The sequence below is a fragment of the Pseudonocardia wallangbongensis genome, assembly GCF_054486945.1.
In genome coordinates, this window is the sequence record NZ_JBRERS010000013.1 from 167759 (window position 1) to 223553 (window position 55795).

Genomic DNA, 55795 nt, shown 5'->3' on the forward strand with positions numbered 1-55795 from the left:
GATCACCAGGATGCCGAGCAGTGCCGCGTAGGCCCGGCCGCGGCCGCCGAACAGGCTGGTGCCGCCGATCACGGCGGCGGCGATCGCGTTGAGCAGGATGTCGCTGCCGCCCGAGGTCTGGTTGACCGCGGCGAGGCGGGACGCGGCCAGAACGCCGCCGACCGCGGCGAGCGTCGACGCGCCGACGAAGGCCAGGATCCGCACCCGGGTGACGTCGATGCCGGCCCGCCGCGACGCCTCGGCGTTTCCGCCGACCGCGTACATCCGCCTGCCCCACACCGTGCGACGGAGGGCGAGGTCGAGCACCACCACCAGCCCGCCGAAGATCACCAGTGTGAGCGGGACCCCGCGGTCGGCGTTCAGCAGGATGACCGCGGCCGCGAGGAGCACCGCGAGCCCGCCGGAGCGGACCAGCACCCACGCCGTGCTCGGCACGGCGAGCTCTACCGCCACCCGCATCCGCCGCGTGACCAGCGACGACGCGAGGTGCGCCCCGGCCAGCAGCACGACCAGCGCCCAGCCGAGCCACGGCGGCATCCACGTGTCGGACAGCAACGCGATGCCGCGGTCGAACGGCAGGTTGATCGTGCCTTCGGAGCCGAGCAGGTACAGCATCAGCCCGAGCCAGCCGATCAGCCCGGCCAGCGTGACCACGAACGACGGCATCGACAGCTTCGTGCGCATCAGGCCGTGCAGCAGGCCGATCACCGCGCCCGTGACCAGCCCGCCGAGCAGCGCGAGCACGGCGTTCCAGCCCTGCTGCGTGTACAGCACCGTCATGACGACGGCGGAGAGGCCGCTGACCGACCCGACCGAGAGGTCGATCTCGCCGAGGAGCAGCACGAGCACGATCCCGAGCGAGATAGTGCCGGTCGCGGCCATCTGCAGCGCGAGGTTGGTGAGGTTCTCCGCGGAGAGGAAGTGCTGGTTGAGCGAGGAGAACACGATCGCGATGAGGACCAGCCCGACCGCGACCGGGATCGACCCGAGGTCGCCGCGGCGCAGGCGGTCGCGGGCCGCGTCGAGCGCGCCGCGGCCGGGGGCGCGGGGAGCGGACACGTCCACGGCCACCCCGGTCACGACGCGATCCCGTACGAGTCGGCGCCGGTGATCGCGGCGACGACCTCCTCCTGCGTGGTCGTCGCCGTCTCGAACGTGCCGGCGCCCCGCCCGAGGCGCAGCACGGCGATCCGGTCGCTCACCTCGCGGACGTCGACGAGGTTGTGCGAGATCAGGAGCACGGCGAGCCCGCGCTCGCGCAGCCGCTTGATCAGACCCAGCACCTGCGCGGTCTGCTCGACGCCGAGCGCCGCCGTCGGCTCGTCGAGGATGACCATCTTCGGGTCGCCGAGCAGGGCACGCGCGATCGCCACCGACTGGCGCTGCCCGCCGGACAGCGACGCGACCGGCGTGCGCACGTCCGTGATCTTCACGTCGAGCGAGCGGAGCAGGTCGCGCGCGGCGCGCTCCATCCGGATCTCGCCGAGCACGCTGTAGCTGCGGACCTCCGAGCCGAGGTGCAGGTTCGCGACCACGTCGAGGTTCTCGCAGAGCGCGAGGTCCTGGAACACGGTGGTGATGCCCAGCGCCTGCGCGTCCTGCGGGCGGGTGATCCGCACCCGCTCGCCGTCGAACGCGATGGTGCCGCTGTCGGCGGTGATCGCCCCCGAGACCACCTTCACCAGCGTGGACTTGCCGGCGCCGTTGTCGCCGACCAGCGCGACCACCTCGCCCGCGTGGACGTCGAGGTCGGCGCCGGCGAGCGCCTGCACGGCGCCGTAGCGCTTGGTGGCGCCCCGGACGGAGAGCACCGGGGTCACGAGAGCCCCGCCTCCGTGCACGCCGTGGCGAGGTCCGGGGTGCAGATGTCGGACATGGTGTAGAAGCCGTCCGCGACGATCGTGTCGTCGATGTTGTCCTTGGTGACGGCGATCGGGTCGAGGAGCGTGCTCGGGATGTCGGCCGTGCCGTTGTTCACGGTGGCGTTCGTGGGCGGCGTCTCGCCCTTCGCCAGCGCCACGGCGGCCTGGGCCGCGTTCTCGGCCTGCTCCTTGATGTTCAGGTAGATCGTCATGGTCTGCTCGCCGGTCAGGATCCGCTGCACGGCGGCGAGCTCGGCGTCCTGGCCGGTCAGCGCGGGGAGCGTGGCGTAGCCGGCGCGCTTGAGCGCGGCGATCGCCCCGGTGGCCATGCCGTCGTTGGCGGAGTAGACGCCGACGATCGAGTCCCGGCCGAGCGTGGTGATCGCCTGCTCCATCTGCTCCTGGGCCTTGTCGGGGCTCCAGTCGGGGGTGTCGAACTCGCGGCCGATCGTGACCTTGCCGTCGAGCGCGTTGTGCGCGCCCTTCTTGTAGTCGGCCGAGCTCGGGTCGGTGGGCGAGCCGTTGATCATCACGATCTGGCCGGTGGCCGCCGTGCCCCGCTTCGTCAGCTCGTCGAGCAGTGCCTGGCCCTGCACCTCGCCGACCTTGACGTTGTCGAAGGACACGAAGTACTCGTAGCCGATGCCGGAGATCCGCCGGTCGTAGGCGATCACCGGGATGCGCTTCTGCTTGGCCTGGTTCACCAGCGGCGCGACGGCGTCGGCGTCGACCGCGTCGAGGACGAGCACGTCGGCGCCCTGGGTGAGCGCCGACTCCACCTGGCTCTGCTGCTTGGCGGCGTCCTGGTCGGCGTTGAAGTAGAGGAACCCGCAGTCGGGGCACAGCTCCTCGAGCTTCGCCTCGAAGACCGGCTTGTCGAACTGCTCGTAGCGGGTGGTCTTCGACTCGGGGAGGAACAGCGCGACCGTCGCTGCCTCCGCGGCCTGGTCGCCGCCTGCGGCGGCGTCCCCGCCGCCGGATCCGCAGCCCGCCGCGAGGAGCAGCGCTGCACCTACCGCCATGATGAGTCGTCCTCGACGCATAGTAAGAAAGGTAGTTTACTAATGCAGTCCGTGTCCAGACGGCATCGAGGTGGCCGATGAAGGCGCAGGTGGGCAACCCCCAGCTGCTGCGCACCATGAACGAGCGCCTGCTGCTGGAGCACCTGCGCGAGCACGGTCCCGCCTCCAGGGGCGACCTCGCGGCGGCGAGCGGGCTCTCGAAGCCGACGGTCTCGGCGGCCCTGGCCGGGTTGGAGTCGGCCGGGCTGGTGCACCTCGTCGAGTCGCGGGGCGGCAAGCCGGGGCCGAGCACGGCGATCTACGACATGAACGCGCGGGCCGGGCTCGTCGCGGGCGTCGACATCGGCCGGAAGTGGATCCGGCTGGCCGTCGCCGACCTGCGCGGCGCGTTCGTCGGGCGGCGCGACGTGCGCAACACGGCGCGCTCCGGCGCGGAGCTGGTGCGCCGGGTGCGCACGCTCGCCGGCGAGGTGGCGGGTGATGCGGGCGTCGAGTGGTCGAGCGTGGGCTACGCGGTGATCGGCAGCCCCGGCGTGCTCAACCCGGCCACCGGCCGGCTCGACCTCGCCCCCAACCTCCCCGGCTGGGGCAAGGCGGGGCTGGTGGAGCAGCTGCGCACGGCGTTGCAGGTGGAGTCGGTGATCGAGAACGACATCAACCTCGCGGCCGTCGGCGAGCTGACGGCCGGCGCGGGGCGGGGCGTGCGGAACTTCGTGCTCGTCTCCGTCGGCACCGGCGTCGGCATGGGCATCGTGATCAACGGCTCGTTGTACGTCGGCGGCAGGGGCGCGGCGGGGGAGGTGTCGTTCCTCCCGAGCGGCGACCTGGAGGTGCCGAGGCTCGACGCCCGCCAGCGCGGCATGACCGAGGCGGCGACGTCGGCCTCCGGCCTCGTGCAGGCCGCTCGCGACGCCGGGCTGCCGTTCGCGTCGGCGATGGAGGTCTTCGCGGCCGCCGCGGACGGCGACGAGCGCGCGCACGTGATCGTGGAGGCCGAGGGGCGCCGGATCGGCGCGCTGATCACCGCCGTGACCGCGATCCTCGACCCCGACCTCGTCGTGCTCGGCGGCGGCGTCGGGCGCAACATCGACGTGCTCGGCGACGCGATCTCGCGCCGGATCGCCGAGCTCGGGCCGCTGCGGCCGAGGATCGTGGCGAGCGCGCTCGGCGACGGGGGTGTGCTGCTCGGGGCGGTGGCGCGGGCCCTCGACGTGGCACGCGACCAGCTGTTCGAGCGCCGCTCCCAGGGTGCCTGAACCTCTATTGCCCTGCCATGACGACCGTCATAGGTTGTGCATGCTTCGCCGTCGGCGAGAAGATCGTGAGGAGAACCCGTGGACGTGTCTCCGCCGCCCGAGTCCGGAGGCCTGCGCCGCGAGCTCGGCACCCGCCAGCTGACCATGATCGGCATCGGGGGCGCCATCGGCACGGGGCTCTTCCTGGGCTCCACGTTCGCCGTCTCCCAGGCCGGTCCGGGCGTCGTCGTCGCGTACACGCTGTGCGGGCTCGTCGCCCTCGTCATCGCCTGGGCGCTGGCCGAGATGGTCGTGGTCCACCCGACAGCCGGCGCGTTCGGGTCCATCGCCCACGCCTACCTCGGCGCCGGTACCGGGTTCGTCCTGCGCTGGACCTACTGGGCCATGCAGGCGATCGCGATCGGCGGCGAGATGATCGCCGCGGGCATCTACGTCCAGTTCTGGTGGCCCGACGTGCCGCTGTGGACGCCGGTGCTGGTGTTCTCGCTGGTCGTGCTGGCCGTCAACTCGTTCGCAGTGAAGGCGTTCGGCGAGACCGAGTACTGGCTCGCGATGATCAAGGTGTCGGCGATCTGCATCTTCATCCTGCTCGGCCTGGTGCTCATCGTCGTCGGGCTCCCCGGCCGGCCGGCCACGGGTGTGTCGAACCTGTACGCCGAGGGCGGGTTCCTTCCCAACGGCCTTCCCGGGCTCGCCTTGGCGATGGTGTTCGTGCTGTTCAGCTACATCGGCACCGAGGTCGTGTCCGTCACCGCCGCCGAGTCGTCGAACCCGACCCGGGACGTTCCGCGCGCGGCCCGGGCGATGGTGCTGCGGCTCGCGCTGTTCTACATCCTCGCCGTGCTGGTGATGGTGACCGTCGTGCCCTGGACGGTCACCGCCCAGGGCGGCGACCTCACCGCCAGCCCGTTCGTCGCCGTCTTCACGAGCGCCGGGATCCCGGCCGCCGCAGCGATCATGAACTTCGTCGTGCTGACGGCCGCCATGTCGAGCGCGAACACCAACCTCTACCTGACCACGCGCATGCTGCACTCGCTCGCGCAGCACCGGCTCGCGCCCGCCTGGGCCGGGCGGCTGTCGCCCTCCGGGGTGCCCAGGGCGGCGCTGCTGCTCTCGGCGGTCGGGATGCTCGCGGCGATCGTGCTGTCCTGGAACCAGGAATCGGGCGCCTACCTCGCCCTGTTCGGTATCTCGATCTTCGCGGCGCTGGTGGTGTGGATCCTGATCCTCGTCACGCACACGGCCTTCCGGGCCCGCCGCAGGAAGCTGGGGCTGCCCCCGTCCCCGGTCCGGCTGTGGGGAGCCCCCGTGACCCCCGCCCTGGTCATCGTGTTCCTGGCCGCGGTGCTGCTCTCGACCACGCAGATCGAAGGGCTGGACACGGCGTGGCAGGCGGGCGTCCCGTTCTTCGCCGTGCTCGTCCTCGTCTACCTGGGCATCCGGCGGAGCAGGGGTGGTGCCCTGGACGGGACCGACAACGTGCTCGAGACCGAGCTCGCGGCCCGCGCAGGCGAGCCGCAGGTCGGCGAGCGATGAGCGCCGCCGGGCACGTCGTGCACTTCCGGGACGTCGAGCCGGAGCGGACCGGCGGCACCGCGACCCACCGGGTGCACGCGGACGCCGACGGCTCCGGTCTCGAGCTGGTCGTCGTCGTGGTCGAGCCCGGGCACGCGGCCGAGCGCCGGACCGACGCCGGCCGCGACCACCTGCTGTACGTCCTGTCCGGCGAAGGCACCCTCGCCGTCGGCGGCGGCAGCGACGAGCTCGTCCCGGACACCGGCGCGCTGGTCGGCGGCCCCGCCGCCTACACGCTCCGGGCCGGGGCTGCGCCGCTCGAGGTCGCCGTGGTCGTCGGCGGGACCGACCGGGGGCAGGAGTGCGGCGAGGCGGTCCGGACCGTCTGCGTGGCCGACCAGGACCGCGAGGCGGCCGTCAGCAACCGCCAGTTCCGGATCCTGTTCGACCCGGCCCGCGGCTGCTCGGGGATGACCCAGTTCGTGGGGTACGTGCCGCAGGTGCGCACCCCGCGCCACCACCACCCCTACGACGAGATGCTGTGCATCGTGCGCGGGTCCGGCACCGTCGAGATCGAGGGGAAGGAAGCCGCGGTGGGGCCGGGCGACTGCTACTACCTCCCCCGCGGCTGCGTGCACCTCGTGCAGAACACGGGGGAGGAGCTCCTCGTCGAGCTCGGCGTCTTCACCCCGGCCGGGAGCCCGACCCAGAACACCCCGGTGGAGTGAGCGGGACTCAGTTCCCCACCCCGAGCGCGGACATGTGCGCCGCGGGGTAGCGGTCGCCGCGCGCCGCGCCGGCCGGCACGGCCTTCTCGATCTCGGCGAGGTCGTCCGGGGAGAGAACCAGCTCGGAGGCCGGCAGCGCCTCGGCCAGCCGCTCGCGGGTGCGGGCTCCGACCAGGGGCACGATGTCGCCGTCGGCCGAGCCCTGCGCGGCCACCCACGCGATCGCCAGCTGGGCGACGGTGCAACCCTTCGCCTCGGCGACCCTGCGCAGCGCGTCCACGAGCGCGAGGTTGTGCTCCACGTTCCCGCTCTCGAACCGCGGGCTGAGACCGCGCATGTCGCCGGGGCCCGAGACGTGGCCTGCGCTCCAGTGCCCGGAGATGAGGCCGCGGCCGAGGATGCCGTACGCGGTCAGGCCGATGCCCAGCTCGCGCAGCGTCGGCAGGACCTCCCCCTCCACCGCGCGGGACAGGAGCGAGTACTCGATCTGCAGGTCCGCGATCGGGTGCACGGCGTGCGCCCGGCGGATCGTCGCGGCATCGACCTCCGAGAGGCCGACGTGCCGCACATACCCCGCGTCGATCATCTCCTTGATCGCGCCGACGGTCTCCTCGATCGGTACCGCCGGGTCCAACCGGGCGGGGCGGTAGATGTCGACGTGGTCGGTGCCCAGCCGGGTCAGGGAGTAGGCCAGGAAGTTCTTCACCGCCTCGGGGCGCCCGTCCTGCCCGCTGTGCTCGTGGCCCGGTCCCCGCTGCTGGCCGAACTTGACGCTCAGCACGTAGCTGTCCCGGTCGCGGCCGCGCAGCGCCTCGGCGAGCAGTAGCTCGTTGTGGCCCATGGCGTAGAAGTCGCCGGTGTCGATCAGCGTGATGCCGGCCTCCAGCGCGGAGTGCACAGTGGCGATGCTCTCCGCGCGGTCGGACGCGCCGTAGGCCCCGCTGGACATGCCCATCGCGCCCAGCCCGAGCGTGGAGACGGCCGGTCCGGTGCTTCCCAGAGTTCGTGTCTGCATGGGACCACCCTGCGCCGGGAGCGGGCCGCGCGGGAGCGGAGCGTCGATCGTGGGAGCGCCGCTCCCTGGATCGGCCCGCCGCGGCGGGGGAGCATGGTGTCGTGCAGCGTGACCAGCTCGCCGACTTCCTGCGCCGCCGCCGCGAGGCGATCCGCCCGGGTGAGGTCGGCATCGCCGACGGCCCCCGCCGCCGCACCCGCGGCCTGCGCCGGGAGGAGGTGGCGATGCTCGCCGGCATGTCGGTCGACTACGTCGTACGCCTCGAACAGGGCCGCAGCAGCCAGCCCTCCACGCAGCTGCTCGGCGCGCTGGCCCGGGCCCTGCGCCTCTCCGAGGACGAGCGCGACCACCTGTTCCACCTGGCGGGCCACCAGCCGCCGCCGGCCGACGGGGTGGCCCGGTTGGCCCGCGCCGGGCTGCTGCGCATGCTCGACCTGCTCGGCGACACCCCGGCCATGGTGCTGTCCGACCTGGGGGAGGTCCTCGCCCAGAACCGGGCATGCGTCCTGCTGGCCGGCGACCACACCCGCTTCACCGGGGACCGCCGCTACGTCGCGTACCGCTACTTCACCGAGGCCGCCGCGCGTGCCGTCCACCCGGCCGAGGAGGGGGAGCACCACGCCCGCCGGATGGTGGCCGACCTGCGCGCCACCGCCGGCCGGCGGTCCGGCGACGCGGAGGTCGCCGGGCTCGTCGACCGGTTGCGGACCGCGAGCGCCGACTTCCGCAGGCTCTGGGCCGAGCACGAGGTGGCGGTCCGCCGCGCCGACCGCAAGACCTTCGTGCACCTTCGGGTGGGGCCCGTCCTGATGGACTGCGAGACCCTGGTCACCCCCGACCAGCGGCAGCAGCTGATGGTGCTCACACCGGCGGACGCCGACGCCCGTGAGCGGCTGGAGCTGCTGCGGGTGCTCGGCGTCGAGGAGTTCCCGGCGGGGGCCGCGGACGTGCCCGTGCAGTGAGGAGTGACGCGGGTCGTCAGCGCAGCGCCACCTCGTCCCCGACGCGCAGCACGCCGGGCGTCTCGACCTCGGCGTAGCACCCGGCGCACGGCAGGACGCCGAAGCCGGGGACGTCGACCCGGTTGGACCGCATCAGGGTCCGCACGGCCTGCGCGGCGCGGGGGAGGGGCCCGTGCTCGAGCGTCGGCACCGAGCAGCGCGGCGTCGGCAACGAGACGCGCAGCGTGGTCCGCGCGCCGCCCGCGCCGCTGACGTGCAGCTCACGGCCGATCCAGTCGTTCTCGACGAAAGGTGCCGTGCCGGGCGGTGTCTCGAGCACCACGTTGGGCCGGTAGCGCACGTTCTCCACGCCGACCTCGTCCAGGGTCGCGCTGGTGATCAGGTGCACGGGTGCGTAGTCGACGAACGTGGTCCCCGGTGTGCCCTGGCCGATCTCCAGGGTCGCCGCCTCCACCACGGCCTCGACCCCGTGCTCCAGCACATCCTCGGGGGCCGGGCGCTCCACGGTGGCCCCGTCGGGCCGTTCCGAGCAGATCCGGACCGGCCGGCCCAGCGCCTCCGAGAGCACGCGGTCGATGTCCGGGTCCGCGGCGTCGAGGGTGGACCCGGCGGGCGTGGTGATCCGGACGTCGTCCTCGTCGATCCGCGCCGAGTACTTCAGCAGGTCCCGCCACAGGCGCGGGTGCTTGGCCGTCGCGACGAGGTCCGTGGTCCGGTCGACGACCGCGAGGACCCGGTCGAAGGCGAGGCCGCCCGCTTCGAGCCGCGCCTCGGTCACCTGCTCTCCGAGCATGGACTTCACCGGGTATCGCCGTATCGTCGTGATCCGCATCGCGCCTAACCTCTAATGAAATTCAAGCCGGTTAGCACTGAACCAGGTCGGCCGCGCGCCTGTCAACCGGCAGCAGCACGCCGACCGCCGCGATGGCCAGGGCGAGCCCGGCTGCCATGAGGAAGACCAGGTCGTAGCCCGCGGCGAGGGCGGTGGCCGACCCCGCGTAGGTCTCCATCCCCGCCCTGGCTCCGGCGGCCGTCGCGAGCACGGCCAGGCCGATCGACCCGCCCACCTGGCTCGCGGTGTTGGCCAGGCCGCCGACGATCCCGGCGTCGCCCTTGGGGGCGTCGGCGGTGGCCGCGGCCATCAGCGTGGGGAAGGTCAGCCCGATCCCGACGGCGACGAGCAGCGTGGGCCCGAGCACGCCGGTGACGTACCCGGTGCCGGCGTGGGCCTGGGCGAGCCAGCCGAAACCGGCCACGAAGCAGGCGCAGCCGGTCAGCACCAGCGCGCGCATCCCGGTCCGCGGCAGCAGCGCGGCGGCCAGCCGGGCGACCACCAGGAACGCCACCGCGGCAGGTGTCTGCCCGAGCCCGGCGTGCAGCGCGTCGTAGCCGAGGACGTTCTGCAGGAACAGCGAGGTGAAGAACCACATCGCGATGGCGATTCCCCCGAACAGCAGCAGCATGACGACTCCGACGGCCACGCTCCGGATCCCGAACAACCGCAGGGGCATCATCGGCCGGGCGGCGAACCGCGCCTCCACCACGGCGAAGGCGACGAGCAGGAGCAGGCCCGCCCCCACCGGCGCGACCACCGGCGCGGACGCCCAGCCGTGGTCCGCGCTCTGCATCACCCCGTAGACCAGCGCGGCCAGGCCTGCCGTCCCCGTGACCGCGCCCGTGAGGTCGAGCGGTTCCCGCCTGCCGGTTCGCGTGCCGGCCAGCGCCGCCATCGCCATCACGATCAGCACCGCACCGATCGGCACGTTGATCAGGAAGACCCACCGCCACGAGAGGCCGGTCGTGATGGCGCCGCCGGCGACCGCGCCGGCCATCCCACCCACCCCGCCGGAGGCGGACCACGCACCGAACGCCCGGGCCCGCGCGTGCTCGCCTGCGAAGCTGGTGTTGATCACGGCCAGCGTCGTCGGGGCCAGCATGGCGGCCCCGACGCCCTGCACGACGCGGGCGGCCACCAGGACCTCCGGAGCGGAGCTCAGGCCGCCGACGAGGCTCGCCGCGGAGAACAGGAACAGGCCGGCGACGAGCAGCCGGCGTGGGCCGAGCAGGTCGACGGCGCGTCCGGCCAGCAGCATGAAGCCGGCGAAGGTGAGCAGGTAGCCGTTGACCACCCAGGCCAGGCCCGTGGGCGTGAAACCGAGGTCCGCGCGGATCGAGGGCAGGGCGACGTTCACGATGGAGGCGTCCAGGATGACCATGAACTGGCAGGCGCAGACCAGCGAGAGGACCAGCCATGCGGCCCCCCGGGATTGCTGCGCCGCGGTGCTCGTGCTGGTCATGACCGTCCCGCCTCGGCCAGTGTCCGGCGGGAGCCCGTGGGGGTTCCCAGCAGCCGGCTCGTGATCTCGGCGAGCCGTCGTCCTTGGTACCTGGCCGCTTCGAGGGCCGCGGTGTCCGTGCCGTCCCCGCTCGGTCCGGTGACGAGCGCGGTGCCGTAGGGGTTGCCGCCGGCGGCGTACACGGTCGGGTCGGTGAAACCGGTCGGGACGATCAACGCGCCCCAGTGGTAGAAGACGTTGGCGAGCGAAAGGATCGTGGCCTCGCTGCCGCCGTGCCGGTTGAACGCCGAGGTGAAGGCCGTCACCGGCTTGTCGGCCAGCCTGCCCTCCTGCCACAGCCCGGCCGCCTCGTCGATGAACCGCTTGAGCTGGGCGGCGGGCGCGCCGAACCGGGTCGGCGTCCCGAACGCGAACGCGTCGGCCCACGCCAGGTCCTCGACCGAAGCCTGGGTGAGCGACGCGGTGGCGTCGGCGTGCTGCCGCCACAGCGGGTTCTGGTCGATCGCGCTGTCGGGCGCGAGCTCGGCGACCGGCCGTAGCCGTGCCTCGGCCCCGGTGGTGGCGGCGCCCTCGGCGACGGCCCGTGCGAGCGCGTGCACGGAGCCCGTTGCGCTGTAGTAGATGACGGCGACCTTCACGGTCATGTCCGGCTCCCTCGATGTGGGGTAGGGTTCGTTATGCGCATAATAGTTATGCGCATAACGAACCGTGTCAAGGAGGTCCCCGTGGACTTCGAGGAGGCCGACGCCATCAACCAGGCCATCCGCCTGCTGAGCCTGCGCCACCGGGCGAGGGCCTCCGCGCTGCTCGCCCCGCTCGGCCTGCACCCCGGGCAGGAGGCGCTCCTGCTCGAGCTGGCCCGGACCGGCCCGATGATCCAGGCCCAGCTCAGCGACGCGCTCGCGGTCGAGCCGCCCAGCGTCACCCTCATGACCCGCAAGCTCGAGGCCTCCGGGTACGTCCGCCGCACACCCGCGCCGTCGGACAAGCGTGCGAGCATCGTCGAGCTCACCGGGAGCGGTCAGGCGCTCGCCGAACGGGTCAAGCAGCTGTGGTGCGCCCTGGCGGAGGAGACCGTGGCCGGCCTGCCCGCCCGGACCGTGGCCGAGCTCCCCGGCGTCCTCGCAACCTTGACCGCCAACGTGGACTCCAGAGCTGCATCGCCCCCGCGAAGACGAAGTAGAACAGCAGGCCGATGAGGGTCGGCCCGCGACGCAGGATCGAGTCATACTCGTGGGCAAGAACATCGACTGTCACCTTCGGCCATGGATGCGCCGGCATGCCGGCGGGTAGTGGGGGGTGTGGTGTCCGATCGGGTTCAACCGATTGCGCTGGGGCGGTGTGTGGCGGCGAGGTTGCCGGCCATCCTCGGCGAGGTCCGCGACCTGCTCGCCGACCGGCACCCCGACTACGCGCAGTTCGTGTTCGACGAGATGGACGAGATCGTCGCGGCCGCGAGGGGGTTCGTCGAGCGGCTCGTGGAGATGGCCGCGCGGGACGGGTCGGCGGTCGAGTACGACTCGGTGTTCCGGCTGGAGCGGGCGCTGTTCGAGGAGATCGGCCGGATGCACTGGCGGCAGGACCAGAGCATCACCGGCCTGCTCGCCGCGTACCGGGCGGGCGCCAGCGTGGCCTGGCGGCACGTCGCCGACGAGGCGCTGCGCGCCGAGGTGCCCCCCGAGATGTTCGCCGCCCTCGCATCGGCGGTGTTCGCCGCGGTCGACCAGCTGTCCACGGCCACCCTGCACGGCTACCTGGAGGAGCAGTCGCACGCGGCGTTCGCGCGGGAACGGCTGCGCGACGAGCTGACCGAGCTCCTCCTGTCGGACCGGTCCGACACCGCCGCCATCCGCGCCGCCGCCGAACGCGCCCGCTGGGAGATGCCGCGCACCGCCGCGGTCGTCCTGATCGACCCCGACAACGAGGTCGGTCGCCGGTTGCTGCCCCGGCTGGGCGAGGCCTGCCTGCGGCTGCGGCGCCCGCAGCGCCTCGTGGCGGTGATCCCGGACCTCGACGGGCCCGGCCGGCGCCACCGGCTGCGCGAGGCGGTCCGCGGCGCAGACGCCGTGATCGGCCCCTGCGTCCCGCTCGACCGCATTCCCGCCAGCGTCCGCCTCGCCGAGCTCGCCGTTCGGCTAGGGCGCACCGGAGTCCTGAACGACGACCCGCTGTTCGTCGACGAACACCTCGACGCGATCCTCGTGCACCACGACGAGCGACTGCTCGTCGAGCTGCGTGCCCGCTTCCTCGCGCCACTCGCCGAGCTGCCCGCCTCCACGCGGGACCGGCTGGCCGAGACCCTCGCCTCGTGGCTCACCCACCTCGGCAACCGCCGAGAGGTCGCCGCCGAGCTGCACATCCATCCCCAGACCGTCCGCTACCGGCTGGGCCGGCTACGCGAGCTGTTCGGCCCGGCACTGGACGACCCCCACACCCGCAGCGCGCTCCTGCTCGCCATCGCTTGGGGACCGCCTGCCCCGGACGACGAGGAGATCCCTGGATGAGGCTGCGTCTCGCGGGTGGATAGTCCGGTGCAAGAGTCCAGCATCCTGTTCGTCGCCGTGCCCGCGGCCGTTGTGGGCGCCGCGAGCTTCGGCCTGGCCAGCGTCCTGCAGCACCGCGCGACGAAGCTGGTCGCCACCAGCCGCACGCTCGACCCGCGGCTGCTGGTCCGGCTCGCCCGCCGCCCGGTGTGGGTGCTCAGCATCGGGACCGTCGTCGCCGGCCTGGCGTTGCAGGTGGTCGCGCTGGCCTTCGGGCCGATCGTGCTGGTCCAGCCGCTCCTGGTGACCGGGGTCCTCTTCGGGGCCGTCTTCTCGGCGCTGCTGGCGCACCGGCGCGTCGACCGGATGATCGTGCTGGGCGCCCTCGCGTGCGTCGCGGGGCTCGCCGCGTTCCTGCTGCTCGCCCGGCCCAGCGGCGGCACCGGCACGATCGAGGACGGCGCCGAGGTGCTGCCGCTCGCGCTCGCCCTGGGCGTCCTCGTGCTGGTGGCCCTGATCGTCGCGGGACGTTTCGGCGGCCCGCCGCGGGTGCTGGCACTCGCGATCGCCACCGGTGTCCTGTACGGGGTCACGGCCGGCCTGATCAAGGTCGTCACCGCCCAGATCCGCACCGGCGGTATCACCGAGCCGTTCCACCACCCGGTGCTCTACGTCGTCTGCCTCGTGGGGCCGGCGGGGTTCCTGCTCAGCCAGAACACGTTCCAGCAGGGCGCCCTCGTCGCACCCGCGCTCGCCGTGATCACGGTCGTGGACCCGGTGGTCGGCATCGCGGTCGGGGTCGGCTGGCTGGGCGAGCAGGTCGTCACCACGCCCCTCGTGCTCGCCGGTGAGGCCTTCGCCGGCGCGGTCGCCATCGCGGGGATCGCCGTCCTCGCCCACCGCGGCACGGTGCTGCGGCACGAGATCGAGCAGCGGTCGTACTCGCCGCCGCCCACCTGGGGCTGACGGCTACCCGGCCCCGCCGGGGGCGGGGTTGAAGTACAGGACGATCGCGCTCACAACCCCGAGGACCAGCGCGCCCTCGACACCGGCGACGGAGCCGAGCACCGCCAGGCCGATCAGCAGCACCCCGGACGCGATGAGCAACGAGAGCCAGAGCCGGTGCATCCGCCGCGCCTGGCTCTTCGACCGCACTTCGACCGCGCAGAGCCGGTCATCCTCCTGCAGGTGGCGCTCGATCTCTTCCAGAGACTTGCGCTCTCGCTCGCTGAGCACGGCGACCCCCATGGGCTCGGGACGCGCCGGTTTACCCGACGTGTGCGTCACGGCAAACATTACGCTCGGCCCGGCACGGTTGACGCCACCCGGCGGATTCGCGAGCGTCCCGATCGGGCAGCCTGGAGGCCGAGCGCAACCCGGGCGAGGGGCGAGAGCATCGGGCAGCACGTCAGTGGCCGAGCGACCGACCGGCCCGCCGGTCGAGCGGGAGCGGCCGTCCGGCTCGGTGGGCCGCCACCCGCGAGACCTGGTGATGCTGCTCGTCGCCGTGGGCGTCGTCGTCCTGTGCTCGCTGGCCGAGCGGACCAGGGCGGTCAACCCCGTCGAGCTCGCGATCTTCCAGCAGTTCCAGCAGATCCCGGCGGCCTCGACGCCGGTGTGGCAGGTGCTCGCCCTCGCCGGGAGCTGGGGCGGTATCGCGGTCGTCTCCGCAGCGGTGCTCTACACCAAGCGGATCCGGCTCGGCCTGCAGTGCGCGGGGGCCGGCGCGGTCGGCCTCGCGGCGGCCGCGCTGATGGACGGGCTCCTCGGCGGGCGACCCGTTCCCGCGGACCTGGTCGAGGCGGTGGGTGTCCGGCTGGCGCTCACACACCAACTTCTGCCGTCACACACCAACTGCAGTTGGTGCGTGAGCACCAGCGTTGGTGTGTGACCGCCCAGGTGGCTCATCCGAACCGGCCGGCCATCCGGTGGAAGACCCCGGGCGCCACGCCCTGCACCCGGGCGGCGAGCGAGAGCCAGCCCGGCACGAAGACCTCGGCCCGGTCGCGTTCGAGCGCTCGCAGCACCCGCCGGGCCACCGTCTCGGGCGTGACCATCCGGGGGAACCGGCGGTCGTAGCGCCGCCCCCGGCGCTCGAAGAAGGGCGTGTCCACGGCGCCCGGGAACACGGTCGTCACCCCGATCCCGTCGCCCGCGACGTCGTGCCGGAGCGCCGCGGCGAACGCGCGCAGGCCGGCCTTGCCGGCCGAGTAGGCGGCCTCGCCGCCCACGCCGACGGTCGCGATCGACGAGACGAACGCGAGGTGCCCGCCGCCGCGGCCGCGCATGGCCGGCACCGCGGCGCGGGCCAGGTGCATCGGCACGACCAGGTCGAGCGTGACGAGCGCGGCCAGCTCGTCGGGCGGCATCTCGCCGAGGTCCCCGGCCCAGCCCCGGCCGGCGGCGTTGACCACCAGGTCCGCCTCGGCCGCGGCGGCGGTCGCCGTGGCGAGGCCCGCGTCCGTGGTGAGGTCGGCGACCACGGGTTGGGCGCCGCTGCGCCGGGCGACCGCGTCGAGCCGGGCCGCGTCCCGGCCCAGGACCCGGACCCGGGTTCCCGCCCCGGCCAAGGCCGTCGCGATCGCCGCTCCGATCCCCGACGATCCGCCGGTGACCAGGGCGTCACGCCCGGGCAGTCGCATCGGTCAGCTCCACGTCGACGGCGGTTCGCGGCGGGGGACGCAGGTCGGCGAAGGCGGCGCGGACCTGCTCGGCCACCCGCTCGGGGTCGGGAGCCAGGCCCGCGTCGCCGGTGATGCCGACGCCGATCGTGTCGCCCCACGGGAGGAAGCCGACGGCGAGCCCGACGCCGTCGGTGAGCGGCACCACCGGGTACGCGGCCGCCACCGGCAGCCCCGCCACGCGGGGCGCCCGGCGGAACCCGGGCAGGACGCTGCTGATCAGGGAGCAGTAGCGGCGCCCGTAGACGAGCGGGACAAGCGTCGTGAGCAGCGGTGCGGGCAGCGCACCCAGCGCCGCGACGACGGCGGCGGACGCGTCGGGCTGGCCGGCTCGCTGCAGCCGGTCGAGCGCGGCGGCCACCTGCGAGATCCGGCGGGCCGGTGGCATGGGCCCGACGGGGAGGTCCAGCAGGATCGCTCCCGTGCGGTTGCCCGGCAGACCGGGCCGGCGCACGGCCGCCGCGGTGCGCGGCACCAGCGTCCGCACGTGCCCGCGGGCCGGATCGATCCGGTGCAGGGCCTCGGCGAGCACCGCGAGCAGCAACGCCGTCGTGCCCACCTCGCGCTCCCGGGCCGCGGCGCGCACCTGCGCGGCGGGGAGCGCCGCGAACGCGACGCGCCGGTCCGCGGTGCTCGCCCCGCCCCGGGCGACCCGCGGGACCTGGCCGGTCCGGGCCAGGCTGAGCAGGCCGCGAGCCAGCCGCCGGGCGTCGACGGACCGGCCGGCCGGCGGCGGGGCGGACCCGGGGAGCGCGCGGTCGGTGAGCAGCCCCATCAGCGTTGCGGTGACGGCCAGCCCGTCGCCGAGCGCGTGGTGCAGCGTCGCCAGGATCGCGGTGCGGTCCCCGTCGGACAGGACGGTGAGCTGCCAGGGTGGCCGGTCGTCCGGGACGGGTGCCGCGAAGAACTCCTGCAGGGCCGCGGTCCAGTCGCGCGGCGCGACGGTGCGGGAGGTGACGTGCCGGGCGGGCTCGATGTCGTCCACCGGCCACCAGCGCGGCCATCGGCCGCGACGGTGCTCCAGCCGCCTGCGCAGCATCGGCAGGGCAGGTGCGCGCCGCGCGACGAGAGCGGTCAGCCCGGCGGCGATCCGGTCGGCGGGCGGCGCGGGCCCGTCGACCACCAGGGCCACACCGAGCTGCTGCGGGACGCTCGACGGGGTGGCGACGAACAGGGCGTCGGCGGCTCCCAGCCTGCGGGGCAGGCCGGTGTGCCGCGGCAGCTCCGGCAGGGCGTCCAGCTCGGCGTCCAGGTCCAGCCCGGCGATGTGGTCGCGGGCTCGCCGCTCCGCGGCCGCGAGCCGGGCGGGCGCGAGGAGCGAGGCGACGGCATCGGTCAGCTCCGCGGGTCCCGGGCAGAGGATCCCGAGCCCCGCCCCGGCCATCAGCGCGGCGTTGGCCCTGCCGTGCCCGGCGATCGGCTCGAACAGCAGCACCGGACGGCCGCACGCCACCGCTTCGAGCGCGGTGGCGCCGCCCGCGTTCGTGGCCACGACGTCGGCGGCCGCGGTGAGCTCCGGCATCGCGTCCGTCCACCCCATCGGCACCAGCCGCAGGCCGGCTTGCGGGTGCGTCGCGAGCCGGGATCGCAGGGCCTCGTTCCGGCCGCACGCCACCACCACGTGCACGCGCGGGCCGGCCGCCAGCGCCGCGTCCACGGCGCGCTCGACCGAGCCGAAACCGAACGAGCCGCACGAGATCAGGACCACGAGGTGGTCCTCGGGGAAACCGCAGCGGCGCCGGGCGGCCGCCCGGTCCTCGGCCGGCCGGAACGCGGGGACGACCGGCGGGGCACCGACGGCGCCGCGGGCCTCCGGCCGGGCGACGTGCAGCGCCCGCAGGCTCGCCTCGCTCGAGACGTAGTGCAGGTCGATCTCGGGGTACACCCAGAACGGGTGGGGCGCGAAGTCCGAGACGATCGCCGCGGTCGGCACGTCCGGCCCGCGACGGCGGCGGCGCAGGTGGTCCAGCCCGCCGGTGCCCAAGGGGTAGGTGGAGACGACCAGGTCGGGGCGGAACCCGGTGACGACGGGCGCGAGCCGCCGCCCGCTCCACGCCCCGACCACCCGGCACGAGGAGGCGGCGAACCACCGGTGCCGCCAGAGCGCGCCGTAGAAGAAGTCGTACAGCCACGGCGTGCGTTCGACGTTGGTGCGGTAGATCCAGCGGAAGGTGGGACCCACCGGGCGTCCCATGAGGGCGAGGGTGTCCACGCGCCGGATCTCGCAGCCCGGCCAGCACCGGCGGGCGTGGTCCTCGACCGCCCGCGCCGTCGCGTTGTGGCCCTCGCCGATGTCGGCGCTGACCACGAGCAGCCTGCGGGGCAGGCTCATGTCGGTTCTCCTCGCTGAGCGGGACTGGATGCCCCATTCATTACCCTCGACAGCAGCCCCGAGTCCCTTCCCCGGATGACAATCCGGACCGGTCAAGTTTGTTCCGAACTCGCAAGCCGCCGGCCGCCACACGACGCACGCTGAGCGGGTGTCGTTGATTTCTGCCCGCGCCGACACCCTGGCCGAACGCAGGCGGGCCGAGAACTTCCCGGTCGCTCTGCGGGCGTTGCCCCGGGCGCTGCGCGCCGATCTGGTCGCGGTCTACGACGTCGCTCGCGTGATCGACGACCTCGGTGACGAGGCGAGCGGCGACCGCACCGCGCTGCTGCATGTTTTCCGGGCCGACCTGGCCCACGTGTGGACGACCGGCGAGCCGAAGGCGGAGGTCCTGCGTGGGCTCGTGCCGGCGGTGCGCCGCCGCGGGCTCGACCCGGAGCCGTTCGACCGGCTCGTGCGGGCGAACCTGTTCGACCAGCGGGTGACCCGCTACCCGGCGTTCACCGACCTGCTGGCCTACTGCGAGCTGTCGGCCGAGCCGGTGGGGCGGATCGTGCTGGCCGTCTTCGGCGCGGGAGGCCCCGAGCTCGAGCGGCTCTCCGACCGGGTCTGCACCGCACTGCAGCTGATCGAGCACTGGCAGGACGTCGCCGAGGACCGGCGGGCGGGCCGCGTGTACGTCCCGGAGGAGGACCTGGCCGCGCACGGTGTGGCCGAGGCGGAGCTGGACGCCCCCGCCGCGTCGCCCGCCGTCCGCGCGCTGATGGCCTTCGAGATCGACCGGGCCGCGGAGCTGCTCGACTCCGGGGCACCCCTGGTCGGGCGGCTGACCGGATGGGCGCGCCTCGCCGTCGCGGGCTACGTCGCGGGTGGCCGGGCCGCCCTCGACGGCCTGCGGCGCACCGGCGGGGACGTGCTGGCGGTCCGGGCCCGCAGCTGCCGCCGCGACGTCGTCCGGCACGCGGCCCGCCTCCTCGTGTCGAAGGGTGCCCGATGACGGCCGACGTGCAGGACGCCTACCGGATCTGCGAGACGATCACCCGCACCGAGGCGCGCAACTTCTCCTACGGGATCCGGCTGTTGCGCCCGGACCGGCGGGCCGCGCTGTCGGCGCTGTACGCGCTCGCCCGCCGCGTCGACGACATCGGCGACGGCGACCTGCCCCGGGACGCCAAGGTCGCCGCCCTCGCCGGCGTGCGCCGCTCCCTGACCGATCCGGGGGCCTCGGCGGATCCGGTGCTGGTGGCCGTCGCCGACGCCGCGCGCAGGCTGCCGATCCCGATGGGCGCGTTCGACGAGCTGGTCGACGGCGTCGAGATGGATGTGGACGGGCGGCGCTACGAGACGTTCGACGATCTGGTCGGCTACTGCCGGTGCGTGGCGGGGTCGGTGGGGCGGCTGTGCCTCGGGGTGTTCGAGCACCGTCCGGACCCGCGGGCCCCGGGGTACGCCGACGCGCTGGGCATCGCCCTGCAGCAGACGAACATCCTGCGCGACATCCGCGAGGACCTCGGCAACAAGCGGGTCTACCTCCCGCGGGAGGACCTGGAGCGGTTCGGCGTCGAGCTCGCCCTCGACGGTCGCGGCGATCTCGTCGACCCGGACGGCGGGCTCGCCGGGCTCGTCCGGTTCGCGGCCGGGCGGGCCCGCGGCTGGTACGCGGACGGCCTGCGGTTGCTGCCGCTGCTCGGCGGGCGCAGCGCAGCCTGCTGCGCCGCGATGTCCGGCATCTACCGCAGCCTGAACGACCGCATCGAGGCCCATCCCGACGTCGTCCGCGACCGCAGGCTGTCGCTGTCCGGCCGGGAGAAGGCCGCCGTGGCGGTGCGGGCGCTGGCGGGGTCGGCGCTGCACCGCCGCCCCGCGGGCGGCGGTCGGCGGTGACGGCCGGACGGGTGGCCGTCGTGGGCGGCGGGCTGGCGGGCATCACGGCGGCGCTGGACTGCGCGGAAGCGGGCCGCCCGGTCACGCTGGTCGAGGCCCGGTCGCGCCTGGGCGGGCTGACCCACTCGTTCCGCCGTGGCCGGCTCGAGGTGGACAGCGGCCAGCACGTCTTCCTGCGCTGCTGCACCGCCTACCGGGCGTTGCTGGAGCGGCTCGGGACGGCCGGCCGGGCCGTGCTGCAGCCGCGGCTGTCCGTTCCCGTGCGCGTCGCCGGTGAGCCGCGCGGCGCGGTGCTGCGGCGCGGCGACCTCCCCGCCCCGCTGCACCTGGCCGGCACGCTGGCCCGGTACCGGCCGCTGACGTGGAGCGAGCGGGTGCGCGCCGCGCGCGCCGCGATGGCCCTCCGCCGGGTCGACCCGGCCGATCCGCGCACCGACGAGCGGAGCTTCGGGGCCTGGCTGCACGAGCACGGGCAGGGGGAACGCGCCGTGGCCGCACTGTGGGACCTGATCGGGGTCGCCACGCTCAACGCGCACGCGGACGAGGCCGGCCTCGCCGGGGCCGTCACCGTGTTCCGGCGCGGCCTGCTCGGCGACCGGGCCGCCGGTGACATCGGCTGGTCGACGGTGCCGCTGGGGGCGCTGCACGGCGAACCCGCGCTGGCCCGCCTCGCGGCCGCGGGTGTGGACGTCCGCACCGGCACGCCGGTGCGCGCCGTGGAGCGCGACGGCGGCGCGTGGCACGTGCGGACCGACGGGGCGGACGTCGCCTGCGACGCCGTGGTGCTCGCCGTGCCGCCGGTCGCGGCGGAGCGGCTGCTGCCCCGCGGCGCGCTCGCCGCGGCCCCGGGCTGGGCCGAGCGGCTGGGGGCGAGCCCGATCGTCAACGTGCACGTCGTGTTCGACCGGAGGGTGCTCGGCGAGCCGTTCGTCGCCGGGATCGGCACGCCGCTGCAGTGGGTCTTCGACCGGACCGTCCAGTCGGGGCTCGCGGCGGGCCAGTACCTCGCGGCCTCGATCTCCGCCGCGGACGGGCTGGTGGACACGCCGACACCCGTGCTGCGCGAACGCCTGCTACCCGAGCTCGCCGCGCTGCTCCCGGCCACGCGCGCGGCGCGCGTCGTCGACTTCTTCGTCACGCGCGAGCGGCACGCGACGTTCCGGCAGCGTCCCGGCACCGGGCGGCTGCGCCCCCGCACCGCGACCCGGGTGCCCGGTCTGTTCCTCGCCGGCGCGTGGACCGCCACGGGCTGGCCCGCGACGATGGAGGGCGCGGTGCGCAGTGGCGCCGCCGCGGCCGCCGCCGTGCTCGGGAGCCCGGTTCCGTCCGGCGAACGCGAGGTGGCCGCATGAGCACACATCTGAGCGCGGATCCGCTGGCGATCCTGGCGCGCGCCCGGGACGAGGTCACGCCCGCGCTGCGGGAGGCGGTCGCCCGGCTCGACGACACCACCCGGGTGATCAGCAGCTACCACCTGGGCTGGACCGACGCGACCGGCGCCGCGACGCCCGGTGGCCCGGGCGGCAAGGCGGTCCGCCCGGCGCTGGCGTTGCTGTCGGCACTGGCCGCGGGGCACGACGCGCGGGCCGGGCTGCCCGGCGCGGTCGCCGTCGAGCTGGTGCACAACTTCTCCCTGGTCCACGACGACCTCATGGACGGCGACACCGAACGCAGGCACCGGGCGACGGCCTGGACCGTCTGGGGCTCCGCGAACGCCATCCTCACCGGGGACGCGCTGCTCGCGCTGGCCGCCGAGGTGCTGTTGGAGTCGCGGTCACCGCACGCCGGCACGGCCACCTGCCTGCTCGCCACCACGACCCGCGACCTCATCCGCGGGCAGGCCCTCGACCTCGCCTTCGAGCGGCGCCCCGCGGTGTCGCTCGTCGAGTGCCGGGAGATGGCCGCGGGCAAGACGGGCGCGCTGCTCGCGACCAGCGCCGCGATCGGGGCGCTGCTCACGGCCGGGCCGGGCGGCCTGGTCGACGGGCTCGCGCGCTTCGGCGCCGAGCTGGGGCTGGCGTTCCAGCTGGTCGACGACCTGCTGGGGATCTGGGGCGACCCGGCGACGACCGGCAAGCCGGTGTGGTCGGACCTGCGTTCCCGGAAGAAGACCCTGCCCGTCACCTACGCGGCGAGCCGCCGCGGCGAGGCGGGCCGGGCCGTGGCGCGCTGGCTCACCGGCACCGGGACGCTCGACGACGAGGGCCTGCGCCGGGTCGCCGGCCTCGTCGAGGACGCGGGCGGGCGCGCATGGGCCGCCGAGGAGGCCTCCCGGCGGCTCGTCGCCGCCGAGCGGGCGCTCGACCGGGTCGAGATCCCCGTCGGCCCGCGCGCCGACCTGCTCGAGCTGGCCCGGTTCATCGTCACGAGGACGGCCTGATGACCGGCACCCTTCCCGCCCCCGTCCGGAACGCCGCCGACGCGCTCGACGCGGCGCTCACGCACCTGCGCGCCACCCAGCACGAGGAGGGCTGGTGGAAGGGCGAGCTCGCCACCAACGTCACGATGGACGCCGAGGACCTGCTGCTGCGTGAGTTCCTCGGGGTCCGCGGCGACCGGGAGACGGCGGAGGCGGCCCGGTGGATCCGGTCCCAGCAGCGGCCCGACGGCACCTGGGCGATCTACCACGACGGGCCAGGGGACCTCTCGACGACGGCCGAGGCGTGGGTCGCGCTCCGCCTGGCCGGCGACCCGCCCGGGGCGCCCCACATGGCCGCCGCCGCCGGGTTCGTCCGCTCGGCCGGCGGTGTGGAGCGGTCCCGGGTGTTCACCCGGATCTGGCTCGCGCTCTTCGGCCTGTGGTCCTGGGACGAGCTGCCCGACCTGCCGCCGGAGCTGATCTTCCTGCCGCCGTGGTTCCCGCTCAACGTCCACGACTGGGCCTGCTGGGCCCGCCAGACGCTCGTGCCGCTGACCGTGGTCGCGACCCTGCGGCCGGCCCGGGCCCTGCCGTTCGGGATCGCCGAGCTGCGGACCGGGGCCCGACCGCCCGGCCCGCGCCCGATCCGGACCTGGCCCGGGCTGTTCCAGCGCCTCGACCGGGTGCTGCACGCCTACGCGCGCCGCCCGCTCCGCCCGCTGCGCCGCGCCGCGATGCGCCAGGCCGCCGAGTGGATCCTCGCCCGGCAGGAGGCCGACGGGTCGTGGGGAGGCATCCAGCCGCCCTGGGTGTACTCGCTGCTCGCCCTGCACCTGCTCGGCTACCCGATGGACCACCCGGCGGTGCGCGCGGGCCTGCGCGGGCTGGACGGCTTCGTCGTCCGCGAGCACACCGCCGACGGGTGGGTGCGCAGGCTGGAGGCCTGCCAGTCCCCGGTGTGGGACACCGCGCTGGCACTCGTCGCGCTGCTCGACGCCGGCGTCCCCGCGGCCGACGCCGCCGTGCGACGGGGCGCGCAGTGGCTGCTCGGGGAGGAGATCCGGGTGCCCGGCGACTGGGCCGTGCGCCGGCCCGCGCTCGCCCCCGGCGGCTGGGCGTTCGAGTTCGCCAACGACGGCTACCCGGACATCGACGACACCGCCGAGATCGTGCTCGCGCTGCGCCGCGTGCCCGAGCCGGACGGGACCGCTGCCGTCGGGCGCGGGGTGGCGTGGATGCTCGGCATGCAGAGCCGCGACGGCGGCTGGGGCGCGTTCGACGCCGACAACACCCGCAGGCTGTGCGAGAAGGTGCCGTTCTCCGACTTCGGCGCGGTGATCGACCCGCCGTCCGCCGACGTCACCGCGCACGTCGTCGAGGCGCTCGCCGCCGACGGCCGGGCGGAGGACCCGGAGTGCCGCCGCGGCGTGGACTGGCTCCTCGCCGCGCAGGAGGCGGACGGGTCCTGGTTCGGGCGGTGGGGCACCAACCACGTCTACGGGACGGGCGCGGTGGTGCCGGCGCTGGTCGCCGCGGGCGGCGACCCCGCGGCGACACCGATCCGGCGGGCGGTCGCCTGGCTGCAGCGGCACCAGAACCCGGACGGCGGGTGGGGCGAGGACCAGCGTTCCTACCGCGAGCCGGCGTGGATCGGCCGCGGCACCTCGACCGCATCGCAGACCGCGTGGGCGTTGCTCGCGCTGCTGGCGGCGGGGGAGCGGGGCCTCGCCGTCGAGCGCGGCGTCCGGTGGCTCGCCACCACCCAACGCCCGGACGGCACCTGGGACGAGCCGCACTACACGGGGACGGGGTTCCCCGGCGACTTCGCCATCAACTACGGCCTCTACCGCCTGGTGTTCCCCGTCACCGCCCTCGGCCGCTACCTGCGGGGCGCGCGATGAGGCCGGTGGTGTGCACCCCGCTGCGGGTCGAGCGGGTGGCCCTGCGCGGCGCAGGGGTGCCGGTCCTGTGCACCGGGATGGGACCGCGGCGGGCGGCCGCGACCGCCGCGTCGCTCCGGCCGGGCACGCCGGTGCTCGTCGCCGGGCTCGCCCGCGGCGAGGCGCCCGGGATGCGCGCGGGGGACGTCGTGGTCGCCACCGAGGTCCGCGGGCCCGGCTGCGCACCCGTCCCGATCCCGTCGGCGCCGCTCCTCGCCGCCGCCCTGCGCAGGCTCGGCCTCACCGTGCACCTCGGACCGACCCGTTCCGCGCCCCGGCTGGAGAGCGGGCCGGCGACCGGCGACGCGCTGGCCGTGGACATGGAGTCCGCCTGGCTCGCGGTCGGGGGCCCGTTCGCCGTGGTCCGCGTCGTCGTCGACACCGCCGAGCTCCCGCTGGCGCGCCCCGGCACGCCCGCCCGCGGGCTGCGGGCGTTGCGGGCGTTGCGGGCCTGCGCGCCGGCGCTCGACGAGTGGGCGGCCGCGGTCCGGCCCCGGGAGGTCCTGCTCGCGTCGCCCCGGTCGTTCTGCGCGGGGGTGGAACGCGCCGTGCAGACGGTCGAGCGTGCCCTGGAGCGGCACGGGCCGCCCGTCTACGTGCGCCGCCAGATCGTGCACAACGCCCACGTCGTCCGCGACCTGGCGGCGCGGGGCGCGGTGTTCGTCGAGGAGGTCGACGAGGTCCCGGCGGGCGCGCGGCTGGTGCTCGCGGCGCACGGGGTCGCGCCCGGAGTGCGCCGGGACGCCGCCGCGCGCGGCCTCACCGTCGTCGACGCCACCTGCCCGCTCGTCGCGAAGGTGCACGCGGAGGTCCGCAGGCAGGCGACCCGCGACCACACCGTGTTCCTCATCGGCCACCCCGAGCACGAGGAGGTCGAGGGCACCCGCGGCGAGGCGCCGGACCACGTGGTCGTCGTCCCCGACGCGTACACCGCGCGGCGGGTCCGCCCGCGCGACCCGCAGCGGGTGTCCTACGCGATGCAGACCACCCTCGCGATGGACGAGGCGGACGAGATCGCCGGGGTCCTGCGGGCCCGGTTCCCGGCGCTGACCGGCCCGCGGACCGACGACATCTGCTACGCCACCACGAACCGCCAGCGGGCGGTGCGCGCCATCGCGGGCGACGTGGACCTGGTGCTGGTCGTCGGCTCGCCGAACTCGTCGAACTCGCGCCGCCTCGTCGAGGTGGCCGAGCGCGCCGGCGCACCCGCCCACCTCGTGGACGACCCCGACCAGATCGACCTGCGCCGCCTCGCCCGCGCCGGGCGGGTGGGCGTTACCGCGGGCGCCTCGGCCCCGCCGCACCTGGTGGGGCGGGTCGTGACGGCGCTGACCGGACTGGGTCCGGTCACGGCACGCGAATCGGGGGCGGTCGCGGAGGATGTCGCCTTCGCGCTGCCCCGGGAGGAGGACTGAGAGATGGCCATGCCACTGCGCCAGTCGATGCGCCTGGCGGGCTACCTGATGAAGCAGCGGATGGCGGGCCGGGAACGGTTCCCGCTGCTCGTCGAGCTGGAGCCGCTGTTCGCGTGCAACCTCAAGTGCGGCGGCTGCGGCAAGATCGCGCAGCCCGCCGCGCTGCTGAAGCAGCGGATGCCGGTGGAGCAGGCGGTCGGTGCGATCCAGGAGTGCGGTGCGCCGATGATCTCCATCGCCGGCGGGGAACCGCTCATGCACCCGCAGATCGACGAGATCGTGCGCCGCCTCCTGGCGTGCAAGAAGATCGTCTTCCTGTGCACGAACGCGCTGCTGCTGCCCAGGCACCTGCACCGGTTCACGCCGCACCGCGACTTCGCCTGGATGGTGCACATCGACGGGCTGCGCGAACGGCACGACGCCTCCGTGCGCAAACCCGGCGGGTTCGACGCCGCGGTGGCCGCGATCCGGGAGGCGAAGGCCGCGGGGTTCCGGGTGCTGACCAACACGACGTTCTTCACCGACGACACCCCGGCCGACGTGATCGACGTGCTCGACTACCTCAACGACGAGCTCGGCGTGGACAACATGCAGATCTCGCCGGGCTACGCCTACCAGAAGGCCCCGGACCAGGACGCGTTCCTCGGCGTGCGGCAGACGCGGGAGCTGTTCGCGAAGGCGTTCGGGGACGGGCGCCGCAAGCGGTGGCGGCTCAACCACACGCCGGTGTTCCTCGACTTCCTCGAGGGCCGCCGGGAGCTGGAGTGCACGCCGTGGGGGATCCCGTCGTACTCGCTGCTGGGCTGGCAGCGCCCGTGCTACCTGCTCGACGACGGCTACGCGGAGACGTACCAGGAGCTGATCGAGACCACCGACTGGTCGGCGTTCGGCCGCGGGCGCGATCCGCGCTGCGCCAACTGCATGGCGCACTGCGGCTACGAGCCGACGGCGGTGCTCGCCACGACGACGTCGTTGCGCGAATCGATTCGCGCGGCGGTGGGCAGGTGATCCCATGGCCGTGCTCGACGGGCACGACCGGGCGGCCGTCGAACGGGAGCTCGCCGCGGCACGGGCGCTGCGCCGCCCGGTGGTCGTGCACTGCGTCACGGTCAAGGGCAAGGGCCACCGGCCGGCCGAAGAAGACCCGGTGGACCGCATGCACACGGTGTCGCCGGCCGCAGGGGTGCCCGGAGCGGGCTGGAGCGAGGTGTTCGGCACCGAGCTGTGCGCCATCGGGCGTGAGCGCGACGATGTCGTCGCACTCACCGCGGCGATGCTGCACCCGACGGGCCTCGCCCCGTTCGCCGCCGCGTTCCCGCAACGCGTCTTCGACGTCGGCACGGCACGGGCGGGGTGCTGCTCCTGCCGGTCGGCCCCTGTGCCGCGCCGGCGGGCCCTGCGGGCAGCAGCTAGCGGGGGTCGGCGACGGTGACGCTCCCGCCCTGGCGGGGCTCGCCGAGGCCGGGCTCGACGCGGCCGGGATCCGGCGCGCGATCGAGGACGGCGACTCCCACCGACGAGACATGCCTCACTTTCCGGCGTGCCGACTTTCCGCTTCGTTGCCGATGCGCAACCGTTGACCGATGAGTGCTCCTCAGCCTCAGCAGGGCCAAGAATGGCGCGACGAGCTCGTCGAGCTGCACGTCCTCGCCGCGAACGGCGACAGTGCGGCCGCGTCGGCAGCGGAACAGCGAATGGCGGACGATCCCGCGTTCCGACAGGCATGGAGCGAGGTGGAGAACGCGTGCGGCAAGATCAACGCCACTGAAGATCCGGGACACTAGCTCAGCTCGTCCCGGCCGTGGTGGCCCTGATCCAGTCCGCGAGTTCCTTGGCCGCTCCGGCCGGCGTGTCGGCCCGCCTGCTCACCAGGCCGACCTCGACCGAGGGCAGCGGGCGGTCCAGGCGCAGGGTCACCAGGCCGCTCGGCGGGGTGGTCCCGGCCCATGCGGGGTGGAAGATCCCCAGGACCCCCAGGCCGGCCGCGGCCGCGAGCACGCGCGCCTGGACCCCGTCGATCTCGAGCGTCACGTCGGTGGGGCCGAGGTCCAGGTCGTCGAGCACCTTCTCGTAGTGCACCCGCTCGACGTCGTCGAGGGGCGCCGCGATCAGGCCGGCGGCGGCGACCTGGGTCACGGTCACCGTCTCCTCGCGGGCGAGCGGGTGATCCTGCGCCACGAAGAGGGTGAACGGGGCCGCGTGCAGGCGCTCGAAGTGCAGGCCGGCCGGCACCTGCCAGCCGATCACGTAGGCGAGGTCGACCCGGTTGTCCGCCACGGCCTCGGCCAGCCGGACGCTGTGCCCGAAGCGCACCGACAGCAGCACGTCGGCATGCGCCCGCCGGTACGGCGCCACGATCCGGTCGAAGAAGAAGGCCTGCTCGAACGCGATGCTCGCGCCGAGCGTCGCCCGGCCGCGGTGGCCACCGCGCACGCTGCGCATCAGGTGCTGCTCGTCGCGCAGCAGCCGCTGCGCCCACCGGTAGACCTGCTCGCCTGCCGCCGTCAGCCGAACCGACCGCCGCTCGTAGCGCACCAGCGGCACGCCCAGGTGGCGTTCGAGGCCGTGCACGTGGAACGAGACGGTGCCCTGGCTCAGCCCGAGGTGCCCGGCCGCGGCCGAGTAGCCGTTGTGGTCGACGACGGTCACGAAGACCCGCAGCTTGAACAGGTCGAGGCCCACGCCGACATCCTGGCCGTGGACGCGCGTCAGTGCAGGACGGCCGCCTCGTACCGGATCGGGCCCGCGACGTCGAGGAGCTCCCACTCCCGCATCCAGCCCTGGGTGCGGTCGAACATCTCGCGCGTGTAGGGCTGCGGCACGACCCGTTCCCCGGGCCCGAAGCGGCGCACGTCCACCAGCTCCAGCAGGTCCGCGGGCATCTCCCGCGCCCAGTGCGGCGTGTAGCGGTGCGGCTCCAGGTCGATCTCCTGCTGGGCGCGCAGGAGCGCCCGGAAGTAGCGCTCCACGTCGTCGGCGTCGACCTCCGAGGAGAGCAGGAAGCCCATCACGAACGTCGTGTCCACGATCTTGCGGAAGCCGTGCTGCTCCAGCACGTACGCCGACGCACCCCACGCGTTGACGGCCGGGACCTTGCCCTCCAGCAGCAGTCGCGTGCGGTCGAACGGGTGGCCGTAGAAGCCCAGCGTCATCTGCTCGCGGGGCAGGAACGCCTCGAGGGCCTGCAGCGCCGAGTAGTGGCTGCCCGAGTGGTACCCGACGCCGACCTCGACACCGGCGAGGTCGGCCGGCTCCCGCAGGGTTGAGCCGGCCGCGACGTAGATCCCGGAGGGGCACACCGAGTACGCGCGGCCGTACATCTTCCCGTGCTCGGCGGTGGCGGCCGCGTTGACCGCCCAGTGGCAGGCACAGGAGACGTCCGAGGAGCGCCCGGCCTCCATGTCCTCGAACGCACCCGTGCGCACCTGCAGCGGCACGGCGCTGGCCGCGCTCACCCCGGCCGCCGAGCTCGCGGCGAAGCCGGCGTCGAACTCGTAGACCAGACCTTCGTCGGTGAAGAAGCCCCGCTCCTCCGCCACCCACTCGTGCAGCCGCACGTGGGGCTGAATCCGGAACACCATCGTCCACTCCCGCCTGGCGGTTCCGGGGCGCCCCGTCGGCAAACCCCGGACCGTCCACCGACCGTAGGAAGTGGCGCCGGTGCGGACAACGGGCTGCGGTCGATCCGTCCATCAGGATGTTCGATGGACGGGGCCGCCTTACGCGGGCGCGCCGTTCCCGGCCGGTGACGGAGGCTTCGCGCCCTCGTCGTGGTCTCGCGTTCGGCCGCGGGTTCTCGTGGACGTCGGACGTTGGTGGGTGGCTGGCTTGGGTTCACTACCGTCCCCCGGGGTTGCGTGTGCGGCCGTTCCCGGCTTCAGGGCACGCCTGTTCCGACGGGACCCGCTGTCGGGTGCCCACGCAACTATCCTGTGGTCCCGTTCCACCACCTCTCCGTTGTTCCCCTCGGACCGTTCTGTGCGTTCCGCGGAACGCGGAATCGTTCAGGCCGCGGTTCTGATCTTCTTGGGTAGCAGCGCGTCGAGGATGGGTTCGAGGTCGAGGCGGTCGCCGTCCCAGGCCGGGGTGAGGGTGGTGCGGTCGATCCGCAGCCGGGCGAGGGTGTGCATTTCGATCAGGATTCCGGTATTACCGGTCAAAGGGGCGGCGGTGGTGGGGATTGGGGTGTTGTCGGGGCGGAGGAACTCCCACCGGCCGGGAAGGCGGTGGATGCGGTAGTCGTGGTCATGGATCAGGCGGTGATGAAAACCGCAGATCAAAACCAGGTTGTCGATATTGGTCGGGCCGCCGAACAGCCAGTGCCGCACATGGTGGGCATGCAGATACCGAGTATGGGTGCACCCCGGGAACTGGCATTTCTCGCCGTCGCGAACCGTCAACGCAGCGATTTGGGCAGGGGTGGCCAGCCGCCGGCTGCGGCCCAGGTACATGCGGTTCCCGGTCCGGTCGTCCAGCAGCACCTGCACCCGGGCATCACACGCCAGCCGCTCCGCGGTCGAGGCGGCGATGTCCGGGCCGCCGGCGAGGCGGGCCGCGCCGGTGCTCGCGTCGAAGTGGACGATCACCTGCGCGGTGCCCCGCTCGACCACCGGGCCGGATTCTTCGTTGCGGCCGTGGATGAGGGTGAGCAGGGCGTCGGCGCGGCGGGCCTCCATCCGATCGGCCGCCGGGCCGGGTTCCTGCTCCCGCGCGCGTTCGTCGAGATCCTCGGGGGAGGGCTCGACCGGGTGCCGCACCGGGGTGCGCGGCGGGACCAGGGCTTCGATGGCGGCGAGGAACGCCGCCCCGTCCTCGGGAGTGAACCGGACCCGGGCCACGAGGGAGCCGTCCTCGTCCCACCTCCAGGTCAGCGACCGGCGGGCCGCGGTGTCCTCGGGCGGGGTGTGGCGGCGCCGCACCGCCTTCACGACGGATTCGATGTGGCTGGCGGTGCCGCACAGGGCCACGTTCAGCAGTACCTGCTCGGCGGTGTCGGGGTCGGCGACGGTGGTGTGGCGCCATTCCGGTTCCCCGGCCGCGATCTCGGCGGCGATGCGGGTCAGGGTGGCGGTGTCGGACCCGGCGACCCGGGTGATTGCTCGGACCTTCGAGTAGGAGACCTGCCCGGCCCCGAACGCCTCAGCGATCTTCGGTAGGTGTTGTAGGGCGTGGGCCACCCGTAGTCGTTCGGTGGCGGTGCGCAGGTTCATCCCGGCCCGCCAGGACAGCCAGTGCGCACACGAGTAGATCCCGTCGCCAACCCAGCCGTGGCGGTGGTCGAACTCGGCTAGCAGGTGGAGGAAGCGGCATTCGGCGGCGGCGATGTGCCCGGCGAGCCCCAACAACTCTGATTCGAGGTCGTCGGTGCTCATCCCGTCCAGCGGGGAGGGGAGCGGAATGATCGTGGCGGCGGACATGGGAGCCTCCCGGGGTTCGGATTGCTGTTGAGTCCAGGATGGCATCGGGGTCTGACAATTCCGGGTGTCTGCGTTCCGCGGAACGCGGCGGGGATGGCAGCGTTGTCGTGGTCATGCTGTAGAACGATTCGGGACCACAGGATAGTCGCGTAGGCGCCCGGCAGAGGGTGCTGTCGGGAACGGGCGCGCCCTCATGTCGGGGACGGCTGCCAGGCCGGCCACGGAATTCGGTACTGACCCCAACCCAGCCACCCCCGGAAGCGCCGGATCGACGCGAACGGAGCGGCAGCACGCGAAACCCAGCAGGCGGTCGGAAGCATCGAGTCCCGAGGCGACCCGGCTCGCCCAACGCAAGAAAGATCAAATGTTGGTCATCGCGTTCCGCGGAACGCCGATGGACTGACCTGCAATTCCGCACCGGGGTGGCGACCGCACCGACGTGCTCCTCGCACACGCAGGCCGACCCGAGCCGCGCCGGCGGCGTGGCTCACGCCACTTGACGCGAGCGGGCCCCGCCGCTCACTATGGGCCCCTAACAGTTAGGGCCCCTAAGTGAGGTGCGAGATGGACGATCGGCGCGGGGAGGATCTCGGCGTGCTGCTCGTCTCGGCGTCGGCCCGGCTCAGCCGCCTGTACGGGCGGGTACTCGGGCAGCTGGACACCTCGCTCACCTACCGCCAGCACCGCCTCCTGCGCCGCGTGTCCGAGGGGCACACGTCGATGGCGGAGCTCGCTGCGCTCGGCAACCTGACGGTCCCGACGGTGTCGGAGAGCGTCGAGGGTCTCGTGCGTCGCGGCCTGCTGGACCGGCAGGTGAATCCGCAGAACCGGCGCCAGATGGTGCTGAGCGTGACCGCGGAGGGGCGCAAGGCGAAGGAGGCGGGCGACGTGGCGCTCCTGGCGGCGAACGACCGCCTGCTCCGCGTCGTCCCCGATGAGCACCGGCAGGTGCTCCAGGAGTCGCTGGCGTCGCTCTACGACGCGGCCACCGAGGCCTTCCGGCAGCCGGACGCAACCGCGCCCGCTGCGGCGGGAGCGGCTCGCCTCACCGAGACCTGAGGCCCGCCCCCGGCGGGCTGCGGAGCAGTGGCCGGGCGCGAGAGGAGACCACGATGAAGTGTTCGCTAACCGATCGGACCAGACGACGGCCCTGGCAGGTGGCGCTGCTGGGCGTCGTGAGCATCGCACTCGTCGCGTGCGGTGGCGGGGGAGACACCGAGGCGCCGGGTGCGGCGGCCGACTGCGGTCCGCTGACCGAGCCGCAGACCCTGAACCTGGGCGTGAACCCCGGCGCCCAGGACCTCGTCACGTACGTCATGCAGGAGCAGGGCTTCGCCGAGAAGCACAAGCTCAAGCTCGAGGTCAAGTCCTTCCAGAACCCGGCCGCCCTGCACGCGGCCATCGGCCAGAAGGCCGTCGACGTCGGCTTCGGCGGTCTCACCGCCATGGCCACGGCGCGGCAGCAGGGCCGCGGAGCCATGATCTTCGACGTTCTGACCGGCCCGTCCAACGTGGTCGTCACGCGCGCCGACTCGGACGTCAAGAGCTTCTCCGACCTGCGCGGGCGCAAGCTCGGGGTCTTCGGCGGCCGGTCCAGCGCCACGTTCGCGATCACGTCGGTCGTCGCGAAGGGGAAGTACGGCATCGACAGCCTCGAGAACGACGTCGACATCATCGAGGGCCCCGACGCCGCGGTGCTCGGCCTGCTCGACGAGGGCAACATCGACGCCGCGTTGATCGGCACCACGGCCACCGTCAAGGCGATGCTCTCGGACAAGTACCGCGTGCTGAGCGACATCTCCGAGGACTACCAGTCGACGTACGGCAAGCTCCCCGGGCACGTCATGGCCGCGACCACCGACGACTACGCCGAGGGGCACTGCGGGGTGCTCAACGCGTTCAGCGCGGCACTCGACGACACCGTCGCGTTCATCCAGACCGACCAGACCGTGTGGGCCGACTACGCCAAGAAGATCGAGCTCACCGACCCGCGGGCGCCGCAGTTGCTGCACGAGCGGGTGGCGTCGCGCTACATCGCCGACTGGAACAAGGACCAGGCCGCCGCCGAGGCCGCGCTCATCGAGCAGCTCATCCCGGTGCTCGGCGCCGACAACTTCGTGCCGGCCGTGCCCGACGGGCTGTTCCGGACCGACCTGCGGACGGGGGCGGAATGAGCACCGGGACGACGGGAACCGGCGAGGCTCCCGTGAGCGACGTGGCGCCGGTCGTGCCGGTAGCGGGGAAGGCCGATCTCGTCGCTCCGGAGCGACGCTCGTGGCGCGGGGTGTGGCTGCGCGCGCTGTCGCTGCTCTCCCTCGTGGTCCTCTGGTTCATCGCGTCGCTGTTCCTGTCGCCGAACGTGCTGCCCGGCCCGGTGACGGTGGTCGCCACCATGATCGACAACCTCGGCGAGTCGGAGACCTACGTCGACCTGGGGACCACCGTGTACCGGGTGGTGGCGGGCATGCTCATCGCCGTCGCAGGCGGGCTCGTGATCGGCCTGGTCATGGGGCTGTCGAAGTTCGGCGAGGAGTTCCTCGACAGCTGGGTGCTCGTCGCCTTCACCGTCCCCTCGGTGGTGTACGGCATCCTCGCGATCCTCTGGTTCGGCCTGAACGACATCGCCGCGATCGTCGCCATCGGCGTCACCGCCATCCCGGCGGTCGCGATCAACATGTGGCAGGGCGTGAAGGCCATCGACCTCTCGCTGATCCGCATGGGCCGGGCCTTCCACTTCTCCCGCGGGTCGATCCTGCGCAAGCTCGTGGTGCCCCAGGTGATCCCGTTCCTGCTCGCCGCGCTGCGCTACGCGCTCGGCCTGGCCTGGAAGATCGCCACGGTCGTCGAGCTGATCGGCCTGTCCAGCGGCGTGGGCTACCAGCTCGGCTACTGGTTCGGGCTGTTCAACATGACCCAGGTCCTCGCATGGACGCTCATGTTCACGATCGTCCTGCTGCTCATCGAGTTCGTGATCCTCAAGCCCACCGAGCACTGGCTGACCCGGTGGCGCCCCTCCATGCAGAACTGAAGGAGCAGGCGACGTGGCCGAGCCATACCTCGTCATCGACAACGTCCGAAAGCAGTTCCCGCGGCGCGGGGAGCCACCGCTCACCGTGATCGACGGGCTGAACGTGGCGGTGGAGCACGGCTCCCTGCTGTCCATCCTCGGCCCGTCGGGCTGCGGGAAGTCCACCCTCCTCAACATGATCAACGGTCTCGACGACGTCACGTCGGGCCGCATCCAGATCAACGGGCACACCGTGAGCGTCCGGTCGCGGTCGGCCGTGCGCATCGGCGTGGTGTTCCAGGAGCCGCGGCTCCTGCCGTGGCGCACCGTCCGCGACAACGTGCGGCTGCCGCTGGACGAGCTGGACGTCGCGCGCGAGGAGGCCGACCGGCGCGTGCAGCGTTACCTCGACCTCGTCGGACTCGGCGAGTTCGGCGACTACTACCCGCTGCGCCTGTCGGGCGGGATGCAGCAGCGCGTCGCGCTCGCCCGCGGCCTCGCGATCGAGCCGGACCTGCTGCTCGCCGACGAGCCGTTCTCCGCGCTCGACGAGATCACCGCCCGCAAGCTGCGCCAGGAGTTCACCGACATCTGGCGGGCGACCGGCCGCACCGTCCTGTTCGTCACCCACAACATCCGCGAGGCGGTGTTCCTGTCCACGCGCATGCTCGTCGTCACTGCGCGGCCGTGCACCACGCACATGGACATCGCGATCGACGTCCCGTACCCGCGGGTGCCGGAGGACGACCGCCTCTTCGAGATCGAGAAGCAGATCACCCGCGACTTCATCCGCATGGAGGAGGCCGCGAGCGCCGACCAGGGAGCAGCTGTATGACCGACCATTCAGATCAGGCGGATTCCGCCGAGCAGGGGCTGCGGTACTCGCGGGTGCGGGCGGCGATGGCCGAGCAGGGCCTGGACGTGCTGCTGGCGTACGGGCCGGGTTGGCGGCGGGAGAACATCCGCTACCTGTCCGATGCCCGCGTCAACGGCAGCGCCGCGCTGGTGTTGCTGCCGGCGGCCGGGGAGCCGGTGGCGTTGTCCACGCGGCCGGCGGACCTGGGGGTGATCGCGGCCCGGGGCTGGGTGACCGACGTCGCGCGCCTGGATCTGGGTGGGGCGGCGGCGTTGGTGGAGCGGCTGCGTGACCTGGCCCCGTCGCGCATCGGTGTCGCGCACCGGGAGTTGCTGCCCCTGGCGCTGGCGGAGGCGGTGAAGAAGGGCGCGCCGGCCGCCGAGGTCGTCTCGGCGACCGCGCTGCTGGATGACGCGCGGATGGTCAAGAGCGACTGGGAGTTGGCGCAGATGCGCCGCTCGGCGGCGGTGTGCGCGGCCGGGTGGCGGAAGTTCGTGGACGTGTTGGAGCCGGGGTTGCCGGAGTACCGGATCGTGGCCGAGGTGGAGGCGGAGCTCAAACGCCTGGGCGCGGAGGACAACTTCATGTTGATCGCCTCGGGTGGGGACGAGGTGACCGGGATGACGGCGCCGACACCGCGGCTGCTCGAAGCCGGTGACATGGTGCGCACGGAGCTGACCCCGCAGATGAACGGTTACTGGTTGCAGATCTGCCGCTCCGCGGTCGTCGGGAAGGCCAGCGACGCGCAGCGGCGGTCGTTCGACCTGTTCAACGAGGCGGTGGAGGCCGGGCTGTCGGTCGTGAAGCCGGGTGTGACGGCGCATGAGGTGGCGGTGGCGGAGAACGATGTGTTCCGCCGCTACGGCTATGGCGAGTACTGCGGCGCGAAGTACACGCGGGTGCGGGGGCACGGGCACGGGTTGCACCTGGACGAGACGCCGATCATCGAGGGCAATCACACGGTGTTGCCGGAGCGGGCGGTGTTCATCGTGCATCCGAACACGTTCACCCCGATCGCGGGCTATCACGTGCTGGGTGATCCGGTGGTCGTGACCGCGACCGGCTATGAGGTGTTGATCGAGACCGAGCGGGTGCTGTTCGAGACGCCGCAGGGGGTGGCGGCGTGAAGCGCGGGCTGGTGGTGCTGGACCCGGCCGAGGTGCCGGAGGCCGAGCGGGAGGAGCGGGTGTTGCGGCTGCAGCGCCGCCTCGCCGAGGAGGGGGTGACGATCGCGCTGGACTACGCCGACGTGCACCGCTCGGATGATCTGGCGTATCTGACGAACCTGTGTCTGTACTGGAACGAGGGGATCCTGGCGGTTCCGGTGGTGGGGGAGCCGGCGTTCGTGATGAAGCTGTCCCCGCGGGTGCATCCGTGGATGCGGCGTTCGTCGACGTTGACCGATCTGCGCAGCGGGAAGGGGTTCACGGCGCTGGTCGAGGGCCTGCTGGAGGGGGTCGAGCCGGGGGTGCTCGGGTTGGTGGATGCCGCGTTGTGGCCGGCCGTCGCCGTCGAGGAGGTGCGGGCGGCGGCACCGGGGTGGGAGATCCGGCCCCTGGATGGGTTGGTGCGCGAGCAGCGGCTGGTGCCCTCCGCCGCGGAGCGTGGGCTGCTCACCACCGCGCAGGAGCATCTGGACGGCGCGCTCGCGGAGGCGGCCTGCGCCGCCGACGGGGAGCGGGTCGCCCTGGTCGAGCGCGCGCTGCGCGGGGCCGGGTTCACCGATGTGCTGGCCGAGGTCGTTCACGGCCCGGGCGGGGTGGCCGCGGTGGATGTGACCGGGCAGTACCGGTTCTGCTGGGTGCGGGGCGCCCGGCTGGTCGAGGGGGCCTCCCCGTCGTGGGTGGCCGGGCTGGACGAGGCGTTGGCGGCGGCGGTGGCCGCGGTGGCCCCGGGTGCCGCCGCGTCGGTGCCGGCTGCGGCCGCCGAACGTGCACTGTCCGGGTTGCCGGCGGGTGCGGTGGTGTCGGCGTCGGTGGTGCACCAGGCCGACCTGTCCACCGGTGGTGACTACGCCGACCCGGACGAGCCGCTGCCGGCCGGTGCGGTGGTCGTGGTCGGTGTGGAGGTGCTGTTCCCCGACGGCGGCCGCGTCGCCGTCACCGAGACGGTCCCGGTGGAGGCGTCATGAGGGTCCTGTCCAACGCCGACGTCGAACAGGTGCTCACCCCGGCCGAGTGCATGTCGGCCCTGGAGACCGCCTACGTCGAGCTCGCGCAGGGCAAGGGCGCCAACCGCCCGCGCAACCACACCTACTTCCCGGTGGAGGACGAGCGCCACCCGGGCTTCCGGTTCCGGTTCAAGTCGCAGGAGGGCGGCACGGTCGGCAGCGGCGTGTGGGCGCTGCGGATCACCTCCGACATCGCCGGCGTCGAGACGCTCGCGAACGGCGTTCAGCGCAGGCGGCTCATCCCGGCCGCCCCGGGCGGGCGCTACGTCGGGCTCGTGACGCTCTACAGCCTCACCACGCTCGAACCGCTCGCGATCCTGCACGACTCGGTGATCCAGAAGATGCGGGTCGGCGCGACGTCGGCACTGGGCATCCGGGAACTGGCGCCCACGGGCGTCACGGTGGCCGGGATGTTCGGCTCGGGCTGGCAGGCGGAGGCGCACCTCGAGTGCCTGCTGATGGTGCGCCCGGAGATCGAGGAGGTGCGGGTCTACAGCCCGACGCCGGCCAACCGGGAGAAGTTCGCGGCCATCTGGAGCGAGCGCACCGGCAAGCGGATCGTCGCCGTCGACCACCCACGCGGGGCCGTCGAGGGCTGCCGGATCGTCACGTGCGCGACCGCGGCCATGGATGCGTGCTTCGACGGTGCCTGGCTGCAGGAGGGCAGCCACGTCACCGCGATCACCTCGCCGGACGGCACCGCGACCCGCCGCGAGCTGGACGACGCGACGTTCGACCAGGCCGACCGCATCGTCGTGCTCTCGCGCGAGCAGGTGCACCACGACAAGCAGTTCGACATCCTCGGCCCGGTCGAGCGTGGCCGGATGGCCTGGGACGACATCCACGAGCTGGGCGACCTGCTCGCGGGCGCGCAGCCGGGCCGCACGACCGACGGCGAGACCACGATCTTCGCCAACAACACCGGCATGGGCCTCCAGTTCGCCGCCGTCTGCGCGCGGGCGCTCGCGCTCGCCGAGGAGCGCGGGCTGGGGCACGAGGTGCCGACCGACTGGTTCCTCGAGGAGACGAGCCCGTGACGATGGGTACTGCTGTCGGTGGGCGGGCGATCGTCTTCGGCGACGACGTCAACACCGATGTGATCATCCCGGGCCGCTACCTGGTGAGCATCGACCCGGCGGAGCTGGCCGAGCACGCGTTCGAGCCGCTCGGCCCGGAGGTCCGGCAGCGGCTGCGGGAGAGCGCCGTGGTGGTGGCCGGGCGCAACTTCGGGTGCGGCAGCGCCCGCGAGCAGGCCTCGACGTGCCTGATCGGGGCCGGGATCGGTGCGGTGGTCGCGAGGTCGTTCTCGCGGGTGTTCTTCCGCAACGCGATCAACACCGGCCTCGTGGCCGTGGAGTGCCCGGACGCCGTGGACGCGATCGAGGACGGCGGTGAGGTGCTCGTCGACTACACGGCCGGGACCGTCACGGTCGGGTCCGGGACGTTCACGTTCGCGCCCTACCCGCCCGGGCTTCAGGTGATCTTGGAAGCGGGCGGGCTCATCCCGCACCTCATGCAGCAAGCGGAAGCAGGACGACGTGGGTAGGACGTTCGCGCAGAAGGCCCTCGAGCGGGCGTCGGGGGAGAAGGACCTGGCCCCGGGCCAGATCGTCGACGCCTTCCCCGATCTCTACATGAGCCACACCGCGAGCTGGCGCTGCATCCGCACGCTCGAGCGGATGGGCTGGCCGGAGCTGTACGACGTCGACCGGATCGCGATGGTCATGGACCACATCGCCCCGGCCGACAACGCGAAGACGGCCGGCTACCACGCGCTGTGCCGCGACTTCGCGAAGCGCAGCGGGGTGACGAAGTTCTTCGACGTCAACGCGGGCATCGCGCACGTCGTGCTGATGGAGCGCGGCCTCGTGAAGCCGGGCGAGGTGATCATCGGCACCGACTCGCACTCCACGATCTACGGCGCGCTGGGCGCGTTCGGCACGGGCGTGGGGTTCAGCGAGATCACCGCCACCTGGGTCACGGGCAAGCTCTGGATGAAGGTGCCGGAGTCGATCCGGGTGGAGGTGGACGGGCCGCTCGCGCGCGGGACGTACGCCAAGGACGTGATGTTGCGGCTGATCGGCGACATCGGCGCCGACGGGGCCACGTACTGCTCGGTGGAGTTCCACGGCAGCTACGTCGAGGCGATGTCGGTGTCGGAGCGGATGACGCTCTGCAACCTCGCGATGGAGATGGGGGCGAAGAACGCGTTCGTGCCGCCCGACGCCACGACGCGGGCGTACCTCGACGAGGCGGGCGCCGACCCGGCCTCCTACGAGGTGCTGCTGCCCGACCCGGACGCGGAGTACCGGCAGGTGGAGCGGGTGGACGGGCGCTCGCTCGTGGCCCAGGTGGCCGTGCCGCACACCGTCGACAACGTGGTGCCGGTGACGGAGGTGGCCGGCACGAAGGTCGACCAGGTGTTCATCGGCTCGTGCGCCAACGCCAAGTACGACGACCTCGCGATCGCGGCCGACGTGCTCGCCGGGAAGACCGTGGCACCGGGCGTGCGGCTGATCGTCACGCCGGCGTCGAGCCGGATCATGGCGAAGGCTGCGAGCGACGGGATCGTCTCCACCCTGCTGGCCGCGGGCGCGACGATCACCAACCCCGGCTGCGGGGCGTGCGCGGGCGTCGGCGGCGCGATGGCCGACGGGGAGGCCACGTTCTCCACGGCCAACCGCAACTTCCAGGGCCGGATGGGCAGCTACGACAGCCGCATCTACCTGGGCAGCCCGGCCACGGCGGCGGCGACGGCCGTGCGTGGTGTGATCAGCGACCCGCAGGAGCTGCTGGGATGAACATGGTCGAGAAGATCCTGGCGCGGGCGAGCGGGCGCCGGTCGGTGCAGCCCGGCGACGTGGTCGTCGCCGATGTCGACCTGCTGATCATGCACGACCTGAGCGGCTACCTGACCTCGCGCGTGTTCGACAAGCAGGTCGGCGGGCAGGTCAAGCACCCGGAGCGGGTGGCGATGGTGTTCGACCACCACTTCTCCCCGCCCACGGAGGACGCCGCGGCGATGCTGGAGGCCAACCGGGAGTGGGCGCGGCGCACCGGCACCCACCTCCTGGACTGCGGCAACGGCAACATCCACCACGCCGTCGTGCAGCGCGGGCTGGTGCGCCCCGGCGGGATCGTCGTGGGCTCCGACAGCCACACGCCCGTGCACGGCGCCCTCGGCGCGTTCGCGGTGGCGCTGGGCAACGACTCGCACGCCGGCACCGTGCTCCCGTACGGGAAGGCGTGGTTCCGGGTGCCGGAGACGGTGCGCGTCGAGCTGGTCGGCACGCCGCCGCCGGGCACCACGGCCCGCGACGTCGCGCTGTGGCTGGTCGGGCGGATCGGGGAGGGCGGGCTGATCTACGCGGCGGTCGAGTTCACCGGCCCGTACGTCAAGGAGCTGGGGTTCTGGGATCGCTGGCTCTTCCCGCTGCTGTGCGTCGACCTGGGCGCGAAGTGCAGCTTCGTGGAACCGGACGAGGTCACCGAGGCGTTCGTGGCGGGCCTGCCGGCCGGGGCGCCGGACCGGTACGAGCGCAGCGACGGCGGGGATGCGTCGACGGTGCTGCGGTTCGACGTCGGTGAGGTGGCGCCGCAGGTGGCGTGCCCGCCGACGGTCGGCAACCTCGCCGCCGTCCCGGACGTTGCGGGCCGGCCGGTGCAGTGGGCCGAGCTCGGCGGGCACGCCGGCGGGCGGCTGGAGGACTTCCGCGCCGCCGCCGCCGTGCTGCGCGGGCGGCGGGTCCATCCCGGCGTCCGGTTCAACCTGGTGCCGTCCAGCCGGGCGGTGTTCACACAGGCCCTGCAGGAGGGCCTGGTGCTCGAGCTGCACGAGGCCGGGGCGACGTGGTTCCCGCCGAGCACCGGCTCCAACCAGGCCTACAACATGGGCGCGATGGCGGCGGGCGAGGCGATGATCTCCACGCACGCGCGCAACTTCCCGGGCCGCAACGGGAGCCCCGACGCGAGCATGTACCTGGCCGCCGCGCCCACGGTGGCGGCGTCCGCGGTCACCGGAACGATCACCGACGCCAGGGAGCTCCGATGAAGGCCCACGGCCGCTGCTGGACGTTCGGCGACAACATCCCCACCGACCGGCTCGTCAAGACCAAGTACGTGGTGGAGCCGATGGAGGTCATCGTCCAGCACGTGCTGGAGGACCTGAACCCGCGCTTCCCGCTGGAGGTGGCCGCGGGCGACGTCGTCGTCGCCGGGAAGCACTTCGGCCAGTCGTCGGGGCGCGCGATCGCGGTGAAGGCGCTGCAGGCCACGGGCATCGGCTGCGTCGTGGCCGACACCTTCGCCCGCACCTTCTACCGCAACGCGTTCGAGGTGGGCCTCCCGGTGCTGGAGCTGCCCGGCGTCACGGACCTCGTGTCCGACGGCGACGTGCTGAGCGTCGACGTCGCCGCCGGGCTGTTCCGCAACGAGACCACCGGCGTGCAGCGCGAGGTGCCGCCGGCGGACGCGTTCCTGCTGGACATGCTGGAGGCCGGCGGGTTGATCGCGCTGGCCAAGGCCCGCCCCGAGCTGTTCGCGGACCGGGACGCCTGACCCGGGCCGATCGGCCCGCGGTTACTCGAAGTCGGAGGGGCTCGCGTCCGGCGGCGTGTTGTCCATGTCGTACGCCAGCTTCCAACGACCGTCGGGCGCCCTGCGGAACAGGATGGCCACCCGACCCGCGGGCCCCGGGGTAAAGCTCCCGTCATCGCGCTTGTTCTTGAAATGGTACTTGCCGGCGATGAGGGCCAGGCCGTCGCTCTCGAAGAGGGTCTCCTCCTTGAAGTAGACGTACAAGGAGTGGTCCTCGAGTACCCGCTCGTACCACGGCTTCAGGCTGGCGACACCCTTCATCAGCGGGGCGCCGGCATTGGCGTACACGGTGTCGGGATCATAGCCCGCGAACAGGGTTTCCGTGTCCTTCGCGTTGAACGCCGCGAGCCATCTGTCCAATGCTTCCCGGACCTGGTCGGCGCTGCTCGGCACCTGCATGGTATCGACTTTCCCTCGGCAGCTTCTTGGTTTTGTTCGGTTTTCAACCTAACGTTGGTCGTGCGTCGTGCGGCAGCAGATCATGGAACTGTAAGAACTGGCCGAATCAGCCGGGTAGCGACCGTCGAGCACGCGGGCGGACTGCTCGTCGGCGGAGCGGGGGTGGACGGCCCGCACGAGGTGGAGTCCTGGTGTGCCGCGCCGCGGATCGGGTCCGCCACCACCGGTTCGTCCGAAAAGGGCGAAACGGAACTCCATCAAAACATTCGCACATTGCGAGTTGGTGATGCGTCCACGAGGTGTTCATCTCGCCGTCGATCGGCAGCGAGAGATTCCGGCCGTCATCTTCTGGAAGAGGAGTTCGGAATGGGATCGACCTGTCCTGCAGTGCGGCGGCCGGCTGCCGCACTGGGCATCGGCGTCGTCGCCGTCGCGTCCGCGGTGGTGCTCGCGGGCTGTACCGCGAGCGCGCCGGAGCCCGGCGCCGACGGCCAGGGCAGCACCGGCGGCACCGGTAAGAGCGTCATCTTCATCAACGGCGACGGCATGTCCGCGGCGCACCGCGAGGCGGCGCGCCTCAGCCTCGCCGGGCTCGACGGGAGCCTGCAGATGGACCAGCTCCCCGTGGGCGGCATGCTGACCACCGACTCGCGCGACCCGGAGTCGTTCGTCACGGACTCGGCGGCCGCGGCCACCGCCTGGGCGACCGGCGAGAAGACCTACAACGGCGCCATCTCGGTCGACCTCGACAAGGAACCGCTGCCGATCCTCGGCCAGCAGGCGAAGGAGGCCGGCAAGGCCACCGGGCTGGTCACCACGGCGCAGGTCACCGACGCGAGCCCCGCGGCGTGGTTCTCCCAGACCGCCGACCGCGCCAGCCAGGACGAGATCGCCCGCCAGTACCTCGAGCAGAGCAAGCCCGACGTGATCCTCGGCGGCGGCGAGGACTGGTGGTACCCGCAGGGCAGCGCCGGGGCGTTCCCCGACGCGCCGGCCGAGGACCCCGAGGAGGGCAGCCGCGGCACCAAGGGCGACCTCGTCGACGAGGCGAAGTCGCTGGGATACGCCTACACAACCTCCGCCGACGAGCTCGCCGCGGCATCCGGCGACAAGCTGCTCGGCCTCTTCTCGAACGAGGAGATGTTCCAGCAGCAACCGGAGGGGCAGGGCGACGTCTACTCGCCCGTCGTCGACCTGGTGACCATGACGAAGAAGGCGCTCGACACCCTCGCCGGGAGCGACGACGGGTTCTTCCTCTTCGTCGAGGAGGAGGGCACCGACGAGTTCTCGCACAACAACAACGGCGACAAGGTGCTGTACTCGATGCAGCAGCTCGAGAACGCCGTCGCGGTGGCCCGGCAGTACGTGGCCGACCACCCGGACACCCTCCTGGTCATCACCGGTGACCACGACTGCGGCGGCCTGACCGTCGAGGAGCCGCTGGACACCGACGAGACGGGCGACGCAGTATCGGCGGAGGACGGTCCGTTCCCGGTGCAGGGCAGCACCCAGACCTTCGTCATGGACTGGACCACCGACGAGCACACCGACGCGCCGGTACCGGTCACCGCCGAGGGCCCCGGCGCCGAGCAGTTCGACGGCAAGCACCCGAACACCCTGGTGCACGACGTGCTGAAGCAGGTCCTCGCACCCGGGTCGCCCGGCTGACCAACCGGATCGGGCGTCCGGTCCGTCCTCTGCTCATGAGGATTCTGCGTCTGTCACTCATCGCCCCCGCCGGCGTCCTCGCCGTCCTGCTCGCGGGAGGGGGCGTCGCGCACGCCGCGCCGGACGGCCCGGACCTCGTCGGGACCTGGCTGCCCGCCGACGGCGCGGCGGGCAGCCACGCCTACGTCGCCCTGGAAGCCGACGGCACCTGGACCGGGTCCGACGGCTGCAACGGGACCAAGGGCACGTGGCACGGCGGGCCCGGCGAGGAGTTCGCGGCCACCTCGGGCCCCAGCACCAGGATCGGCTGCGAGAACGTCCCGATCGCCTCCTGGCTGGCGGACGCCACGCATGCGGAGCGCGACGGCGACACGCTCGTCCTGCGTGACGCGACCGGGGTGGAGACGGGCCGGCTCGTCGCAGGGTGACCTCGTACGCTCCCCGACTGTGGAACACGACCGCGGCGGGGGAGAGCGTTGAGCGCTCGGTTCAGCGTGCTCGGGCCGGTGGAGGCACGCGTGGACGGTCGCGTCATCGACCTCGGGCCCGCCCGGCAGCGCAACGTGCTCGGCGCCTTGCTCGTCGACGCGAACCGGAGCGTCCCGGCGGACGATCTGGTGACACGAACCTGGGGCGAGAACCCGCCGGTACGGGCGGTTCGCACGTTGCAGAGCTACCTCTCGCGGTTGCGCTCGCTGCTGACCGGTGAGTGCGTGATCCACCGCCGGTCCGGCGGATACGTCGTCGAGGTCGCCGAGGAATCCGTCGACCTGCACCGTTTCCGCAGCCTCGCGGCGGATGCGCGAGACGAGGACGACGACCGCGCCGCCGAGCTGCTGGACGACGGGCTGGCGTTGTGGCGGGGTTCGGCCCTCACGGGGCTGGCCACCCCGTGGGCGGCCCGCCTGCGCGAGGCGCTGCTCGTCGAGCGGTTCACCGCCGAGCTGGACCGCTACGACGTCCAGCTCCGGCGGGGCGAGCACGCGGCGATCCTGGTCGAGCTCGCGGCGCGCGCCGAGGAGCACCCGTTCGACGAACGGTTGGCCCGCCAGCTGCTCGTGGCCCTGTACCGCAGCGGCCGGCAGGCCGACGCCCTCCGGCGCTACGAGGAGATGCGGCTGCGGCTGGCCGACGAGCTGGGCGTCGATCCCGGGCCGGCCCTCCGGGAGATCCATCAACAGATCCTCACCGCCGCACCCGCGCTCGAGGCCACCGGAACGCGGACGGCCACGGTTCCGGTTCCGCGCCAGCTGCCCGCGCCGCCTGCGGTTTTCACGGGGCGGGCCGCCGAGCTCGCGGCGCTCGACATGGCGCTCGACCGGCAGGACGGTGCGGGGCGTCCCGTCGCGATCTCCGCGGTCGGCGGGTCCGGCGGGATCGGCAAGACGTGCCTGGCCCTGCACTGGTCGCACCGCAACCTCGACCGCTTCCCGGACGGCCAGCTGTACGCGAACCTGCGCGGGTACGACGACGCCGAACCGGTGTCGCCCGCGGTCGTGATCCGCGGGTTCCTGGATGCCCTCGGCGTCGAGTCGCGGGCCGTCCCGGGCGGGGTGGAGGCCCAGGAGGCCCTGTACCGCAGCCTGGTGGCGGACAAGCGGATGCTGATCGTCCTGGACAACGCCCGCGACACGGACCAGGTCGCGCCGCTGCTCCCGGGGGGTCGCGGGTGCAGGGCCATCGTCACGAGCCGTCAGCAGCTCGGCGGTCTCGTCGCGAGGCACCACGCGAGGTCGATCCCGCTCGACGTGCTCCCCGACCCGGACGCCCGCACGCTACTGGCCGGCCATCTCGGCCGCTCCCGGGTGGCGGACGAGCCCGGCGCCGTGGCCGACCTGCTGCGGTACTGCGCCGGCCTGCCCCTGGCGTTGAGCATCGTGGCCGCCCGGGCCGGCACCCGTCCCGCCTTCCCGCTCGCCGGGGTGGCCGAAGAGCTCCGGGACGCCGCGCTCGACGCCCTCGACGGCGGCGAGGTGCGGGCGGACCTGCGGGCGGTGTTCTCGTGGTCCTACAACGCGCTGAGCGCCGATGGAGCGCGGCTGTTCCGGCTGCTCGGCCTGCACCCCGGGCCCGACATCGCGCTGCCGGCCGTCGCGAGCCTCGCCGGTCTCGGCACGCGCGACGCGCGGCGGGTGCTGGCCGAGCTGACCCGCGCGAGCCTGCTCACCGAACACCGCCCCGGCCGGTTCGTCCTGCACGACCTGCTGCGCGCCTACGCGAGCGAGAAGAGCCGTGCCCACGAGGCCACCGACGTACGCGACGACGCCCTGCGCCGGATCCTCGACCACTACCTGCACACCGCCCACGCGGCCAGCAGGCTGCTCACCCCGACCCGGGTACCGATCACGGTGGGCCCGCCGGCGCCGGGGGTGACCCGCGAGGACCTGGCCGACCTCACGCAGGCGGCGGCCTGGTACGGCGCCGAGCGACCGGTGCTCCTGGCGGCCGTCCGGCATGCCGCCGGCACCGGGTTCGACGCGCATTCCTGGCAGCTGGCCTGGGCCCTCGGCTCGTTCCTCGACCAGCACGCGTACTGGAGCGACCACGGCGCGGCCTACGGCACGGGGCTCGACGCCGCGACGCGCCTCGGCTCACCGGAGGCGCAGGCGCTGATGCACCGTGGCCTCGCCCGGGCCCACACCCGGCTCGGCGCCCACGAGGACGCCAGCTCCCACCTCGAGCGCGCCCTGGACCTGCACCGCGAGCTCGGGGATCGGAACGGCGCGGGTTTCGTCCACATGGGCCTCGGCCGGCTCTTCGCGGAACAGGGCCGCAGCGCCGAGGCGCTTCCACACACCGTGCAGGCACTGGAGCTGTACCGGGCCACCGGCCACCTCGCGGGGCAGGTCCACGCCCTGGCCGCGCTCGGCTGGTGCCAGGCGCAGATCGGCGATCACCACGACGCCCTCGCATCCTGCGCGGAGGCGCTGCGGGTGGCCGGCGAGGTCGACGGCGTCCCGGTGACGGGTCTCTGGCTCACCCTCGGCTACACCCACCAGCAGCTCGGCGACCGCTCCCGCGCCACCGACTCCTACCTCTGTGCACTCGCGGCGGCCCGGGGTGGGCGGGACGTGACTGCCGAGACCGAGGCGCTGGAGGGCCTCGGGGACGTGTACCAGGCCGCCGGGAACGTCAGCCGCGCCAGCGCGAGCTGGAACGAGGCGCGCGCCATCCACGAGGCCAACGGCCGGCCCGGGGCCGTCGAGGCGCTAGACCGGAAGCTGGCGGACCTGGCCGGCGCCGTGCGCGAACCGTCGTGAGGAACCGCCGGCCCGGGACCGGCTAGCCGGAGAGGTCGTCGGAGCGGCCCGCGGCCGGCCGGGACCACTGCGCCGTGGGGCGGCCGTCGAGGCGGAACCGCTCACCCGCGGTGGTGCACGGCTGCGGCCGGCCGGCGAGTCCTGCCCCCAAAGATGTGACTTGCCGGACGGGCCGAACTCATCACGTGCGCTCGGATAATGTTCGAGCGCCATGGTGAACCTGACCCAGCTCGAGGTGTTGATCGCCGTCGTCGAGTCCGGCGGCTTCTCGGGTGCGGCCAAGAAGCTCTACATGAGCCAGCCGTCGGTCTCCAACCACATCCGCAACCTCGAGAACTCGCTCGGGGTGCAGCTGGTGCAGCGCACCACGCAGGGCGCCCGCAGCACGCCGGCCGGGGAGGTCGTCGTCGAGCACGCGCGTCGGATCTTCGCGACGGTCGGCTCGCTCGAGCGCGCGGTCGCGGGCTACCAGGGGCCCACCGCGGGCCGCCTGGTCGTCGCCGGCACGACCACGCTGGGCACCTACCTGTTGCCCCGGCTCGTCGCCGACTTCTCGCAGCGGGCACCGCAGGTCCGCTGCCAGATCCGCGTGGGCAACGAGGACGCGGTCGAGGCGTGGGTGGTGCGCGGCGAGGTCGCGCTCGGCCTGGGCGTCGACACGCCGCGCGAGGAACGGCTGACGGCCGAGCCGCTGTTCGAGGAGGGCCTCGTCCTCGTCGCGGCGGCCGGCTCGCCGCTCTCCGGGCGGACCCTGCGGCCCGCCGATCTCGCCGGCCGGCGGTTCCTCATGCGCGAGATGGGTTCGGCGACCCGGCGCCAGCAGGAGGCGGCGCTGCGCAACTGGGGCCTCGACGCGGCGGACACCTGGGACCTCTGGGGGCCCGACACCCTGAAGGAGGCCGTGCACGCCGGGCTCGGGCTCGCCGTGCTCTCCGAGCACATGACGGCCCGCGAACGCGCGGCCGGCACGCTCGCCGAGCTGACCGTGGACCCGCCCCCGCCGAGCCGGACGGTGTCGCTCGTGCGCCGCACCGACCGCACGCTGACCCCGCCCGAGGAGGCGTTCGCGGCCCAGCTGCGCGCGATCGGGTCCTGGCCGGTCTGACAGCCACGTGAGGGCGCACGGGAAGCGGTACGCCGCCCGCTCACACACCAACTTCCGCGCTCACACACCAACTGCAGTTGCTGTGCCGGCGCACAAGTTGGTGTGTGAGCGCTGGCGTTGGCCTCGCCCGGGCCATGATCCGGATCGCTAGTAGGCGATGCAGGCCGAGCGCAGGTCCGTGTAGAAGTCCCACACGTCCGGCGAGCACTCGGGCGCGCCCAGCTGGGAGGCCTTCGTCCCCATGTGCGGCAGGTGCGCGTACGCGCCCACGCCGGGCCGGTTGACGTGCAGCATCCCGGCCTGGAAGTCCTGCAAAGCCTGGAACATGAGCGCCGGGTCGCGCGTGAAGATCGTGCCCGACATGCCGTAGCGCACCGAGTTGGCGATGCGCATCGCGTCGTCGTAGCCGTCGCAGACGATCACCGAGAGCACCGGCCCGAAGACCTCCTCCTGCGCGAGCTCGCTGTCCCACGCGACGTTCGTCAGCACCGTCGGCTGCACGAAGTACCCCGGGGTGTCCACGACCTCGGCCTCGCCGCCGCAGGCGACGTCCGCGCCTTCGGCCACGGCCTTCCCGATCGCGTCCAGGCAGGCCTGCTGCCGTTGGTCGTTGACCACCGGGCCGATGTCGGCCCACTCCTGGTCGCCGCGCCCGACCCGCATCGCGCGGACCCGGGGCAGCAGCCGCGCCAGCAGCTCGTCGTGCACCCCCCGGTCCACGACGACGCGGCTGGTGGCGCTGCAGCGCTGCCCGCTCTGCCCGAACGCGCCGTGCAGGATCGCCGCGACGGCCGCGTCCAGGTCGGCGTCGGCGAGCACGATCAGCGCGTTCTTGCCGCCGAGCTCGAGCTGGGTGCGCAGGAGCCGGTGGGCGCCGGCGCGGTTGATCGCCTGCCCGACGGGCAGCGAGCCGGTGAACGAGATGCCGGCCACCCGCGGATCGGCGACGAGCGCCTCGCCCGCCTCCCGGTCGCCCTGCACGAGGCCGAGCACGCCCGGGGGCACCCCGGCGTCGGCGAACGCCTGGACGAGCAGCGCCGACGTCAGCGGCGTCAGCGGGGACGGCTTGAGCACCGCCGCGCACCCGGCCAGCAGCGCGGGGGCCACCTTCCACATCGGGATCGCGAGGGGGAAGTTCCACGGCGTGATCAGGCCGACGACGCCGAGCGGCCTGCGGAAGGTGACCGCGAAGGTGCGGAGGTCCTCGGCGGGCGTGGTGATGCCGCCCAGGCGGCGCGCCTCGCCGGTCGTGAACTCCAGGATCGCCAGCGAGCGGGCGACCTCGCCGCGGGCCTCGGACAGCCGCTTGCCCTGCTCGCGGGTGATCGCGGCGGCGAACTGCTCGGTGCGTTCCTCGATCAGGCGCGCGGCCCGGCCGAGGACGACGGCCCGCGCGATGGGGCCGATCGCGTCCCACGCCGGTTGGGCGGCGGCCGCCGCGTCGACCGCTGCGGTGACGTCGGCGGCCACCGACTCGGGGAACTCGCCGATGACGTCCCGCGTGTCGGCCGGGTTGACGTTGGGGCGGACCTGCCCGCCGCGGCTCGGGGCCCACGTGCCCGCGATGTGGTTGAGCAGGTGGTCGGGGTGGGTCACGGTTGCTCCATGTGGACGGCCACGCGCGCGGCGGTACCGCGGCGGGCGGCGGCGACGGCCGCGTCGATGTCGGCCAAGGGGTACGGGTCGGACACCAGGCCGGCGAGCCGGTCCCGGAAGGGCGTGCGGCCGAGGAACGCGACCGCTTCCACCAGGTCGTCGAGCCGGTAGTTGTGGCAGCCCACCACCGTGGTCAGGTTCTTCACGAAGCCGCTCGGTTCGAAGCGCACCTCGGGCGCCGGGGAGACCGAGCCGATGAGCGCGACCCGCCCGCCCGTGTCGACGACCTCGAGCGCGGCCTGCACCGCCCGGGTGCTGCCGGAGAGCTCCAGTACGACGTCGGCGCCGTGCTCGCGGGCGGCGTCCGCGAGGCCCTCGGGCGCGCAGACGACGGTGGCGCCGAACCGCAGGGCCAGGTCCCTCCGGTCCGGTCGACGTCGCAGGCCACGACGTGCTCGGCGCCGCGGTCCCGCGCGTACGCGACGGCGGTGAGCCCGAGCATCCCGCAGCCCTGCACGACCACGGCGTCGTCGGCGGTGAGCCCGACCCGCCGCGCCGCGCCGGTCACGGTGGCGGTGGCGCAGTTGGCCGGTGCGGCCACCGCCGCGGGCAGCGCGTCGGGCACGGGCACCAGGCCGGTGCCCGCGACGAGGTGGCAGTGCGTGGCCAGGCCGCCGGACAGGAACCAGTGGTCCTCGACCGCCTCGTGGCCGTACTTGCGCACGCTCAGGCACTTCTGCGGGATGCCGCGGCGGCACCGCCGGCACGTCCCGCAGGACGTGCCGATCGTCCAGGTGATGCGGTCGCCGGCCGCCAGCGGCTCCCCGGACGGCCCGGGCACCGTCCCCCCGGTCGCGACGATCGTGCCGACGGCCTCGTGCCCGAGCACCGTGGGCAGCGGGGTCGGCCGGTCACCGGCGATGGTGTGCAGGTCGCTGCCGCAGATCGTGGCCAGCTCCACGGCGACGAGCACCTCACCGGGCCGCAGGTCCGGCAGGGGGTGCGGGCCGACCGAGAACCCGTCGTCGACGCCCGACCAGATCGCGGCGGTCGCGGTCGCGGGGCGGGCCCGCAGGCTGGAGGTCATGGGCTCGGCTTCTCCCGGTTCAGCGGCGGATGGTGAGGGCGGTCAGCGCGCTGCAGGCGCAGCAGACGGCGACGATGGGGAAGATCAAGGACGTGTTGCCCGTCTGGTCCATGATCCGGCCGACGAGGGGCTCCGCGGCACCGGCGAAGAGGTAGGCGAAGAAGTTGACGACGCCGACGGCGGTGCCGGCCATCAGCTTGCCCGCGAGGTCGGGGCACAGCGCCCAGAACGAGGACTGGGGGCCGTAGACGAAGAACCCGGTGAGGAACAGGACGATGATCCCGGCGGCCGTGCCGAGCTCGGCGAGGTACATCGTCATGGCGGCGACGGCGCCCGCGGCCATGAAGAGGGCGATCGGCAGGTCGCGACGGGATCCGAAGAGCCGGTCGGAGAGCTGCCCGTTGGTGAGCGCGCCCACCGCCATCCCGACGGGCAGGGCGACCGAGATCCAGATCGGGTCGATCGCACCGCCCCCGTCCTCCCAGTCCGCGCCGAGGAAGTGGACCGGCACCCAGATCAGCAGGCCGTAGCGGGCGGCGTTCTGGAAACCGATCGCGACGCCGGTCGACCAGATCTTCGGGTTGCGCAGCACCGACCGGTAGCGCCCGAGCGACCGGCTCGGGTCGGCGCCCGGGGAGGTGGGCTCGGCGTCGGCGGTGTGCGACGGGGGAGGCGTGATCTTCGCCTCGGCCGGGTTCTCCCGCGCGACGAGGTAGAACGTGATGCCGCCGACCAGCATGAGCAGCACCGGGATCCGGAAGATCCAGTGCCAGTCGAGCTCCCAGACGCCGACGATGAGCGTCGAGGTCACGAACGCCAGCACCGACGACAGGCCGGCGGCGAAGGTGTAGAAGCCGAAGCTCTTGCCGCGCTCGTGCGGGCCCCACCAGTTGGAGATCACGCGCCCGCCGGACGGCCAGCCCATCGCCTGCACGAAGCCGTTGGCCCCCCAGAAGACGGCGAGGGACTTCGTGCCGACGGCGAAGCTCGTGCACCAGTTGAGGATCGTGGACAGCACCGCGCCGAGCGCCATCAGGCGCCGGCCGCCGAGCTTGTCGGCGAGGTTGCCGTTGACCATCTGGCCCACGGCGTAGCACCACAGGAGCGCGCCGCTGATGGCGCCGAGCGTGGTCTTGGAGAGCCCCAGGTCCTCCTGGATCCCGGGGATGGCGAAGCCGAAGGTCTGCCGCCCGGTGTAGAAGAACAGGTAGCAGAACATCGCGGCGAGCAGCATGCGCCACTTCAGCCGCGAGAAGGTGCGCTCGGAGACGGCGGTGGCGGCCGGGGCCGGCGGATTGGTGAGGGACATCGTCGTACCTCCCGTCCTTGTGGTCGATCAGGCGGCCGCGTTGGCCTTGGACTCCTCCTCGGCGACGAGCGTCGTCGCCACCCAGAACGCGTCGTAGTTGTGCACGCAGGCGGGGGCGCCGTACGGCTCGTCCAGGTCGTCGGGACGCGGCAGGCGCCGGTTGACGACGAACGGGACCTGCAGCTCACCGAGGCCGCCGTGCGAGCGCAGCGGCGCGTCGAGCCCGGACAGGTCGTGCCACTCCGGGTAGCGGCCCACCGCGGTGCCGGCCTCGGCGAGCACCACGAGGTCGCCGATGCGGTCTGCGGGGAGGCCGAAGCGCTCGCTCGCGTCCTCCCGGTCGAGGGCGATCTCCACGCCGTCCAGCGACCGGAGCCGTTCGAGCACGGCGGCGCGGTCGGCCCCGTCGGGGAGGTGGACGGTGGCGAACGAGCCCAGCGCCCCGTGGTGAACCGTGTAGGGGTCGGTGATCGGCAGGATCACCCGCAGGCCCTCGGTGTCGTCGCCGAGCACCGTGCGCAGCTCGTCCTCGATGTAGAGCACCCGGGCCCGCCCCTCGCGGTCGGTCTTGGCGCTCATCCCGTGGTCGGCGGTGAGCAGGACGACCGCGCCCAGCTCCGCCAGGCGCGCCGCGTAGCGGTCGATCATCGCGTAGAAGTCGTTCGCGACCTCGGTGCCGGGTGCGTGCTTGTGCTGGATGTAGTCGGTCAGCGACAGGTACGTCAGGTGCGGGCGCCTGCCCTCGAGGATCGCCGCGCCCGCGGCGAGCACGAACTCGCTCAGGTCGGCCGAGTAGACCGACGGCAGCGGCATGCCGACGAGGTCGAGGACGTCGCCGATCCCGTTGGTCGCGACGGTGGCCTCGTCGGCCCGCTCCGCGGAGAAGCAGATCCCGCGCCCGGCCGGGGGCACGAACTCGCCGCTGCCGTCCGGGCCGGGGCCGTCCTCGACCAGCCCCGCGCCGAGCAGCCTGCGCAGCTTGTCCTTCGCGGTCACGACGGCCACGTCGAGGCCGGCTTCCGCGGCACCAGCGAAGACGGTCGGCGCGCGCAGGAAGCGCTTGTCGTTCATCAGCACTTCCTCGCCGCTCGCGACGTCGAAGATGTAGTTGCCGCTGATCCCGTGCACGGCCGGCGGGTGGCCGGTGGCGATCGACAGGTTGTTCGGGTTGGTCAGCGCGGGAAGGGCGCAGTGCGCGGGCCACGAGCTGCCCTCCCCGCCGAGCACCCCGTGCAGCCACGGCATGCGGCCCGCCGCCAGCGCCTCCACGTGGTAGTCGGGTTCGCTGCCGTCGATGCAGATCACGACGACCGGCGCGGCCGGCATGACGTAGGTCCGGCCGTTGACGGCGAACGATGTCGGCTCCACTGTGGGCGCTCCTCCCGGGGTCCGGATGCGCCACAACGGTCCGTCGAGAGGTGCCGATGAGGAACCCGGCTTCCGCCTATGGCGGCGATAGCCCGCCCGCGGGAACGCGCCGGACCAGGCAGGGTGGAGGATGTCCCCACCGTCGGAGGAGGAACCAGCCGTGAGCGGGAGCCCACCCGTCCCCGTCGCACTGCGGACGTTCATCGATGCCACGAACAGCGGCGACTCCGACGCGTTCGTCGGTGTCTTCACCGACGACGCCGTCCTCGACGACTGGGGCCGGGTGTTCCAGGGGCACGACGGTGTCGCGGCGTGGAACCGCACGGACAACATCGGGGTCCGCTCGCACTTCGAGCTCGTCCGCCTCGAGCGGACCGACGATCCCCACCGCGTGGTCGCAACGCTGAGGGTCACCGGCGGCGGCTACAACGGCACCGGCCCGATGACCTTCGAGTTCCGCGGTGACCGGATCGCGCGGCTCGTGATCGCCCCCACCGGCTGAACGGCTCACCGCGCCCGGCCGGTGGCGGACCTTCTACCAGGGGATGAAGGACCGGCCCGACACCACGTTCGGCACCATGAACGACGACGTCATCGCCCACTTCGACCCGTCGTTCCAGCGCGCGGACTTCGCCGGAATCATCCTGGGTTCGGCGTGGCCGGAGTGAGGACCCGGCGCGGGAATTCCTCTCCCCACTTCAACGTATAGCGCACCCGGGGGCTTGCGGCAAGACCCGGGTCGTGCCGCAGAATCTGCGCCGCACCTGCGGAAAGTGAAATGCGAACTCAGTGAACGGGTGGTTCATGTTCGATGTGATCATTGCCGGCGCCGGGCCGACCGGCTTGATGCTGGCCGGTGAGCTGCGGCTGCACGGCGTGCGCGTACTCGTCGTGGAGAAGCTGCCCGCGCCGACGAAGGAGGTCCGTGCGCTCGGCCTGCACGCGCGCAGCGTCGAGGTGATGGACCAGCGCGGTCTGTTGGAACGGTTCCTCGCGCACGGTAGGCAGCACCCGATCGGTGGCTTCTTCGCCGGCATCCCCAAGCCGCAGCCCGCCGATCTGGACACCGCGCACGCGTACGTCCTCGGGATCCCGCAGACCGTCACCGAGCGCCTGCTGGGCGAGCACGCGGTCGAGGTGGGTGCCGAGATCCGCCGAGGCTGCGCACTGGTCGGGCTGAGCCAGGACGAGCACGGGGTGAGCGCCGAGCTGGCCGACGGCACGCGGCTGCGGTCGCGCTACCTCGTCGGCTGCGACGGTGGCCGCAGCACGGTGCGCAAGCTGCTCGGCGTCGGCTTCCCCGGTGAGCCCTCCACGGTGGAGACGCTGCTGGGCGAGATGGAGGTGGCCGTTCCGCCGGAGGAGGTGGCCGCCGTGGTGACCGAGGTCCGCAAGACCTACAAGCGGTTCGGCCTCGGGACTTCCGGGGACGGGGTGTATCGCGTCGTCGTGCCCGCCGAAGGGGTGGCTGAGGACCGCTCGGTGCCGCCGACCCTCGAGGAGTTCAAGCAGCGGCTGCGGGTGTTCGCCGGCACCGACTTCGGCGTGCACTCGCCGCGCTGGCTCTCCCGCTTCGGCGACGCCACCCGGCAGGCCGAGCGCTACCGGGTCGGCCGGGTGCTGCTGGCCGGCGACGCGGCCCACACCCATCCGCCGACCGGCGGCCAGGGCCTCAACCTGGGCATCCAGGACGCGTTCAACCTCGGCTGGAAGCTCGCCGCCGAGGTCGCCGGCTGGGCGCCGGAGGGCCTGCTGGACAGCTACCACGCCGAACGGCACCCGGTGGCCGCGGACGTGCTGAACAACACCCGCGCGCAGATGGAGCTGCTGTCCCCCGAACCGGGTCCGCAGGCGGTGCGCCGGCTGTTGTCGGAACTGATGGACTTCGAGCAGGTGAACCGGCACCTGATCGAGAAGCTCACCGCGATCGGGGTCCGCTACGACCTCGGCGAGGGCCACCACCTGCTCGGCCGGCGGATGCGGGACGTGGGACTCAAGCGGGGCCGCCTCTACGAGCTGACGCGCGACGGCCGCGGCCTGCTGCTCGACCAGACCGGCCGGCTCTCCGTGGCGGGATGGGCGGACCGGGTCGACCACGTCGTCGACGTCAGCGAGGAACTGGACGCGCCCGCCGCGCTGTTGCGGCCGGACGGCCACGTCGCCTGGGTCGGTGAGGATCAGCAGGGGCTGCTCGACCAGCTGCCCCGGT

53 protein-coding genes and 1 pseudogene (2 of these 54 cut by a window edge) are annotated in these 55795 nt (G+C 73.3%); 35 read left to right on the forward strand and 19 right to left on the reverse strand.

Features of this window, described 5'->3' with window-relative positions:
• The 3 genes in view from ACU436_RS34730 to ACU436_RS34740 are tightly spaced (each overlapping or abutting the next) and all read right to left on the reverse strand, a layout consistent with a single transcriptional unit that may run on beyond the window.
• A protein-coding gene (locus ACU436_RS34730; RefSeq protein ID WP_459031305.1) for a sugar ABC transporter permease crosses the window boundary here: on the reverse strand, window positions 1–1080 show its 5' portion. It extends 126 nt beyond the left edge of the window; the window shows 1080 of its 1206 coding nt (coding positions 1–1080); the start codon lies at window positions 1078–1080; its stop codon lies beyond the left edge, outside the window.
• The gene (locus ACU436_RS34735; protein WP_459031306.1) at window positions 1077–1820 is read right to left on the reverse strand and encodes an ATP-binding cassette domain-containing protein; all 744 of its coding nucleotides are present in this window, start codon (window positions 1818–1820) and stop codon (window positions 1077–1079) included. Before ACU436_RS34735 ends, ACU436_RS34730 begins: the two co-directional genes overlap by 4 nt.
• Window positions 1817–2884, reverse strand: coding sequence for a sugar ABC transporter substrate-binding protein (locus tag ACU436_RS34740; protein ID WP_459031307.1), 1068 nt, complete (start codon window positions 2882–2884; stop codon window positions 1817–1819). Before ACU436_RS34740 ends, ACU436_RS34735 begins: the two co-directional genes overlap by 4 nt.
• Before the next feature lie 77 nt (window positions 2885–2961).
• Between ACU436_RS34740 and ACU436_RS34745 the strand changes: the two genes are divergently transcribed.
• The 3 genes from ACU436_RS34745 to ACU436_RS34755 all read left to right on the forward strand — a co-directional run bounded on the left by ACU436_RS34745 (window position 2962) and on the right by ACU436_RS34755 (window position 6383).
• Window positions 2962–4140 (forward strand): ROK family transcriptional regulator, encoded by a 1179-nt coding sequence (locus ACU436_RS34745; RefSeq protein ID WP_459031308.1) that lies wholly within the window; start codon window positions 2962–2964, stop codon window positions 4138–4140.
• A gap of 78 nt (window positions 4141–4218) precedes the next feature.
• Window positions 4219–5676 carry an amino acid permease gene (locus ACU436_RS34750; RefSeq protein ID WP_459031309.1) on the forward strand — a complete coding sequence of 486 codons (1458 nt, stop codon included), beginning with the start codon at window positions 4219–4221 and terminating at the stop codon, window positions 5674–5676.
• The gene (locus ACU436_RS34755) at window positions 5673–6383 is read left to right on the forward strand and encodes a cupin domain-containing protein (protein WP_459031310.1); all 711 of its coding nucleotides are present in this window, start codon (window positions 5673–5675) and stop codon (window positions 6381–6383) included. The genes ACU436_RS34750 and ACU436_RS34755 overlap by 4 nt, the downstream gene beginning before the upstream one ends.
• 7 nt (window positions 6384–6390) lie before the next feature.
• Here the strand turns inward: ACU436_RS34755 and ACU436_RS34760 are convergent, their stop codons facing one another.
• Window positions 6391–7398, reverse strand: coding sequence for an aldo/keto reductase (locus tag ACU436_RS34760; RefSeq protein ID WP_459031311.1), 1008 nt, complete (start codon window positions 7396–7398; stop codon window positions 6391–6393).
• Between the two features lie 101 nt (window positions 7399–7499).
• Between ACU436_RS34760 and ACU436_RS34765 the strand changes: the two genes are divergently transcribed.
• Complete coding sequence (locus ACU436_RS34765; RefSeq protein ID WP_459031312.1) at window positions 7500–8360, forward strand: helix-turn-helix transcriptional regulator; 861 nt, start codon at window positions 7500–7502, stop codon at window positions 8358–8360.
• Between the two features lie 16 nt (window positions 8361–8376).
• On the opposite strand, the gene ACU436_RS34770 is transcribed toward ACU436_RS34765, so the two are convergent.
• The 3 genes from ACU436_RS34770 to wrbA are packed head-to-tail and all read right to left on the reverse strand — an operon-like array spanning window position 8377 to window position 11301.
• Window positions 8377–9192, reverse strand: coding sequence for an MOSC domain-containing protein (locus ACU436_RS34770; RefSeq protein WP_459031313.1), 816 nt, complete (start codon window positions 9190–9192; stop codon window positions 8377–8379).
• 31 nt (window positions 9193–9223) lie between these two features.
• Window positions 9224–10657 carry an MFS transporter gene (locus tag ACU436_RS34775; RefSeq protein ID WP_459031314.1) on the reverse strand — a complete coding sequence of 478 codons (1434 nt, stop codon included), beginning with the start codon at window positions 10655–10657 and terminating at the stop codon, window positions 9224–9226.
• The gene (gene wrbA, locus ACU436_RS34780) at window positions 10654–11301 is read right to left on the reverse strand and encodes an NAD(P)H:quinone oxidoreductase (protein ID WP_459031315.1); all 648 of its coding nucleotides are present in this window, start codon (window positions 11299–11301) and stop codon (window positions 10654–10656) included. The genes ACU436_RS34775 and wrbA overlap by 4 nt, the downstream gene beginning before the upstream one ends.
• Before the next feature lie 81 nt (window positions 11302–11382).
• On the opposite strand from wrbA, the gene ACU436_RS34785 reads away from it, so the two are divergent.
• The 3 genes from ACU436_RS34785 (at window position 11383) to ACU436_RS34795 (ending at window position 14106) form a co-directional block, all read left to right on the forward strand.
• Window positions 11383–11856 (forward strand): MarR family winged helix-turn-helix transcriptional regulator, encoded by a 474-nt coding sequence (locus tag ACU436_RS34785; RefSeq protein ID WP_459031316.1) that lies wholly within the window; start codon window positions 11383–11385, stop codon window positions 11854–11856.
• A gap of 144 nt (window positions 11857–12000) precedes the next feature.
• Window positions 12001–13161, forward strand: coding sequence for a PucR family transcriptional regulator (locus ACU436_RS34790; RefSeq protein WP_459031317.1), 1161 nt, complete (start codon window positions 12001–12003; stop codon window positions 13159–13161).
• A gap of 27 nt (window positions 13162–13188) precedes the next feature.
• On the forward strand, window positions 13189–14106 hold the full coding sequence (locus tag ACU436_RS34795) for a DMT family transporter (RefSeq protein ID WP_459031318.1): 918 nt from the start codon (window positions 13189–13191) through the stop codon (window positions 14104–14106).
• A 3-nt stretch (window positions 14107–14109) separates the two neighbouring features.
• On the opposite strand, the gene ACU436_RS34800 is transcribed toward ACU436_RS34795, so the two are convergent.
• Window positions 14110–14376 carry a DUF3040 domain-containing protein gene (locus tag ACU436_RS34800; protein ID WP_459031319.1) on the reverse strand — a complete coding sequence of 89 codons (267 nt, stop codon included), beginning with the start codon at window positions 14374–14376 and terminating at the stop codon, window positions 14110–14112.
• Window positions 14377–14551: 175 nt separating this feature from the next.
• On the opposite strand from ACU436_RS34800, the gene ACU436_RS34805 reads away from it, so the two are divergent.
• A complete protein-coding gene (locus ACU436_RS34805; RefSeq protein ID WP_459031320.1) occupies window positions 14552–15031 on the forward strand; it encodes a hypothetical protein in 480 nt (159 codons plus the stop codon).
• 13 nt (window positions 15032–15044) lie between these two features.
• On the opposite strand, the gene ACU436_RS34810 is transcribed toward ACU436_RS34805, so the two are convergent.
• Together ACU436_RS34810 and ACU436_RS34815 are read right to left on the reverse strand one after the other, a co-directional pair.
• Window positions 15045–15782, reverse strand: a complete 738-nt coding sequence (locus tag ACU436_RS34810) for an SDR family NAD(P)-dependent oxidoreductase (protein WP_459031321.1) — start codon at window positions 15780–15782, stop codon at window positions 15045–15047.
• A complete protein-coding gene (locus tag ACU436_RS34815) occupies window positions 15763–18153 on the reverse strand; it encodes a WS/DGAT domain-containing protein (protein ID WP_459031322.1) in 2391 nt (796 codons plus the stop codon). The genes ACU436_RS34810 and ACU436_RS34815 overlap by 20 nt, the downstream gene beginning before the upstream one ends.
• 148 nt (window positions 18154–18301) lie before the next feature.
• Between ACU436_RS34815 and hpnC the strand changes: the two genes are divergently transcribed.
• From hpnC to ACU436_RS34860, 9 genes are all read left to right on the forward strand, one after another.
• The gene (gene hpnC, locus ACU436_RS34820) at window positions 18302–19147 is read left to right on the forward strand and encodes a squalene synthase HpnC (RefSeq protein WP_459031324.1); all 846 of its coding nucleotides are present in this window, start codon (window positions 18302–18304) and stop codon (window positions 19145–19147) included.
• The gene (locus ACU436_RS34825; RefSeq protein WP_459031325.1) at window positions 19144–20034 is read left to right on the forward strand and encodes a squalene/phytoene synthase family protein; all 891 of its coding nucleotides are present in this window, start codon (window positions 19144–19146) and stop codon (window positions 20032–20034) included. The genes hpnC and ACU436_RS34825 overlap by 4 nt, the downstream gene beginning before the upstream one ends.
• On the forward strand, window positions 20031–21386 hold the full coding sequence (gene hpnE / locus ACU436_RS34830; protein WP_459031326.1) for a hydroxysqualene dehydroxylase HpnE: 1356 nt from the start codon (window positions 20031–20033) through the stop codon (window positions 21384–21386). Before ACU436_RS34825 ends, hpnE begins: the two co-directional genes overlap by 4 nt.
• On the forward strand, window positions 21383–22414 hold the full coding sequence (locus ACU436_RS34835) for a polyprenyl synthetase family protein (RefSeq protein ID WP_459031327.1): 1032 nt from the start codon (window positions 21383–21385) through the stop codon (window positions 22412–22414). Before hpnE ends, ACU436_RS34835 begins: the two co-directional genes overlap by 4 nt.
• The gene (gene shc, locus ACU436_RS34840; RefSeq protein WP_459031328.1) at window positions 22414–24294 is read left to right on the forward strand and encodes a squalene--hopene cyclase; all 1881 of its coding nucleotides are present in this window, start codon (window positions 22414–22416) and stop codon (window positions 24292–24294) included. Before ACU436_RS34835 ends, shc begins: the two co-directional genes overlap by 1 nt.
• On the forward strand, window positions 24291–25748 hold the full coding sequence (gene ispH, locus ACU436_RS34845) for a 4-hydroxy-3-methylbut-2-enyl diphosphate reductase (RefSeq protein WP_459031329.1): 1458 nt from the start codon (window positions 24291–24293) through the stop codon (window positions 25746–25748). Before shc ends, ispH begins: the two co-directional genes overlap by 4 nt.
• 3 nt (window positions 25749–25751) lie before the next feature.
• The gene (gene hpnH / locus ACU436_RS34850; protein ID WP_459031330.1) at window positions 25752–26756 is read left to right on the forward strand and encodes an adenosyl-hopene transferase HpnH; all 1005 of its coding nucleotides are present in this window, start codon (window positions 25752–25754) and stop codon (window positions 26754–26756) included.
• A 4-nt stretch (window positions 26757–26760) separates the two neighbouring features.
• On the forward strand, window positions 26761–27180 hold the full coding sequence (locus ACU436_RS34855; protein ID WP_459031332.1) for a hypothetical protein: 420 nt from the start codon (window positions 26761–26763) through the stop codon (window positions 27178–27180).
• A 151-nt stretch (window positions 27181–27331) separates the two neighbouring features.
• On the forward strand, window positions 27332–27532 hold the full coding sequence (locus tag ACU436_RS34860; RefSeq protein ID WP_459031333.1) for a hypothetical protein: 201 nt from the start codon (window positions 27332–27334) through the stop codon (window positions 27530–27532).
• 1 nt (window position 27533) lies between these two features.
• On the opposite strand, the gene ACU436_RS34865 is transcribed toward ACU436_RS34860, so the two are convergent.
• The 3 genes from ACU436_RS34865 to ACU436_RS34875 all read right to left on the reverse strand — a co-directional run bounded on the left by ACU436_RS34865 (window position 27534) and on the right by ACU436_RS34875 (window position 31165).
• On the reverse strand, window positions 27534–28430 hold the full coding sequence (locus ACU436_RS34865) for a LysR family transcriptional regulator (protein WP_459031334.1): 897 nt from the start codon (window positions 28428–28430) through the stop codon (window positions 27534–27536).
• A 26-nt stretch (window positions 28431–28456) separates the two neighbouring features.
• Window positions 28457–29329: an ABC transporter substrate-binding protein gene (locus ACU436_RS34870; protein ID WP_459031335.1), complete on the reverse strand. Its 873-nt coding sequence runs from the start codon at window positions 29327–29329 to the stop codon at window positions 28457–28459.
• A 423-nt stretch (window positions 29330–29752) separates the two neighbouring features.
• On the reverse strand, window positions 29753–31165 hold the full coding sequence (locus ACU436_RS34875) for an HNH endonuclease signature motif containing protein (RefSeq protein WP_459031336.1): 1413 nt from the start codon (window positions 31163–31165) through the stop codon (window positions 29753–29755).
• Window positions 31166–31729: 564 nt separating this feature from the next.
• Here ACU436_RS34875 and ACU436_RS34880 point away from each other — a divergent pair.
• From ACU436_RS34880 to ACU436_RS34930, 11 genes are read left to right on the forward strand one after another with little or no spacing between them, the layout of a single operon-like run.
• Complete coding sequence (locus ACU436_RS34880; RefSeq protein ID WP_459031337.1) at window positions 31730–32224, forward strand: MarR family winged helix-turn-helix transcriptional regulator; 495 nt, start codon at window positions 31730–31732, stop codon at window positions 32222–32224.
• Window positions 32225–32277: 53 nt separating this feature from the next.
• Window positions 32278–33339, forward strand: a complete 1062-nt coding sequence (locus ACU436_RS34885) for an ABC transporter substrate-binding protein (RefSeq protein ID WP_459031338.1) — start codon at window positions 32278–32280, stop codon at window positions 33337–33339.
• A 32-nt stretch (window positions 33340–33371) separates the two neighbouring features.
• Entirely contained in the window at window positions 33372–34193 is an 822-nt protein-coding gene (locus ACU436_RS34890; protein WP_459031339.1) for an ABC transporter permease, read from the forward strand.
• A 13-nt stretch (window positions 34194–34206) separates the two neighbouring features.
• Window positions 34207–35007, forward strand: a complete 801-nt coding sequence (locus tag ACU436_RS34895; protein ID WP_459031340.1) for an ABC transporter ATP-binding protein — start codon at window positions 34207–34209, stop codon at window positions 35005–35007.
• Entirely contained in the window at window positions 35004–36155 is a 1152-nt protein-coding gene (locus tag ACU436_RS34900) for a M24 family metallopeptidase (protein WP_459031341.1), read from the forward strand. The genes ACU436_RS34895 and ACU436_RS34900 overlap by 4 nt, the downstream gene beginning before the upstream one ends.
• The gene (locus ACU436_RS34905; protein ID WP_459031342.1) at window positions 36152–37159 is read left to right on the forward strand and encodes an aminopeptidase P family N-terminal domain-containing protein; all 1008 of its coding nucleotides are present in this window, start codon (window positions 36152–36154) and stop codon (window positions 37157–37159) included. Before ACU436_RS34900 ends, ACU436_RS34905 begins: the two co-directional genes overlap by 4 nt.
• Complete coding sequence (locus ACU436_RS34910) at window positions 37156–38235, forward strand: ornithine cyclodeaminase family protein (protein WP_459031343.1); 1080 nt, start codon at window positions 37156–37158, stop codon at window positions 38233–38235. The genes ACU436_RS34905 and ACU436_RS34910 overlap by 4 nt, the downstream gene beginning before the upstream one ends.
• 2 nt (window positions 38236–38237) lie before the next feature.
• Window positions 38238–38744 (forward strand): LeuD/DmdB family oxidoreductase small subunit, encoded by a 507-nt coding sequence (locus ACU436_RS34915; protein ID WP_459031344.1) that lies wholly within the window; start codon window positions 38238–38240, stop codon window positions 38742–38744.
• On the forward strand, window positions 38737–39999 hold the full coding sequence (locus tag ACU436_RS34920) for a 3-isopropylmalate dehydratase large subunit (RefSeq protein ID WP_459031345.1): 1263 nt from the start codon (window positions 38737–38739) through the stop codon (window positions 39997–39999). The genes ACU436_RS34915 and ACU436_RS34920 overlap by 8 nt, the downstream gene beginning before the upstream one ends.
• A complete protein-coding gene (locus tag ACU436_RS34925; protein WP_459031346.1) occupies window positions 39996–41249 on the forward strand; it encodes a 3-isopropylmalate dehydratase large subunit in 1254 nt (417 codons plus the stop codon). Before ACU436_RS34920 ends, ACU436_RS34925 begins: the two co-directional genes overlap by 4 nt.
• Window positions 41246–41755 (forward strand): LeuD/DmdB family oxidoreductase small subunit, encoded by a 510-nt coding sequence (locus tag ACU436_RS34930; protein ID WP_459031347.1) that lies wholly within the window; start codon window positions 41246–41248, stop codon window positions 41753–41755. Before ACU436_RS34925 ends, ACU436_RS34930 begins: the two co-directional genes overlap by 4 nt.
• Window positions 41756–41776: 21 nt before the next feature.
• Here the strand turns inward: ACU436_RS34930 and ACU436_RS34935 are convergent, their stop codons facing one another.
• The gene (locus ACU436_RS34935; protein WP_459031348.1) at window positions 41777–42193 is read right to left on the reverse strand and encodes a YybH family protein; all 417 of its coding nucleotides are present in this window, start codon (window positions 42191–42193) and stop codon (window positions 41777–41779) included.
• A 366-nt stretch (window positions 42194–42559) separates the two neighbouring features.
• On the opposite strand from ACU436_RS34935, the gene ACU436_RS34940 reads away from it, so the two are divergent.
• The 4 genes from ACU436_RS34940 (at window position 42560) to ACU436_RS34955 (ending at window position 48226) form a co-directional block, all read left to right on the forward strand.
• Window positions 42560–43861, forward strand: coding sequence for an alkaline phosphatase (locus tag ACU436_RS34940; protein WP_459031349.1), 1302 nt, complete (start codon window positions 42560–42562; stop codon window positions 43859–43861).
• Window positions 43862–43896: 35 nt separating this feature from the next.
• Window positions 43897–44289, forward strand: coding sequence for an META domain-containing protein (locus ACU436_RS34945; RefSeq protein WP_459031350.1), 393 nt, complete (start codon window positions 43897–43899; stop codon window positions 44287–44289).
• A gap of 90 nt (window positions 44290–44379) precedes the next feature.
• Window positions 44380–47121, forward strand: coding sequence for an AfsR/SARP family transcriptional regulator (locus tag ACU436_RS34950; RefSeq protein WP_459031351.1), 2742 nt, complete (start codon window positions 44380–44382; stop codon window positions 47119–47121).
• A 211-nt stretch (window positions 47122–47332) separates the two neighbouring features.
• Entirely contained in the window at window positions 47333–48226 is an 894-nt protein-coding gene (locus ACU436_RS34955) for a LysR family transcriptional regulator (RefSeq protein WP_459031352.1), read from the forward strand.
• A 147-nt stretch (window positions 48227–48373) separates the two neighbouring features.
• On the opposite strand, the gene ACU436_RS34960 is transcribed toward ACU436_RS34955, so the two are convergent.
• From ACU436_RS34960 to phnA, 5 genes and pseudogenes are all read right to left on the reverse strand, one after another.
• The gene (locus tag ACU436_RS34960; RefSeq protein ID WP_459031353.1) at window positions 48374–49822 is read right to left on the reverse strand and encodes an aldehyde dehydrogenase family protein; all 1449 of its coding nucleotides are present in this window, start codon (window positions 49820–49822) and stop codon (window positions 48374–48376) included.
• A complete protein-coding gene (locus ACU436_RS34965; protein WP_459031375.1) occupies window positions 49819–50589 on the reverse strand; it encodes a zinc-binding dehydrogenase in 771 nt (256 codons plus the stop codon). The genes ACU436_RS34960 and ACU436_RS34965 overlap by 4 nt, the downstream gene beginning before the upstream one ends.
• Window positions 50499–50909: pseudogene (locus ACU436_RS34970) on the reverse strand (alcohol dehydrogenase catalytic domain-containing protein); the annotation flags it as partial. The pseudogene ACU436_RS34970 and the gene ACU436_RS34965, both read right to left, overlap by 91 nt.
• A 19-nt stretch (window positions 50910–50928) precedes the next feature.
• Window positions 50929–52218, reverse strand: coding sequence for an MFS transporter (locus ACU436_RS34975; protein ID WP_459031354.1), 1290 nt, complete (start codon window positions 52216–52218; stop codon window positions 50929–50931).
• Between the two features lie 27 nt (window positions 52219–52245).
• On the reverse strand, window positions 52246–53586 hold the full coding sequence (phnA, locus tag ACU436_RS34980; RefSeq protein WP_459031355.1) for a phosphonoacetate hydrolase: 1341 nt from the start codon (window positions 53584–53586) through the stop codon (window positions 52246–52248).
• A 160-nt stretch (window positions 53587–53746) separates the two neighbouring features.
• Here phnA and ACU436_RS34985 point away from each other — a divergent pair, with 160 nt between their 5' ends.
• The 3 genes from ACU436_RS34985 to rox all read left to right on the forward strand — a co-directional run.
• The gene (locus ACU436_RS34985; protein ID WP_459031356.1) at window positions 53747–54088 is read left to right on the forward strand and encodes a nuclear transport factor 2 family protein; all 342 of its coding nucleotides are present in this window, start codon (window positions 53747–53749) and stop codon (window positions 54086–54088) included.
• Window positions 54089–54131: 43 nt separating this feature from the next.
• Entirely contained in the window at window positions 54132–54254 is a 123-nt protein-coding gene (locus ACU436_RS34990) for a hypothetical protein (protein ID WP_459031357.1), read from the forward strand.
• A gap of 136 nt (window positions 54255–54390) precedes the next feature.
• Window positions 54391–55795: the 5' portion of a rifampin monooxygenase gene (rox, locus tag ACU436_RS34995; protein ID WP_459031358.1), read on the forward strand. The gene runs 17 nt beyond the window's last position; only the first 1405 of its 1422 coding nucleotides appear in the window; it begins with the start codon at window positions 54391–54393; its stop codon lies off the right edge, out of view.

Excerpts from the sequence above, each read along its gene's own strand:
- ACU436_RS34745 (WP_459031308.1), top strand. The coding sequence starts at position 2,962 with ATGAAGGCGCAGGTGGGCAACCCCCAGCTGCTGCGCACCATGAACGAG.
- ACU436_RS34945 (WP_459031350.1), top strand. The coding sequence starts at position 43,897 with ATGAGGATTCTGCGTCTGTCACTCATCGCCCCCGCCGGCGTCCTCGCC.
- ACU436_RS34770 (WP_459031313.1), bottom strand. The coding sequence starts at position 9,192 with ATGCGGATCACGACGATACGGCGATACCCGGTGAAGTCCATGCTCGGA.
- hpnH (WP_459031330.1), top strand. The coding sequence starts at position 25,752 with ATGGCCATGCCACTGCGCCAGTCGATGCGCCTGGCGGGCTACCTGATG.
- ACU436_RS34925 (WP_459031346.1), top strand. The coding sequence starts at position 39,996 with ATGAACATGGTCGAGAAGATCCTGGCGCGGGCGAGCGGGCGCCGGTCG.
- ACU436_RS34880 (WP_459031337.1), top strand. The coding sequence starts at position 31,730 with ATGGACGATCGGCGCGGGGAGGATCTCGGCGTGCTGCTCGTCTCGGCG.
- ACU436_RS34815 (WP_459031322.1), bottom strand. The coding sequence starts at position 18,153 with ATGAGCCTGCCCCGCAGGCTGCTCGTGGTCAGCGCCGACATCGGCGAG.
- ACU436_RS34910 (WP_459031343.1), top strand. The coding sequence starts at position 37,156 with ATGAGGGTCCTGTCCAACGCCGACGTCGAACAGGTGCTCACCCCGGCC.
- ACU436_RS34860 (WP_459031333.1), top strand. The coding sequence starts at position 27,332 with ATGAGTGCTCCTCAGCCTCAGCAGGGCCAAGAATGGCGCGACGAGCTC.
- ACU436_RS34870 (WP_459031335.1), bottom strand. The coding sequence starts at position 29,329 with ATGGTGTTCCGGATTCAGCCCCACGTGCGGCTGCACGAGTGGGTGGCG.
- ACU436_RS34915 (WP_459031344.1), top strand. The coding sequence starts at position 38,238 with ATGGGTACTGCTGTCGGTGGGCGGGCGATCGTCTTCGGCGACGACGTC.
- ACU436_RS34825 (WP_459031325.1), top strand. The coding sequence starts at position 19,144 with ATGACGGCCGACGTGCAGGACGCCTACCGGATCTGCGAGACGATCACC.
- ACU436_RS34930 (WP_459031347.1), top strand. The coding sequence starts at position 41,246 with ATGAAGGCCCACGGCCGCTGCTGGACGTTCGGCGACAACATCCCCACC.
- ispH (WP_459031329.1), top strand. The coding sequence starts at position 24,291 with ATGAGGCCGGTGGTGTGCACCCCGCTGCGGGTCGAGCGGGTGGCCCTG.
- shc (WP_459031328.1), top strand. The coding sequence starts at position 22,414 with ATGACCGGCACCCTTCCCGCCCCCGTCCGGAACGCCGCCGACGCGCTC.
- ACU436_RS34885 (WP_459031338.1), top strand. The coding sequence starts at position 32,278 with ATGAAGTGTTCGCTAACCGATCGGACCAGACGACGGCCCTGGCAGGTG.
- wrbA (WP_459031315.1), bottom strand. The coding sequence starts at position 11,301 with ATGACCGTGAAGGTCGCCGTCATCTACTACAGCGCAACGGGCTCCGTG.
- ACU436_RS34835 (WP_459031327.1), top strand. The coding sequence starts at position 21,383 with ATGAGCACACATCTGAGCGCGGATCCGCTGGCGATCCTGGCGCGCGCC.
- ACU436_RS34955 (WP_459031352.1), top strand. The coding sequence starts at position 47,333 with ATGGTGAACCTGACCCAGCTCGAGGTGTTGATCGCCGTCGTCGAGTCC.
- ACU436_RS34935 (WP_459031348.1), bottom strand. The coding sequence starts at position 42,193 with ATGCAGGTGCCGAGCAGCGCCGACCAGGTCCGGGAAGCATTGGACAGA.
- ACU436_RS34760 (WP_459031311.1), bottom strand. The coding sequence starts at position 7,398 with ATGCAGACACGAACTCTGGGAAGCACCGGACCGGCCGTCTCCACGCTC.
- ACU436_RS34975 (WP_459031354.1), bottom strand. The coding sequence starts at position 52,218 with ATGTCCCTCACCAATCCGCCGGCCCCGGCCGCCACCGCCGTCTCCGAG.
- ACU436_RS34810 (WP_459031321.1), bottom strand. The coding sequence starts at position 15,782 with ATGCGACTGCCCGGGCGTGACGCCCTGGTCACCGGCGGATCGTCGGGG.
- ACU436_RS34875 (WP_459031336.1), bottom strand. The coding sequence starts at position 31,165 with ATGTCCGCCGCCACGATCATTCCGCTCCCCTCCCCGCTGGACGGGATG.
- ACU436_RS34940 (WP_459031349.1), top strand. The coding sequence starts at position 42,560 with ATGGGATCGACCTGTCCTGCAGTGCGGCGGCCGGCTGCCGCACTGGGC.
- ACU436_RS34855 (WP_459031332.1), top strand. The coding sequence starts at position 26,761 with ATGGCCGTGCTCGACGGGCACGACCGGGCGGCCGTCGAACGGGAGCTC.
- ACU436_RS34740 (WP_459031307.1), bottom strand. The coding sequence starts at position 2,884 with ATGGCGGTAGGTGCAGCGCTGCTCCTCGCGGCGGGCTGCGGATCCGGC.
- ACU436_RS34990 (WP_459031357.1), top strand. The coding sequence starts at position 54,132 with ATGAAGGACCGGCCCGACACCACGTTCGGCACCATGAACGACGACGTC.
- ACU436_RS34755 (WP_459031310.1), top strand. The coding sequence starts at position 5,673 with ATGAGCGCCGCCGGGCACGTCGTGCACTTCCGGGACGTCGAGCCGGAG.
- ACU436_RS34775 (WP_459031314.1), bottom strand. The coding sequence starts at position 10,657 with ATGACCAGCACGAGCACCGCGGCGCAGCAATCCCGGGGGGCCGCATGG.
- ACU436_RS34900 (WP_459031341.1), top strand. The coding sequence starts at position 35,004 with ATGACCGACCATTCAGATCAGGCGGATTCCGCCGAGCAGGGGCTGCGG.